Source organism: Paraburkholderia sp. SIMBA_030 (genome assembly GCF_046535245.1).
GTDB lineage: Bacteria > Pseudomonadota > Gammaproteobacteria > Burkholderiales > Burkholderiaceae > Paraburkholderia.
In genome coordinates this window covers 57,672-112,969 of record NZ_JAWRXB010000025.1, presented here as the reverse complement: position 1 = coordinate 112,969, position 55,298 = coordinate 57,672, and the positions used below count along the sequence as shown (strand labels likewise).

At 62.1% G+C, this 55,298-nt stretch carries 56 protein-coding genes, 1 tRNA gene and 5 pseudogenes (2 of these 62 cut by a window edge); 36 read left to right on the top strand and 26 right to left on the bottom strand.

Annotated features, from left to right (window positions below; all coding sequences use genetic code 11):
- Positions 1-123, bottom strand: partial view of an SDR family NAD(P)-dependent oxidoreductase gene (locus SB772_RS33585; RefSeq protein ID WP_410837435.1) — the 5' portion only. The gene continues 627 nt to the left of window position 1, outside the view; only the first 123 of its 750 coding nucleotides appear in the window; the start codon lies at positions 121-123; its stop codon lies off the left edge, out of view.
- Positions 124-253: 130 nt separating this feature from the next.
- Between SB772_RS33585 and SB772_RS33580 the strand changes: the two genes are divergently transcribed.
- The gene (locus tag SB772_RS33580) at positions 254-1,174 is read left to right on the top strand and encodes a LysR family transcriptional regulator (protein ID WP_410837434.1); all 921 of its coding nucleotides are present in this window, start codon (positions 254-256) and stop codon (positions 1,172-1,174) included.
- Positions 1,175-1,177: 3 nt separating this feature from the next.
- Here the strand turns inward: SB772_RS33580 and SB772_RS33575 are convergent.
- Positions 1,178-1,384, bottom strand: a pseudogene (locus SB772_RS33575) (LysR substrate-binding domain-containing protein); the annotation flags it as partial.
- An 8-nt stretch (positions 1,385-1,392) separates the two neighbouring features.
- Here SB772_RS33575 and SB772_RS33570 point away from each other — a divergent pair.
- Positions 1,393-1,524: pseudogene (locus tag SB772_RS33570) on the top strand (oxidoreductase); the annotation flags it as partial.
- A gap of 68 nt (positions 1,525-1,592) precedes the next feature.
- On the opposite strand, the gene SB772_RS33565 reads toward SB772_RS33570, so the two are convergent.
- Positions 1,593-1,892, bottom strand: coding sequence for a hypothetical protein (locus SB772_RS33565; protein WP_410837433.1), 300 nt, complete (start codon positions 1,890-1,892; stop codon positions 1,593-1,595).
- A gap of 152 nt (positions 1,893-2,044) precedes the next feature.
- Between SB772_RS33565 and SB772_RS33560 the strand changes: the two genes are divergently transcribed.
- The 10 genes from SB772_RS33560 (at position 2,045) to SB772_RS33515 (ending at position 10,914) form a co-directional block, all read left to right on the top strand.
- Positions 2,045-2,428 carry a hypothetical protein gene (locus SB772_RS33560; protein ID WP_410837432.1) on the top strand — a complete coding sequence of 128 codons (384 nt, stop codon included), beginning with the start codon at positions 2,045-2,047 and terminating at the stop codon, positions 2,426-2,428.
- Between the two features lie 170 nt (positions 2,429-2,598).
- The gene (locus SB772_RS33555) at positions 2,599-3,003 is read left to right on the top strand and encodes a hypothetical protein (RefSeq protein ID WP_410837431.1); all 405 of its coding nucleotides are present in this window, start codon (positions 2,599-2,601) and stop codon (positions 3,001-3,003) included.
- Between the two features lie 412 nt (positions 3,004-3,415).
- Entirely contained in the window at positions 3,416-3,664 is a 249-nt protein-coding gene (locus SB772_RS33550; RefSeq protein ID WP_410837430.1) for a hypothetical protein, read from the top strand.
- Positions 3,665-3,710: 46 nt separating this feature from the next.
- Positions 3,711-5,051, top strand: a complete 1,341-nt coding sequence (locus tag SB772_RS33545) for a TAXI family TRAP transporter solute-binding subunit (RefSeq protein WP_410837429.1) — start codon at positions 3,711-3,713, stop codon at positions 5,049-5,051.
- A 214-nt stretch (positions 5,052-5,265) separates the two neighbouring features.
- A complete protein-coding gene (locus SB772_RS33540) occupies positions 5,266-6,528 on the top strand; it encodes an ABC transporter substrate-binding protein (RefSeq protein ID WP_410837428.1) in 1,263 nt (420 codons plus the stop codon).
- Between the two features lie 131 nt (positions 6,529-6,659).
- Positions 6,660-7,529 (top strand): branched-chain amino acid ABC transporter permease, encoded by an 870-nt coding sequence (locus SB772_RS33535; RefSeq protein WP_410837427.1) that lies wholly within the window; start codon positions 6,660-6,662, stop codon positions 7,527-7,529.
- Positions 7,526-8,485, top strand: coding sequence for a branched-chain amino acid ABC transporter permease (locus tag SB772_RS33530; protein ID WP_410837426.1), 960 nt, complete (start codon positions 7,526-7,528; stop codon positions 8,483-8,485). Before SB772_RS33535 ends, SB772_RS33530 begins: the two co-directional genes overlap by 4 nt.
- A complete protein-coding gene (locus tag SB772_RS33525) occupies positions 8,482-9,231 on the top strand; it encodes an ABC transporter ATP-binding protein (protein WP_410837425.1) in 750 nt (249 codons plus the stop codon). The genes SB772_RS33530 and SB772_RS33525 overlap by 4 nt, the downstream gene beginning before the upstream one ends.
- Positions 9,228-9,938, top strand: a complete 711-nt coding sequence (locus SB772_RS33520; RefSeq protein ID WP_410837424.1) for an ABC transporter ATP-binding protein — start codon at positions 9,228-9,230, stop codon at positions 9,936-9,938. Before SB772_RS33525 ends, SB772_RS33520 begins: the two co-directional genes overlap by 4 nt.
- Before the next feature lie 271 nt (positions 9,939-10,209).
- Entirely contained in the window at positions 10,210-10,914 is a 705-nt protein-coding gene (locus SB772_RS33515) for a hypothetical protein (protein WP_410837423.1), read from the top strand.
- A gap of 189 nt (positions 10,915-11,103) precedes the next feature.
- On the opposite strand, the gene SB772_RS33510 is transcribed toward SB772_RS33515, so the two are convergent.
- Complete coding sequence (locus SB772_RS33510; RefSeq protein WP_410837422.1) at positions 11,104-12,189, bottom strand: aldo/keto reductase; 1,086 nt, start codon at positions 12,187-12,189, stop codon at positions 11,104-11,106.
- A gap of 163 nt (positions 12,190-12,352) precedes the next feature.
- Between SB772_RS33510 and SB772_RS33505 the strand changes: the two are divergent.
- Together SB772_RS33505 and SB772_RS33500 are read left to right on the top strand one after the other, a co-directional pair.
- A pseudogene (locus SB772_RS33505) lies at positions 12,353-12,809 on the top strand (AraC family transcriptional regulator); the annotation flags it as partial.
- Positions 12,810-12,818: 9 nt separating this feature from the next.
- Positions 12,819-13,238 carry a helix-turn-helix domain-containing protein gene (locus SB772_RS33500; RefSeq protein WP_410837455.1) on the top strand — a complete coding sequence of 140 codons (420 nt, stop codon included), beginning with the start codon at positions 12,819-12,821 and terminating at the stop codon, positions 13,236-13,238.
- 136 nt (positions 13,239-13,374) lie between these two features.
- On the opposite strand, the gene SB772_RS33495 is transcribed toward SB772_RS33500, so the two are convergent.
- The gene (locus SB772_RS33495) at positions 13,375-14,067 is read right to left on the bottom strand and encodes a diguanylate cyclase (RefSeq protein ID WP_410837421.1); all 693 of its coding nucleotides are present in this window, start codon (positions 14,065-14,067) and stop codon (positions 13,375-13,377) included.
- Positions 14,068-14,229: 162 nt separating this feature from the next.
- On the opposite strand from SB772_RS33495, the pseudogene SB772_RS33490 reads away from it, so the two are divergent.
- The 3 genes and pseudogenes from SB772_RS33490 to SB772_RS33480 all read left to right on the top strand — a co-directional run.
- A pseudogene (locus SB772_RS33490) lies at positions 14,230-15,053 on the top strand (diguanylate cyclase); the annotation flags it as partial.
- Positions 15,054-15,862: 809 nt separating this feature from the next.
- Positions 15,863-16,132, top strand: coding sequence for a MoaD/ThiS family protein (locus tag SB772_RS33485; protein ID WP_410837420.1), 270 nt, complete (start codon positions 15,863-15,865; stop codon positions 16,130-16,132).
- A gap of 132 nt (positions 16,133-16,264) precedes the next feature.
- Positions 16,265-17,437 carry a WD40/YVTN/BNR-like repeat-containing protein gene (locus SB772_RS33480; RefSeq protein WP_410837419.1) on the top strand — a complete coding sequence of 391 codons (1,173 nt, stop codon included), beginning with the start codon at positions 16,265-16,267 and terminating at the stop codon, positions 17,435-17,437.
- Positions 17,438-17,580: 143 nt separating this feature from the next.
- Here the strand turns inward: SB772_RS33480 and SB772_RS33475 are convergent, their stop codons facing one another.
- Entirely contained in the window at positions 17,581-18,390 is an 810-nt protein-coding gene (locus SB772_RS33475; protein ID WP_410837418.1) for an MOSC domain-containing protein, read from the bottom strand.
- On the opposite strand from SB772_RS33475, the gene SB772_RS33470 reads away from it, so the two are divergent.
- The gene (locus tag SB772_RS33470) at positions 18,363-18,839 is read left to right on the top strand and encodes a tyrosine-type recombinase/integrase (RefSeq protein WP_410837417.1); all 477 of its coding nucleotides are present in this window, start codon (positions 18,363-18,365) and stop codon (positions 18,837-18,839) included. The genes SB772_RS33475 and SB772_RS33470 overlap by 28 nt on opposite strands.
- 66 nt (positions 18,840-18,905) lie before the next feature.
- Here the strand turns inward: SB772_RS33470 and SB772_RS33465 are convergent.
- Both SB772_RS33465 and rpoD read right to left on the bottom strand, forming a co-directional pair.
- A tRNA-Ile gene (locus tag SB772_RS33465) sits at positions 18,906-18,993 on the bottom strand.
- 159 nt (positions 18,994-19,152) lie between these two features.
- Entirely contained in the window at positions 19,153-21,348 is a 2,196-nt protein-coding gene (rpoD, locus tag SB772_RS33460; RefSeq protein ID WP_410837454.1) for an RNA polymerase sigma factor RpoD, read from the bottom strand.
- On the opposite strand from rpoD, the gene SB772_RS33455 reads away from it, so the two are divergent.
- Positions 21,254-21,574, top strand: coding sequence for a hypothetical protein (locus SB772_RS33455; protein ID WP_410837456.1), 321 nt, complete (start codon positions 21,254-21,256; stop codon positions 21,572-21,574). The genes rpoD and SB772_RS33455 overlap by 95 nt on opposite strands.
- 66 nt (positions 21,575-21,640) lie before the next feature.
- Here SB772_RS33455 and dnaG read toward each other — a convergent pair whose 3' ends face one another.
- The 4 genes from dnaG to SB772_RS33435 all read right to left on the bottom strand — a co-directional run bounded on the left by dnaG (position 21,641) and on the right by SB772_RS33435 (position 25,758).
- Entirely contained in the window at positions 21,641-23,512 is a 1,872-nt protein-coding gene (gene dnaG / locus SB772_RS33450) for a DNA primase (protein ID WP_410837416.1), read from the bottom strand.
- Positions 23,513-23,588: 76 nt separating this feature from the next.
- The gene (locus SB772_RS33445) at positions 23,589-24,035 is read right to left on the bottom strand and encodes a GatB/YqeY domain-containing protein (protein WP_410837415.1); all 447 of its coding nucleotides are present in this window, start codon (positions 24,033-24,035) and stop codon (positions 23,589-23,591) included.
- Positions 24,036-24,259: 224 nt separating this feature from the next.
- On the bottom strand, positions 24,260-24,472 hold the full coding sequence (gene rpsU, locus SB772_RS33440) for a 30S ribosomal protein S21 (RefSeq protein WP_028196180.1): 213 nt from the start codon (positions 24,470-24,472) through the stop codon (positions 24,260-24,262).
- Between the two features lie 68 nt (positions 24,473-24,540).
- On the bottom strand, positions 24,541-25,758 hold the full coding sequence (locus tag SB772_RS33435; protein ID WP_410837414.1) for an NAD(P)/FAD-dependent oxidoreductase: 1,218 nt from the start codon (positions 25,756-25,758) through the stop codon (positions 24,541-24,543).
- Between the two features lie 132 nt (positions 25,759-25,890).
- Here SB772_RS33435 and tsaD point away from each other — a divergent pair, with 132 nt between their 5' ends.
- Positions 25,891-26,919, top strand: a complete 1,029-nt coding sequence (gene tsaD, locus SB772_RS33430) for a tRNA (adenosine(37)-N6)-threonylcarbamoyltransferase complex transferase subunit TsaD (protein ID WP_410837413.1) — start codon at positions 25,891-25,893, stop codon at positions 26,917-26,919.
- 35 nt (positions 26,920-26,954) lie between these two features.
- Here tsaD and folE2 read toward each other — a convergent pair whose 3' ends face one another.
- The 4 genes from folE2 to SB772_RS33410 all read right to left on the bottom strand — a co-directional run bounded on the left by folE2 (position 26,955) and on the right by SB772_RS33410 (position 31,233).
- Positions 26,955-27,761, bottom strand: coding sequence for a GTP cyclohydrolase FolE2 (gene folE2, locus SB772_RS33425; protein ID WP_410837412.1), 807 nt, complete (start codon positions 27,759-27,761; stop codon positions 26,955-26,957).
- 293 nt (positions 27,762-28,054) lie between these two features.
- A complete protein-coding gene (dxs, locus tag SB772_RS33420) occupies positions 28,055-29,962 on the bottom strand; it encodes a 1-deoxy-D-xylulose-5-phosphate synthase (RefSeq protein WP_410837411.1) in 1,908 nt (635 codons plus the stop codon).
- Between the two features lie 84 nt (positions 29,963-30,046).
- The gene (locus tag SB772_RS33415) at positions 30,047-30,928 is read right to left on the bottom strand and encodes a polyprenyl synthetase family protein (protein ID WP_410837410.1); all 882 of its coding nucleotides are present in this window, start codon (positions 30,926-30,928) and stop codon (positions 30,047-30,049) included.
- The gene (locus SB772_RS33410) at positions 30,925-31,233 is read right to left on the bottom strand and encodes an exodeoxyribonuclease VII small subunit (RefSeq protein ID WP_410837409.1); all 309 of its coding nucleotides are present in this window, start codon (positions 31,231-31,233) and stop codon (positions 30,925-30,927) included. Before SB772_RS33410 ends, SB772_RS33415 begins: the two co-directional genes overlap by 4 nt.
- A gap of 286 nt (positions 31,234-31,519) precedes the next feature.
- Here SB772_RS33410 and SB772_RS33405 point away from each other — a divergent pair, with 286 nt between their 5' ends.
- Positions 31,520-32,626 carry an aromatic ring-hydroxylating oxygenase subunit alpha gene (locus tag SB772_RS33405; protein ID WP_410837408.1) on the top strand — a complete coding sequence of 369 codons (1,107 nt, stop codon included), beginning with the start codon at positions 31,520-31,522 and terminating at the stop codon, positions 32,624-32,626.
- Positions 32,627-32,774: 148 nt separating this feature from the next.
- Positions 32,775-33,644, top strand: coding sequence for a sulfurtransferase (locus SB772_RS33400; RefSeq protein WP_410837407.1), 870 nt, complete (start codon positions 32,775-32,777; stop codon positions 33,642-33,644).
- Between the two features lie 94 nt (positions 33,645-33,738).
- Here the strand turns inward: SB772_RS33400 and SB772_RS33395 are convergent, their stop codons facing one another.
- The 3 genes from SB772_RS33395 to polA form a co-directional block, all read right to left on the bottom strand.
- Positions 33,739-34,611, bottom strand: a complete 873-nt coding sequence (locus tag SB772_RS33395; protein WP_410837406.1) for a dienelactone hydrolase family protein — start codon at positions 34,609-34,611, stop codon at positions 33,739-33,741.
- Positions 34,612-34,702: 91 nt separating this feature from the next.
- Entirely contained in the window at positions 34,703-36,052 is a 1,350-nt protein-coding gene (locus SB772_RS33390) for an NAD(P)/FAD-dependent oxidoreductase (protein ID WP_410837405.1), read from the bottom strand.
- A gap of 163 nt (positions 36,053-36,215) precedes the next feature.
- Entirely contained in the window at positions 36,216-38,957 is a 2,742-nt protein-coding gene (gene polA, locus SB772_RS33385) for a DNA polymerase I (RefSeq protein ID WP_410837404.1), read from the bottom strand.
- A gap of 1 nt (position 38,958) precedes the next feature.
- Between polA and SB772_RS33380 the strand changes: the two genes are divergently transcribed.
- Complete coding sequence (locus SB772_RS33380; RefSeq protein WP_410837403.1) at positions 38,959-39,702, top strand: TIGR00730 family Rossman fold protein; 744 nt, start codon at positions 38,959-38,961, stop codon at positions 39,700-39,702.
- 73 nt (positions 39,703-39,775) lie between these two features.
- Here the strand turns inward: SB772_RS33380 and SB772_RS33375 are convergent.
- A pseudogene (locus SB772_RS33375) lies at positions 39,776-40,712 on the bottom strand (transcriptional regulator GcvA).
- 96 nt (positions 40,713-40,808) lie between these two features.
- Between SB772_RS33375 and SB772_RS33370 the strand changes: the two are divergent.
- Entirely contained in the window at positions 40,809-41,378 is a 570-nt protein-coding gene (locus SB772_RS33370) for a chromate transporter (RefSeq protein WP_410837402.1), read from the top strand.
- The gene (locus SB772_RS33365) at positions 41,375-41,905 is read left to right on the top strand and encodes a chromate transporter (protein ID WP_410837401.1); all 531 of its coding nucleotides are present in this window, start codon (positions 41,375-41,377) and stop codon (positions 41,903-41,905) included. The genes SB772_RS33370 and SB772_RS33365 overlap by 4 nt, the downstream gene beginning before the upstream one ends.
- Positions 41,906-41,959: 54 nt before the next feature.
- Here the strand turns inward: SB772_RS33365 and SB772_RS33360 are convergent, their stop codons facing one another.
- Positions 41,960-43,486 carry an AMP nucleosidase gene (locus tag SB772_RS33360; RefSeq protein ID WP_410837400.1) on the bottom strand — a complete coding sequence of 509 codons (1,527 nt, stop codon included), beginning with the start codon at positions 43,484-43,486 and terminating at the stop codon, positions 41,960-41,962.
- Between the two features lie 200 nt (positions 43,487-43,686).
- Between SB772_RS33360 and SB772_RS33355 the strand changes: the two genes are divergently transcribed.
- The 5 genes from SB772_RS33355 to SB772_RS33335 all read left to right on the top strand — a co-directional run bounded on the left by SB772_RS33355 (position 43,687) and on the right by SB772_RS33335 (position 47,332).
- Positions 43,687-44,082 (top strand): hypothetical protein, encoded by a 396-nt coding sequence (locus SB772_RS33355; RefSeq protein ID WP_410837399.1) that lies wholly within the window; start codon positions 43,687-43,689, stop codon positions 44,080-44,082.
- Between the two features lie 238 nt (positions 44,083-44,320).
- On the top strand, positions 44,321-45,316 hold the full coding sequence (locus tag SB772_RS33350) for a homoserine kinase (RefSeq protein ID WP_410837398.1): 996 nt from the start codon (positions 44,321-44,323) through the stop codon (positions 45,314-45,316).
- Complete coding sequence (locus SB772_RS33345) at positions 45,307-46,113, top strand: BPSS1780 family membrane protein (RefSeq protein ID WP_410837397.1); 807 nt, start codon at positions 45,307-45,309, stop codon at positions 46,111-46,113. The genes SB772_RS33350 and SB772_RS33345 overlap by 10 nt, the downstream gene beginning before the upstream one ends.
- Positions 46,114-46,291: 178 nt before the next feature.
- On the top strand, positions 46,292-46,744 hold the full coding sequence (locus SB772_RS33340) for a MarR family winged helix-turn-helix transcriptional regulator (RefSeq protein WP_410837396.1): 453 nt from the start codon (positions 46,292-46,294) through the stop codon (positions 46,742-46,744).
- A gap of 168 nt (positions 46,745-46,912) precedes the next feature.
- Positions 46,913-47,332 (top strand): organic hydroperoxide resistance protein, encoded by a 420-nt coding sequence (locus SB772_RS33335; RefSeq protein ID WP_410837395.1) that lies wholly within the window; start codon positions 46,913-46,915, stop codon positions 47,330-47,332.
- Between the two features lie 137 nt (positions 47,333-47,469).
- Here SB772_RS33335 and SB772_RS33330 read toward each other — a convergent pair whose 3' ends face one another.
- Both SB772_RS33330 and SB772_RS33325 read right to left on the bottom strand, forming a co-directional pair.
- Positions 47,470-47,646, bottom strand: a complete 177-nt coding sequence (locus tag SB772_RS33330) for a DUF3563 family protein (protein WP_410837394.1) — start codon at positions 47,644-47,646, stop codon at positions 47,470-47,472.
- Positions 47,647-47,753: 107 nt separating this feature from the next.
- Positions 47,754-48,950 (bottom strand): PHB depolymerase family esterase, encoded by a 1,197-nt coding sequence (locus SB772_RS33325; RefSeq protein ID WP_410837393.1) that lies wholly within the window; start codon positions 48,948-48,950, stop codon positions 47,754-47,756.
- Between the two features lie 363 nt (positions 48,951-49,313).
- Between SB772_RS33325 and SB772_RS33320 the strand changes: the two genes are divergently transcribed.
- The 4 genes from SB772_RS33320 (at position 49,314) to SB772_RS33305 (ending at position 52,356) form a co-directional block, all read left to right on the top strand.
- Complete coding sequence (locus SB772_RS33320; protein ID WP_410837392.1) at positions 49,314-50,015, top strand: phosphatase PAP2 family protein; 702 nt, start codon at positions 49,314-49,316, stop codon at positions 50,013-50,015.
- A gap of 135 nt (positions 50,016-50,150) precedes the next feature.
- Positions 50,151-50,924, top strand: a complete 774-nt coding sequence (gene modA, locus SB772_RS33315; RefSeq protein WP_410837391.1) for a molybdate ABC transporter substrate-binding protein — start codon at positions 50,151-50,153, stop codon at positions 50,922-50,924.
- A gap of 54 nt (positions 50,925-50,978) precedes the next feature.
- The gene (gene modB / locus SB772_RS33310) at positions 50,979-51,653 is read left to right on the top strand and encodes a molybdate ABC transporter permease subunit (RefSeq protein ID WP_201077877.1); all 675 of its coding nucleotides are present in this window, start codon (positions 50,979-50,981) and stop codon (positions 51,651-51,653) included.
- 1 nt (position 51,654) lies between these two features.
- On the top strand, positions 51,655-52,356 hold the full coding sequence (locus SB772_RS33305) for a sulfate/molybdate ABC transporter ATP-binding protein (RefSeq protein ID WP_410837390.1): 702 nt from the start codon (positions 51,655-51,657) through the stop codon (positions 52,354-52,356).
- Positions 52,357-52,378: 22 nt separating this feature from the next.
- On the opposite strand, the gene SB772_RS33300 is transcribed toward SB772_RS33305, so the two are convergent.
- Complete coding sequence (locus SB772_RS33300) at positions 52,379-53,215, bottom strand: TOBE domain-containing protein (protein ID WP_410837389.1); 837 nt, start codon at positions 53,213-53,215, stop codon at positions 52,379-52,381.
- A 97-nt stretch (positions 53,216-53,312) separates the two neighbouring features.
- Entirely contained in the window at positions 53,313-53,696 is a 384-nt protein-coding gene (locus tag SB772_RS33295) for a tautomerase family protein (RefSeq protein WP_410837388.1), read from the bottom strand.
- A gap of 101 nt (positions 53,697-53,797) precedes the next feature.
- On the opposite strand from SB772_RS33295, the gene SB772_RS33290 reads away from it, so the two are divergent.
- Positions 53,798-54,649 carry a LysR family transcriptional regulator gene (locus SB772_RS33290; protein WP_410837387.1) on the top strand — a complete coding sequence of 284 codons (852 nt, stop codon included), beginning with the start codon at positions 53,798-53,800 and terminating at the stop codon, positions 54,647-54,649.
- A 53-nt stretch (positions 54,650-54,702) separates the two neighbouring features.
- On the opposite strand, the gene SB772_RS33285 is transcribed toward SB772_RS33290, so the two are convergent.
- A complete protein-coding gene (locus SB772_RS33285) occupies positions 54,703-54,939 on the bottom strand; it encodes a hypothetical protein (protein WP_410837386.1) in 237 nt (78 codons plus the stop codon).
- A gap of 112 nt (positions 54,940-55,051) precedes the next feature.
- On the opposite strand from SB772_RS33285, the gene SB772_RS33280 reads away from it, so the two are divergent.
- A protein-coding gene (locus tag SB772_RS33280; RefSeq protein WP_410837385.1) for an antitoxin Xre/MbcA/ParS toxin-binding domain-containing protein crosses the window boundary here: on the top strand, positions 55,052-55,298 show its 5' portion. It continues 191 nt past the right edge of the window; 247 of the gene's 438 nt are visible here — the first part of the coding sequence; it begins with the start codon at positions 55,052-55,054; its stop codon lies off the right edge, out of view.

Genomic DNA, 55,298 nt, shown 5'->3' with positions numbered 1-55,298 from the left:
CTGGCCTGCCTCTTCGCGGCGGCCGCTGATAACCACGCGGTTTCCTTCGCGTGCGAAAGCGATAGCGGTGGCACGGCCGATTCCGGTCAATGCACCTGTAATGAGGACGACGGGCTGGTTCATGTCAGTGCTCCTTGGGTGAGATTGCGTTCAATCGCGTTTGCGATGGCTGAACTCTGACTGATTCCAAATGCCTGATATAGATGGTGTATGCTCATATAACTCATTCCTATCAGGAATATATGGAGCGCCAATGGACAAGCTGCAGGCCATGAAGACTTTCGTGCGCGTCGTCGAGGCGGGAAGCTTTTCGGCGGTGGCCCACGAGTCCGACACGACGCAGAGCGCAGTGAGCAAACAGGTCGCGGCGCTGGAGCGCGAGCTTGATGCGAAGTTACTGACACGCACCACGCGCTCGCTCGCGCTGACGGAAGAAGGCGAGCGTTATTTCGACCAGGTGCGGCGCCTCGTGGCGGAAATTGCAGAGGCCGAGGGCGCCTTGCGGCGTGGCGAGCAGCAATTGACAGGGTGGCTACGGATCGCGGCGTCGGTGGGCTTCGGGCGCCTCAAGCTCATGCCGATGATTCAGTCATTTCTGGCCGCGCATCGCGGCGTGAAGATCGACCTGCGTCTTCACGACGGCTTCATCGACCTGGTGGAACAGGGGATCGACGTGGCGGTGCGGATTGGCGACTTGCCGGATAGCAGCCTGATCGCGAGACGCGTGGGGACGACCTGCCGGATGCTCGTGGCCCATCGCAGTTACCTGCGTTCACTGCCGAAAGGGACAAAAGCGCCCGCCATTCCCGAAGACCTGTTGCAGCACAACTGCATCGTCTACACGGAGCTGCCCATGCGCAATGACTGGCGTTTTACGGCGGGTTCGGGAGCGTCTGAAGCCGCGGGAACGACGCGCGTCGTGCGTGTCGAAGGTAATCTGCAAACCAACAGCAGCGAGGTGATAAGAGCGTCGGTGCTCGCTGGAATGGGTATCGGCTATTCACCGATGTGGCTTTTCGATCAGGAACTCGCGAGCGGCGAGGTGCAGCAGCTCTTGCCGGATTGGACGCCGCCCGCCATCTCCATCCAGGTGGTGAGCCCTCGTGAGCGTCGGCATTCGGCCAAGGTCAAGGCCTTCGTCGAACACGTCGGCGAGGAGATGGCCCGCAGCTGAAATCTAGCGCAATTCGGCACTCGCCCATTCACGTACAGCCTGCGAAAACAATCTGAGCGCTGTCGGCGGGTGCCGGTTAGCAGGATAGTAAAGGCACAGGCCCAATAAGGAAGGGCTCCAGTCAGGAAGCAGGTGGATCAGTCTGCCCGACGCCAGATGTTCTGTCACGTGATAATCCGGCGCCCAGGCGATGCCGATGCCGCACAGCGCCTGGCTTCATCAACAAGTTCTATGAGCAGTACGCGATCCCTGCCAAATCGTTCGCGCGCGCAGTCGCCTTCGCGATCAGTCAACCGCCGGAAGTAGACGTAAATGAAATCCTGTTCCGGCCTACGCGCCAGGAATGGTAAGTATTGCGAAGTTGTTAAAACCCGCGACTGCCGTACCGAGCCACCCCATTGACATCAAGACTATGTGCTTAACGCGATGCCAGTTCCACACGCATCCTCAATGCCGTATTCATCGCCTCAAAATTCTGCCGCGTACTTTCGATAACATCTTTCGTCAATCGACCGGCCAGATACGCGGCGCTATTCAATACAACCTTCCAAACATCGGTAGGCGGTCGATCGATAAAAATGTCAGCATGGGCACTACTATCTTCATGCAGGACGAAAAGGGCTCCAATGACGCCGACAACACCGGCGACGATGCATTTCAGGAGTACCTTGCGTAAAACCATGTTCGCCCCGTCATCTGTTGCGATTGGTTCGCTCACTTGACACCGGGCCCGCTAATGGGTGTCGACGATCCACCACGCAATGTCTAACTGCCGAAAATGGCGAGCTTCTAGCCGACAATACAACCGAAAGATTGACCGCTATATTATGTAAGCTCATCCTCGCTTCCGTAACCATCGATTTCACGCCAATGCCCTCCTCCATCAGGAACTCGCTCGTCTGGATCTTCGAAGCATTCGAGCGCGATTCGACCTACCTGCGCAAGAGGATGTTCGGCAGCGATGCCGCATACATCGATGGCCTGCTGTGTCTGGTTGTCGCCGATCGCGACGAGCCGTGGAATGGCTTGCTCGTGTGCACGTCGCAAGAACGCCACGCTGCGCTCATAGATGAAATACCCGCTTTGCAGCCGCATCCCGTGTTGGGCAAATGGCTTTATGTACCGCAAGACGATCCGGCGTTTGAATCCATCGCCGAAAAAATGACGAAGCTCGTCCTCGCGCGCGACTGGCGCGTGGGTGTCGAGCCCAAGCCGCGCAATCAAAGACGTAAGACAAAGTTGGATCCTTTCTAGCACCGGCAGGCACATCTCCACTCGCCGATCGACTATTGAAGCCGGCAGTGGGCATGACAAGCCTGATCCGTGGCCACGAGACCACGCCGCTTACAGTTGATTACAAGTGTTCGAGGTTACCAGCGCGCGCCGTTCGTACAATCGAGGTATTGGACTTTGGGAGCGCGAAAATGAAAACAGTGCAATGGATTGCCGCCAGCCTGGTGGCACTTGCGTCCGTATCCGCCGTTGCGGCAGCGGGAGGCAATGGAGGCGGAAACGGTGGAAGCGGCGGAGCGGGAAGCAGTGGAGGGACCGGACATGCGGGTCTGGGCGGCAACGCGGGCGGCATGTCCGCCGGCCACATGAGCAGCAAGGGAGTCAGCAATACCAACGGCTTTAGTTCGGCCGACCGCGATGCTGGCCTTGCCCGCGCGGCGGATCGATCGGACACGCAGGCGGACCGCGCTGACGCGCAAACGAGCCGTCGGAGTCTTCACGCGGCTCACACAGACCATGCGCGTTCACACTCGCATGCGCGGGTGAGCGCGAAGCTTCACCATAGCCAGCACATCGCAATCAGCCATTCGACTTGATGAAACACGGAGAGCGCCCGTAGGCGCCTTCTGTGTTTCATCCTTCTCCCGTCAGCACTTTCGCTTCTTTGCCTGTCCCGACGTACAGAAGCCGTTGCGCTGACCGGCAGAACTGCCTCGCTTGCGACGTGCATGACGGATGACGGCAGCACGATCGAAGGATACGAAACGCCCTATAAGTAAATCGAATAAAGTGCAACGACCAGTAACCGGAATATTTAACATTTTCTGTCACGCGGGGAGAAGCCCCGGCCGCCAGTTTGCATGTGATGCAGTGTGAATTTCCGGGTTGAAGGATTTCCGGCTTTAGCAAGGCGACTGATAACCGACCCGATTGTTTATCCGCGGCATTTGGAATAGGGTTGTGGTAGCTCTTCGTTACACAACAAGAACGAACATTGCGAGGCAAGCCATGCCCACGTTATTCGACCTCGAAATCGCACATCTTGCGCGGGTGATGGGCGCATCGATGATCGGGGACCTCGCGGGACCGATTCTGCCGGGCGCCTACTGGCGCGGGCGGCTTCATCAGCTGCTCGATGCAAAGCACCTGACCAATGCGCAATTGCGCTCTCTGGACAGCCTGCTGCGGCAACTGGATGAACTCGAAGCCCGAGTCTCGGATAGTATCGCCCCCCGGGCGGCAGTCAGCACGGGCTAACGGGTCTGATGATCTGAATGAAGAAGTGCGGAGATCGACCAGCACGATGCCCAAGCACAATCCTGCGCTTCGGCGTAGCCAGAAAGCCCCCATGACATCGCGGCGCCGGCGGCTGCTCATCATTGGCGCGATAGTGCTGCTGGCAGCAATAGGCTGGGCGACGGCGACCGTGCTCAAGCCCGCCATCCAGCATACGATCGTCATCACGACCGGCGCGGACAAGGGCATCTATCGCGGCTTTGCCGATCGCTACGCCCCCATCCTCAAGCGCGACGGCATCACACTTGATATCCGCAGTTCGTCCGGTTCGATCGAAAATTATCAGCGGCTGGCAAATCCGGACAGCGAATACGAAGTGGGCTTTATCCAGTCGGGCACTACCAGTCCAAAAGAAACTGACCACCTGCAAACCATCGCTGCCGTTTCATATGAACCGATCTGGGTGTTTTATCGCGGCGACGCGACCGTCACCCGGTTGGCACAACTGCGCGGCAAGAGGATTGCGATAGGCGTTCCCGGCAGCGGCCTGCTTAACGTCGCCCAGGTGTTGCTCGACTATAGCGGCGTCACCAGCGACAACACCACGCTGCTGCAGATGGATGCCGTCAAGGCCTACCAGCGCCTCGAAAACGGCCAACTGGACGCGGCTTTCTTTATCGGCAGACCCGATGCCGCGATGCAGACAACACTGCTGAACAGCGATCTGAAGCTGATGAGCTTTGCCCAGGCCGATGCCCTGGTGCAAAAATTCCCTTCTCTCTCCAAGATCGTTTTTCCGCGCGCCTCGACCAGCATCGTCAACGATCTTCCGCAGGCCGATGTCACCCTGCTGGCCGCCACGGCTCTGCTCGTGGCCAAAGACACCATGCACCCCGCGCTGGTCTACCTGCTGCTAGACGCGGCCAAAACCGTCCATGGCGGCGAAGATTACTTCACGCCGCTCGGCACGTTTCCGAACCTGAACACCGAGGAATTTCCCCTCTCCGACGAAAGCACGCGTTACTTCAAATCCGGCCGTCCCTTCCTGCAGCGCTACCTGCCGTTCTGGCTGGCCAGCTTTATCGAAAGACGCCTGCTGATCCTGCTGCCCTTCATGGCCCTATTGCTAGGTGTGCTACAGGCATTGCCGCGCATGGCGGAGGCGCGGATAAAAAGCCGGCTCGTGATCTGGTATCGCGAACTCAAGTCGCTGGAAGATGAAATATGGAAAAACAGGCAACCCACCCCGGACCAGATTGCACAGTGGCGCGATGAAATCGAGAACATTGATGCGCATGCGAGTCAGATACGGATTCCTCAACGTTATCTTCAAGATGTTTACGCCCTTAAACAGGCGATTAGCGTCGTACGGGAGCGGATTCTTCAAGCGGCTGGGAAAGTGAAGTAATAGCTGCCGCGGCGATGAAAATGTCCGGCGCTCGCTCACCCCAAACCCGTTGGCGCCTCGCGAAAGCGGATGCCCGTTAGCGGGAGGGAGGTAAAACGATATCTTGTAGATCCCATCTAACAAGATCAAGATTGTGACGACCGGGGATTCTCACGCTTCGGTTCTTGATTCAGGTGTTTGACCGGTTCGGCGAGAAAAATCAGGGAGAACCCCTATGAAAGCTCCGGGTCATGTCCGCGCCGTCAGTCGTCGCACGGTGCTCAAGGGGGCCGCTGCTGCCGCAGCGTTGCAACTCGCCTCACCTTTCATCATCAAGGCACGCGGCGAGACGCCGCTGCGCATCGGCATGGTCGATCCGCTGACCGGCGCTTATGCTGCAGTTGCACAGAATGAAGTGATGGGCGCCAGGCTTGCCGTTCAGCAGGTCAATGCCAATAGTGGCATTCTCGGACGTCCCATCGAGCTGCTGGTAGAGGACTCGGCGAACGACGTCGGCACCGGCGTACAGAAGGCACGCAAGCTGATCGATCGAGATCAGGTCACGTTTCTGATTGGGGATGTGAATTCCGGCGTCGCTCAGGCAATCGCCCAGGTCACCAACGAAAAGAAGGTGTTGCACATCGTCTCGGGCGGCCACACCGACACGATCACGGGCAGCGATTGCAAGTGGAACGTATTTCGCGTGTGCAATACGACCAGCATGGAGGCCAACGCGGTCGCCGACCTCCTCTTCACCAAGTACGGCAAGAAGTGGCATTTCATTACGCCGGACTACGCCTTCGGCCATACGCTGCAGAAGGCCGCGCTTGCGGATTTGCAAAAGCTCGGCGGCACGATGACCGGCAACGAACTCACGCCGCTCGGCACGACCGATTTCTCCGCATACCTGATCAAGGCGCGCGCGGCCAACCCCGATGTTCTGCTGGTGCTGCCGCAAGGCTCCGACATGGTCAACTGCCTGAAGCAGGTCGCGCAGTTCGGTATCGGAAAGCAGATCCACGTTGCCGGGCTTCAGCAGGAGCTCGAATCGCTCGAGGCAATGCCGCCGGAGGCGCGTGTCGGCATCTGGATGTTCGAGTGGTACTGGAAGCAGCCAGGTGTCGCGGGCGTCGAGAAGTTCGTCGCCGACATCCGCAAGATGAACGGCGGTAAAGTCCCCACTGCACGCCACTGGTTCGGCTACACGTCGGTTCATACGCTCGCTTCGGTCGCCAACAAGGAAAAGAGCCTCGATGCGAAAAAGCTCGCCGAGGCGCTCGGCGGGTTCGAACTCGCGGACGACGTCAAGCTGCAGCCCAACAAGTGCTATTACCGCAAGGGAGACCACCAGCTGATGACCTCGTCGTTCGTCGGCGAGGCGCTGTCCCAGCCGGCGGGCGACCCGGAGGATCTGTTCCGTGTCGAACGCGTGGTCGCCGGCGACAAGACTGCGCCGCCCGAGGCCGCGACCGGCTGCAAGCTGCAGTGGCCGGCCTGATCCCGAAGGCGATGTCCGCGCGATAGTAACGGCAGCCGTTGCCATGACCCTGACACGCATGCGCGGCGACACAGCGGCCCAGGCTACCCGACGCGGCTCGTGCACGGGTTGCATCCGGATATGAGCAGCCGATGACCCAACTACTCCTTTTCAACGTCACCAACGGGCTGATCATCGGTGCGTTTTACGTGCTGATGGCGCTTGGCCTGTCGCTCATTCTCAACTTGAGCAACGTGATCAACTTCGCCCATGGCGGCTTTCTCGTGATCGGCGGATACATCGCCTATACGATCACGCCGTATGTCGGGTTCTGGGGTGCATTGCTGATTGCGCCGATATGCACGGCCGCCATCGGTCTCGCCGTCGAGCGGGTGCTGATCCGCCGGGTCTACGGGCGCGATCCGCTCTACAGCCTGCTGCTGACGTTCGGCCTCGCCTTCATGATCGAGGACGGCACCCGCTTCATTTGGGGTGCACAGGGCAAGCCCGTGACCATTCCGCCGGCGCTGGCTCAGTCCTTGAGCAACGAACTCTTCTTTATCACCGGCTACCGCCTGTTCATGGTCTGCACTGTAACCATCGCGGTTGCACTGCTCTTCATGCTGTTGCGCTACAGCCGGCTTGGCATCCGCATCCGGGCCGGCACGCTCGACCTCGAGACCGTCGCGGCGCTCGGCATCAACGTGGGCAGGTTGCGCGCGCTCAATTTCGCCGTCGGCATCTTTCTCGCCGGCCTGAGCGGCGTGCTCGCCGCGGGCCAGCTCGGGCTGGAGCCGACGATGGGAACCGGCCTGCTGATGCCGAGCTTCATCGCCATCATCGTCGGCGGGGTTGGCAGCCTCACCGGTACGCTGCTCGGCGGCTTGCTGATCGGCGTCGCCTCGGGCATCACCGCGGTATTCCTCCCCGCGGCGAGCGAGGCCATCATGTACGTGCTGATGGCCGTGGTTTTGCTGATCCGGCCGCGCGGCCTGCTCGGCGAAGAAGGCATGATGACATGAGCGACTACCTCCACCCTCCCCGGCTGGCCGTCATCGCAGCACTCTGGGCCGTGCTCCTGCTGGCGCCCTACTGGATGCCGCTGCTCGGCGGCTACACCGCGCTGGGCACGCGCGTGCTCGTGCTCGGACTGGCGGCCATGTCGGTGAACTTCCTGCTCGGCTTCACTGGTGTGCTGTCCTTCGGGCACGCGGCCTATTTCGGGCTCGGCGCCTATGGCGCCGGCTTCGCGTTGAAGTTTCTCGCGCCGAGCACGCCGCTCGCGCTGCTGTGCGGCACGCTGCTCGGCGGCATTGCCGGCACACTGCTGGGCGCGCTCATCGCGCGGCGACGCGGCGTCTACTTCGCGATGGTCACCATCGCCTTCGGGCAAGTCTTCTACTACATCGCCTTCCAATGGAGTTCTGTCACCGGCGGCGATGACGGGCTGCGCGGCTTTTCGCGCCAGCCGCTCGATCTCGGCGTCGCCCGGATCGACATCCTGTCGAACGCCAGCGCGTTCTACTACTTTGTGCTGTTTTGCCTTGCGCTGGCGATCGGCTTGATGGGCTTCATCCTGCGCTCCCCGTTCGGGCGCACCATGATCGCGATCCGCGAAAACGAGCAGCGTGCGCGCTTTCTCGGCATTCCCGTCGACCGGCATATCTGGATCGCCTTCACGCTGTCCTGCTTCTTCATGGGGTTCGCTGGTGCACTCTATGCTCTGCTGAACAACTTCGCCGATCCGCGCGGGCTGCACTACAGCCAGTCCGGCGATTTCGTGATGATGGCGGTCATGGGTGGCATGCGCAGCTTGTGGGGGCCGCTGCTCGGCGCCGCGGTATTCGTCGTGCTACAGGATTATCTGTCGAGCATCACGGTCAACTGGATGTCGTTCGTCGGCATGCTGTTCGTCGCGATCGTGCTGTTTTTTCCGCGCGGGCTGCTCGGCTTCATTCAGCACAGGAGCGACTCGTGAGCGTGCTCGAAGTCAGGCGCGTGAGCAAACGCTTCGGCAGCCTGGCCGCGGTGCGCGACGTATCGCTCACCGTCGAACAGGGCGAGCTGCGCGCGGTCATCGGGCCAAACGGCGCAGGCAAAACCACCTTCTTCAATCTCATCAGCGGCTTTTTCCCGCCGAGCCTGGGAACGATCGTGTTCGACGGCGTCGACATCACGGCGCTTCCCGCGTATCGCCGCGTCGCGGCCGGCATCGCCCGCACGTTCCAGATCACCGAGATTTTTCCCGAACTGACGGTATTCGAGAACGTGCGCATCAGTGCGGAGGCGACGGCGGGTTTTCGCCTGCGCCCATGGATCAGCAGCAGCGAGCGCACGCGGATTCGTCGTCACGTCGAGGAGACGCTCGAGCTCACGGGTCTTGCCGGTAAATCGCACCGGCTGGTCGGCGAGCTGCCGCATGGCGACCAGCGGGTTGCCGAGATCGCGATGGCGCTGGCGCTGAGGCCGCGCCTGCTGCTGCTCGACGAGCCCACCGCCGGCATGGGCGATCAGGAGACTCACGAGATCACGCAGCTCGTGCGCCACCTGCATAGCGCAGGCAGTTTCACCATCGTGCTGATCGAGCACGACATGCGCGTGGTCTTCCATCTGGCCGATCGAATCACGGTGCTCGACCAGGGCCGTCTCCTCGCCGAAGGCTCGCCAGAGGAGATTGCCTCCAACGAGGCCGTGCAGGCCGCCTATCTGGGTAGCGCAGCATGAGCGCCGCACTCACCGCCGAAGGGCTGCATACCTACTACGGCAAAAGCCATATCCTGCATGGCGTGAGCCTGGAGGTTGCGGAGGGCCGGATCACGGCATTGCTTGGCCGCAATGGCGCCGGCAAGACCACGACCTTGCGTACTCTCGTAGGTTTGACGCCCGCGCGCCAAGGGCGCGTGACGATCTTCGGGGCAGACACGACGCGCTGGCCGACCTTCCAGATCGCCGCGAGCGGCGTCGGCTACGTGCCCGAGGGGCGAAGAATCTTCGCTAATCTCAGTGTCGAGGAAAATCTGAAGGTCCCGCTGGAGCGCGGCGGACCGTGGACAATCGCGCGGATCTACGCGCTGTTTCCGCGCCTCGCCGAGCGCAAGTTCAGCCGCGGGCGCCTGCTCTCCGGCGGCGAGCAGGAGATGCTATCGATTGCCCGCGCACTCCTGCTCAATCCCCGGCTGCTCATTCTCGATGAGCCATCGCAAGGCTTGGCCCCGCTGATCGTTCGGGAGGTGTTTCGAGTGGTGTCGCAGATGCGCGATGAGGGGATTTCGGTACTGCTGGTGGAGCAGAACGCGCGCATGAGTCTCGAGATCGCCGACTACGCTTACGTGCTGGACGATGGCGGCATCGTCTATTCGGGAAATGCGCCCGCGCTCGCCGCCGATGAAAGCCGGGTACGAGCCCTAACCGGCGCCAGTGCGGAGCAGTGAATTTCTTCATAGCCGGCTGACCCTTCCCGCCAGCACCGCTGGCGTACGCTGGGTTCGCGCAGAGTGTATTCGCCGCAATGGCGCAGGGTCCGCGATCACCCGGCCGCTGGACGTGGCAGAAGCGGTGTGGCGTGCGGTGAACGACCGATCGTGCCCGCTCGCATTCCGGCTGGCGCTGACGCCGTGGAGTCGACCGAGGCATCCTGACCCCACCCGGAATCGTTACAATGCCCCGGATGAATCCCCTCCTCAACCGCATCGAGTGCGAGACATGCTGACCTCCTATTTCTGGAGCGGCGACGCCATCCGCAGTCGGCGCGTAAGCAACATCGTGCTATCAGGCACGGTCGATGTGCCTGTGCCTCCTGCACGTCTGCTCGCAGATTGGGAAAGGGAGACATCGTCGCGCCTGGTCCTGGAGCCCGGGGACGTCGAAGTCATGCCGTTGGCGCGAGCGCGGGCGCGCTGGCCGGACTACACGCGCTGCGTGCAGGCCATGTCCGATTGGACGTGCGCGCTTGGCCTGCCCGCGGTGCTTGCCTCCAGTGATGTCGCGCTCATGGCCTGCCGCGGCGCGAGGTATCACCATGACGGCGCGCAATATGGCGGAGCGGCCTTCTGCAATCTCTTCCTGAGCGAGGACAGGGGTCTGGACTTGCATTTCCCCTCGTTGGGCCATCGCATTCCACTAACCCGGGGGACGGCCGTGATATTCGATACCGGCCAGCCTCATGGCGTCATTCAGCGCAGCAGCAGCGGTTTTGATGCGGCCGAATTCGCGCCGGACCAAAACTACATCCAGATATTCCTGACCTGGGAGCTTCCCATCGAAGATGCCCATGTCGGGCATGCGCTTAAGGTTGCCTTCGACGTCGCCCCTTCTACCTCGTTGCAACCGAATGAAGAGCAAGTCAGGCTGAACGGCGAACAGGCCGTTGTTTGCCCCGCCTCCGGTCGTTGGTGCCGGGTTGACTGATCGTCAGGGTCACACCGAGGTGTTGCCCCTGACGGGGTGAACAGGCTCTTGTTCAGCACGATAGGCGCATTGTGATGAAAGCAATTCTGCCGTGGTCGCGGTGAAAAACGCCGTCAAAAACGGCATGACGCTCCCACTCGCCCCGGGTGTTGCCGAAACTTCGACGGCCCGGGGAGCGGCCGCTTTGCGTCAATACCGAACGCTGCTCGCGGTGACCAGAGGCAACGCTTGCGTCGCCTGTCCGTTGACCGTGGCACCGGCGGAGATAAAACTCGGCGAAAGAAGAGTATTGATGTCCGCGGGAAAGTTGAGCGTGGGCTTCGACACCTCGTCAAGCGCCGCGATCTGCGCGGCGGAGAGTTCGAGGTCCAGCGCACTCAAGTTGGTCCGCAGTTGATCGATACGCCGTGCGCCGACGATCGTCGAGGCCACGCCGCGCCGGTTGTGAACCCATGCGAGCGCGACCGCGGCGGGACTCGCCTGAAGTTCGGCTGCGACCTCGCCAAGCACGTCGATCACCGGAAACTCCTTTTCGCCCGGCATGCCGACAAGCGCCGCACGGTCCGACTTCACAGCTTGCGCGTTTTCCCGCGTGTATTTTCCCGACAACCAGCCGTTCTTCAACGGACTCCACGGCATGACACCGATGCCGAATTCTTCGGCCATCGGTATCAGTTCGCCTTCGACGGTTCGCTCCAGCAGCGAATACTCGACCTGCATCGCAATGATCCGGTTCCAGCCGCGAAACTGCGCCATGGTCTGCGCTTGCGCGACCTTCCACGCCGGGGTGTCGGAGATCCCGATGTAGCGGATCTTGCCGGCGGCGACCAGATCGTCCAGCGCGCGCATCGTCTCGTCGATCGGCGTGTTCCTATCCCAGTTGTGAATCCAGTAAAGGTCGATGTAATCGGTCTGCAGGCGGCGTAGCGATGCTTCGCATTGTTCGATCATCGCCTTGCGCCCGGCGCCTCCGCCATTCGGATCGCCAACGTGCAGGTTGCCGGCGAACTTCGTCGCAATGACGCTGCGATGGCGGCGGTCCTTGTGCGCAGCAAAGAAGTCTCCGATGATTTTTTCCGAATGCCCCAGCGTATAGACGTTGGCCGTATCAATGAAATTTCCGCCGCGCTCCAGGTACTCCGACAGCATGGCCTTGGAGTCGGCGGGGCTCGCACCCCACCCCCAGTCTTCGCCGAAGGTCATCGTCCCGAGACAGAAGGGACTGACGCGCAGACCGGAGGATCCGAGTGTGACGTATGAATCGAGCGACATCATGTTTCTCCTGGAAATTGAGCCGATTGGCTAGCTCCAATGAAACCATCGCGCGAGTGCGGCGCGGTAGACCAAAACGCGCAAGCTCTTGCACAATCCTGCCAGATCAGGCGGGTTCGAGCACACCAGCTTGCGTTTTCATGGTCGGCCAGGCTACGTTTGAGTCATGGATACGCTCGCTGAACTCCGCACCCTGATCGGCCGCCATGCCGTCGACGATCTGACGGCAACGGGCCTGCCCGGAGTCCTCCTGTCGGTGTCGGACATGCAAACGCAGTCGACTCATCGCGTCTACGAACCGGTATTTGCGCTGGTCGCCCAGGGAGCAAAGCGCGCGACCCTCGGCGACAGGCTGCTCGAATATCACGCGGGACAATGTCTGGTCGTCACCGTCGACCTCCCGATGCGCGGACACGTGATCGAGGCCAGCGCGAAAAAGCCATTTCTGGGTGGGCCTGACGTTGAAACCCGCAGCAATCGCTTCATTGCTGCTGGACACCGCTTCCGAGGCACCCGCCATGGCGAACCCGTTCGGCGCGGCTGTCAGCGATGCGACGCCCGAATTGCTCGACGCGTTTGCGCGGCTGCTGCGACTGCTGGAGCGCCCGGACGACGTACCCGTCCTCGCGCCGATGATCGAGCGCGAAATCTTGTGGCGAATACTCACGGGAAGCCAGGGCGCGCTACTGCGGCAGATCGGTCTTGCCGACAGCCGTCTGTCGCATGTCGGACGCGCGATTCGCTGGATCCGCATGCATTATGCGGAGATGCTGCGCACCGAAGAGCTCGCGGAACTGGCTGCGATGAGCGTGTCCTCGTTTCATCGACACTTTCGCGCCGTCACCGCCATGAGCCCGCTGCAGTATCAGAAGCAGATCAGGCTTCAGGAAGCCCGCTCACAACTGCTGACCACGTCGAAGGACGTCGCCAGCGTGGGGCTTAGCGTGGGCTATGACAGTGCTTCGCAATTCAGTCGTGAGTACAGCCGGCTATTCGGAAGACCGCCGGGGCGGGACGCGCAGAGGCTGCGGTCATCGGCCATGCAGGAATGAAGCGGTACTGAGCGATCGTGAGCCACTTCAGCTTCAAGACTTCCGTGGCAAGCTCCGCAGAAGTGCTCACGAGTGTAACGTGACGCACTGAACGCAACTGGCGAGCCACTCGCAGATCGGTAGATAGGCTTGCGCGTCACGTCGGCGCGCAAGCGCCGACTATCAGCCGGTTTCTCCCGTTGGATTTCGCGTCATACAGCGCTTCGTCGGCCTCGTGCACCAGCGCCTCGTGATTCGTCGCGCCGACGCGCACCTGCGCTGCACCGATACTCGCAGTCACGGCAATCAGCTGACCGGCGTACGAAACCTTCTCGGACGCGATCGCGCTGCGAATCCGCTCGCCCACCGTTGCGGCTTCCGCGAGCGTTGTTGCCGGCAGCCGCACAATAAACTCTTCGCCGCCGTAACGCGCAAGGACGTCCACCTCGCGCAAGCACGCCAGCACTCGCGCCGCGACGGATTTGAGAACCGCATCGCCCGCCGGGTGACCATACGTATCGTTGATGTGCTTAAAGTGATCGAGGTCCAGGATAAGCACGCTGAGGGCGCGGCCGGACCGAAGCCAACGAGCGAACTCTTCCGTGAACGCACTTATTTTCAGAACGAAGACCGTTTCGAACTTCTTCTTCAGCCACGCGACGGGAAGTTCCGGGAACAGTTCAAAGAGCGATCTGCCGAGAGCCTCTGCAGCGGAAATGCCGCTGCGGTCCGCCATGAAGCGGTTCCACAACACAACCCTGTAGTCTCGATCGACGGCAAAGACACCACAGGCCAGGCCCTCGAGCGCCAGTTCGTTCAGGCGCACGTGCGCAGTTGAATCAATATGCATGTAGCGAACTCATCATTGCAATGAGAGCAAACGCCGTGAGTGGCGACAAGGAGCGCTGCCTTGAGGCCGGCATGGACGATTACGTCGCCAAACCCGTGCGCCGTGACGTCCTCGCAGCAACGCTGATGCGCTGGATCAAGCCCTCGGACGTCTCACGAAACGATGGTCATGCGTCAGCCATACGACGTGCACACCATTGGACGCGACATCAGCAAGGCCAGCACGTTCCGGCATTTCAGCTCGGCGCAGGAAGGCAGCGTCCCGGACACGGCATCGATCGATGGGGTGCGCCGACTCTACATCTTCAGGAATTTCCCGAATCTGCCGCTGATCATCATGGTGGCCGAGGCGGAGCAGGATATCTATAGTGCCTGGCGCAAGCGCGCGCTAACGATCGGCTCGCTGACGGTCACATTCGGCCTGGGCTTCGTCGCACTGTCGTTCCTGCTCGGCAGCCAGCTGCGAGGCCGGATGCGCGCGGAAGCAGAACTGAAACTGCTCGCCCGGACGGACGGCCTGACTGGCCTGAATAACCGCCGCACGCTTGGCGAGACACTTGATCAGGAGTGGCGCCGCGCCAACCGTACAAGCAGCGTGTTTTCGCTGCTCTTCGTCGATATCGACCGGTTCAAGGCTTACAACGACACCTATGGTCACCAGGCGGGTGATGCCGCGCTGGCTGCCGTGGCACGGTGCATCGGAGAAAACCTCAACCGGCCCGCGGACAGTGCGGCAAGGTACGGCGGGGAGGAGTTTGTCGTCGTGCTACCAATACGCCGCCTGCGGGCGCGGTGCTGATCGCCGAGAAAATCCGCATCGCGATCAGCGAGCTGGCGATCGAACACGAGGGCAGAGAATACGGATGCGTCACGGCGAGCATCGGCACGGCCAGTTGGTCACCGGAGCAAGACGGCGATGTCGGCACGGTGATCGAGGCTGCCGATGAGGCGCTGTACCGCGCCAAGGCCAACGGCCGAAACAAGGTGCACAGTTCTTCCTTGCCTCAATGTGTTCATGCTGGCCCTTCCGGGCGCTTCGTCCAGACGTCGTCGGTGCGGCCGTCGACCAAACGATCCGAGGTGGCGACGCCGAACGGTTGAATGCGGCGCAACGATATTGGCAATGAATTTGCGGCGTCTGCGCCCGCTCTGAGCGAGCGTAATCATTGACGTCCGGCTCGCGGAACCATTCTTCTGCAATGCCGCATTTCGAAAGATTCTAAATCAAGAAGTCGGAGAGGCACTGTCTGTGCCGTCCCGTATTTTCTGCAGCACCTCCAGGGTCGAATCCGAAAAAATATTCTCAATGAAGCTAGATTTCCAGCATCTAACGCGGATTTGATTTTCGGTAATTACGACATCCTTAATAGAGGACACTGCGCGCATCCGCACTAGACCAGCCGGGTGCATATAGGCAGGCGCGGAAAACACACAACATTCAGTCGGTGATGTATTACGTGATCGATAGCGGAGACAATACCTACGGCATTATGACCAATGGTGTTGCACTCAATCCGCCGTACAGTGCATTCACCAGTTTCCTACTTTGGCCGCGATGCAAGATTCACCTTCGCGGATGGAAAGGCCGCTTACTGGGACGAAGCCGACGTCTGAGTGTCCGGGCAACCGGGTAAACGAATGGCCGCTCACTAGGCGAAGCGGTCGCACGAATGGCATGCCGCTGCGCAATGTACCGCAACCTATCGTCTGGTGTATGGCGATGCCCCAAAGCACACGGCAGATCGCCTAAACTACAGAACCAACGGACGCGGCCATTCCCGCGCCGCTACCCCGCCATGGCGCACATCTTCTTCGCTGCTTCGATTCAGCGGCATATCGCAACGCCCGAGCGCGAAATCGGCGCGCGCACGCTCCGCGAAGCGCTCGAGGCCGTCTTCGCCGCGCAACCCCGGCTGCGCGGCTACATCCTTGACGATCAGGGCTCACTGCGGCGGCATCTCGCCGTGTTTGTCGACGGCCGGCCGGTGCGCGACCGACAACATCTGTCCGATGCGCTCGGCGAGGAAAGCCGGGTTTACGTCGTACAGGCGCTGTCGGGGGGATAAGGGGGTTCCATCCGAACTTGAGCTTTGCATGGGACCAGAGTAAGCGCTGAAGCGCCAACTCTGGTCGAGCTTTGCATGGGACCAGAGTAAGCGCTGAAGCGCCAACTCTGGTCGACACAGGAGAAACTTGACATGAGCGATCGATTGCTTGTCGCAACCCGCAAGGGACTGTTCGTTCTGCAAGCCGATGGCGAGGGCGGCTGGACGCTCGGTGAGCCACATTTCGCCGGCGAGCCGGTGAGCATGGTGCTGCCCGATCCGCGCGACGGATCGCTGTATGCCGCGCTCAATCTCGGCCACTTCGGCGTGAAGCTGCATCGCCGGCGCGCAGGCATGGTGGATTGGGAAGAGTGCGCGGTCCCCATCTACCCGCCGCAACCTGCCGACGAGACGCGTACCAGTGACGGCGCGAACGCGAGTGCAAACACCAGCACGGACACGAGTGCGGACAATGCGAGCGCAGCGGCGCCCAGCCCGCCGCCGCCTCCCTGGACGCTTCAGCAAATCTGGTCGCTCGAAACCGGCGGCCCGGACGAGCCGGGCGTCTTGTGGGCCGGCACGATTCCCGGCGGGTTGTTCCGTTCCGACGATGGCGGCAACACATGGGTGCTCAACCGTGCGCTGTGGGATCGCCCGGAGCGCCGCGAATGGTTCGGAGGCGGCTACGACGCGCCGGGCATCCATTCCGTGATGGTCGATCCGCGCGACAGCCGGCATGTGACGATCGGCGTGTCGTGCGGCGGCGTCTGGCAAACCGCCGACAGCGGCGCGACCTGGCGCGTGACCGCCGAGGGCATGGAGGCCGACTACATGCCGCCGGAGCGGCGCGGCGATGCCAACGTGCAAGACCCGCATCGCGTCGTGCAATGCGCGGCAAACCCGGATGTGCTGTGGACGCAGCATCACTGCGCGATCTTCCGCTCGACCGACGGCGCGGCGCACTGGCAGAGGATCGAAGCGCAGCCATCGAGCTTCGGCTTCGCGGTTGCCGTGCATCCGCGCGAGCCGGACACGGCATGGTTCGTGCCCGCCGTGAAAGATCAGTGCCGGATCCCGGTGGACGGCCAGTTCGTCGTCACGCGCACACGCGACGGCGGCCGCGCGTTCGAGCATTTCTCGAACGGGTTGCCGCCTGCACCGGCCTATGACCTCGTGTATCGGCACGGGCTCGCTGTAGATGACTCCGGCACGCACCTCGCGATGGCGTCGACCACTGGCGCGCTATGGACGTCCGACGACAGCGGCGAAAGCTGGCATCTGATTTCAGCGCATTTGCCGCCTGTTTATTGTGTTCGGTTTGGATGAGGACGCGGGGGGGGGGTGATATTGCACCGTCACACGCCGAGTTCGAGCGCGGCCTTGCGGACGGCCGCGGCAATCTCCGTCTCACCGGTATCGGATCCATCCAAGCCTCTTACATGCCTCAAGTCAGCTCTCGTGCGCAGTGATCAAATCAACTCGACGGCGTCGTTGACTCGCACCGTTCCGATCTGTATAGGCTCCGCGTACACACCGATGTTGCCACCGTTATTCTGGTAGATCGCCTTGAGGACAGCCATGTCCCTAGGCAAATCTCCCTGTGCCAAGGTAGTCATCACACATCGTTGAGTCGGCTGTTTAACCTTCAGCACAACCTGACCTATGCGGACGGTTCGACCCACCCATGCGTTCTCGACAAAACCTTCCTCGCCATCGGTACGGATGACAAGATTAGGACGAAAGCGACGGCTTTCGATGCGACTGCCAGGCACCGTTTTCCGTAGCGCGTCGATGGTCGACGTTGTCAGGATATGGATTAGACCGATGTCGAAGAACGTTCCCGGCGGAGAAATCTTGTCGAAAACGAAGTCGTGGTCGGACACGCCCTCGACGGTAGGCACAAAGCCCTCGAACCCCTTGTCCGATTCATCGGGCCGCACCAGACGCACGGCTTTGCGCAGCGCCGCGGATAGCGTTTGCTCTGCATCGCCGGATGCGGAGTCGATCACATCGCCGTTGGGCAAAGTGATATACACCGGTGGCACGTCTTCAGGCGAAGCCGGGGGCGCCGTGTAACGGGCTCGATAGGCGAACATCTCCGGCCACTTTTGGGGATGCTTCGCATTGACGAGCTTATTGGTCTCGACATCGATAAGCGAGTAGGCGCGATCGCCCGCTACTCCGCGCTTCGTGACCGCGACTGAGTTGAGTTCCTCACCCATCATTGACTTGACGGGATATCGGCGAATCGATGCGACAAAGGCTTGGGATGGTGACATCGCGCAGGCTTCCTATTCTTGCGAGGCCGGAGCGCCACGCTGAAATGCAGTGTACTGGCTCAACACCTTCGAGACGTGGAGAACCATGCAACGGATCCTGCCAAGCCAGCGTTGAATTCTGCCATGAGATTTTCAACAACATCGCACACGTCGCGGCCGTTCGAACGTCACGGACGGCCGTTTCTCGTTGGTCGATTGTTGCCGGATGCCCTCACGCCGACATCCGGATGCGAACGCTGCAGTACCGCTTCAGGGTAGCGAGGGAGGCGGCCGGAATTGCAGCTGGCGATTTCCAGTTTCGCGACTTGCGCGCCAAGACAGGAACAGTTAAGACCGAAACAACGGGCGACATTCGTCAAGCCCAGAAGCAACTTGGTCATGGTTCAGTGGTCACGACTGAGCATTATGTGCGCAAGCGTCGGGGAGACAAGGTGGGACCAACCCGCTAATCGGTTTTGCGGAACAGATCGCTTTTTGCGGAGCACAACTGGGGTTGGAAAAACCGTTGAAACCTTTGGTGGGCCGGGTCGGAGTCGAACCGACGATGTCCTTTCGGAGGCGGATTATGAGTCCGCTGCCTGCAACCAGCACGGCGTCCGGCCCTAAGAAAACGAAGACAGCCAAGAAAAAGACCCGGTCTTGAAGTCCGGGCCTAGTCACTGACAGGCCGACATACTACACGAAAAGGAGGCTTCCGTGACCGCTTCGCTTTCGCGAAACCACCAGGAAGCCCCTAGATTTGCTGCATTCCGCCAACCTCGATCAATTCCCTTCGAGGAATGACTTCAGCTTGTCCGAACGGCTCGGGTGACGCAGCTTGCGTAGCGCCTTCGCTTCGATCTGACGGATCCGTTCACGCGTCACGTCGAACTGCTTGCCGACTTCTTCGAGCGTGTGATCGGTGCTCATCTCGATACCGAAACGCATACGCAGCACCTTCGCTTCACGCGGCGTCAGCGAGTCGAGCACGTCCTTCACGACATCGCGCATGCTGGCATGCAACGCGGCGTCGGCGGGCGCGACCGTGTTCGTATCTTCGATGAAGTCGCCCAGATGCGAATCGTCGTCGTCACCGATCGGCGTTTCCATCGAGATCGGCTCCTTCGCGATCTTCATGATCTTGCGGATCTTGTCTTCCGGCATTTCCATCTTTTCAGCCAGCGTTGCCGGATCCGGCTCGAGACCGGTTTCCTGCAGAATCTGACGCGAGATGCGGTTCATCTTGTTGATCGTTTCGATCATGTGAACCGGAATCCGGATCGTACGCGCCTGGTCCGCGATCGAACGCGTGATAGCCTGACGAATCCACCACGTTGCATACGTGGAGAACTTGTAGCCACGACGATATTCGAACTTGTCCACCGCCTTCATCAGGCCGATATTGCCTTCCTGAATCAGGTCGAGGAACTGCAGGCCGCGGTTCGTGTACTTCTTCGCAATCGAGATCACGAGACGCAAGTTCGCCTCGGTCATTTCGCGCTTCGCCTGACGCGCCTTCAGTTCGCCGGCCGCCATCTGACGGTTGGTTTCCTTCAAGTCCTTCAGCGGCAGCACAACACGCGCCTGCAAATCCAGCAGACGTTGCTGCTGCTCGCGAATCGCTGGAATGTTCCGCGTGAGGATCGCGCTGTACGCATGACCTTCACCAACGATCTTGTCGGCCCACTCGAGATCCGTCTCGCTGCCCGGGAAACGCGCGATGAATTCCGCACGCGGCATGCCGCACTTGTCGACCACCGTATGCAGAATCTGACGCTCGACCTGACGCACTTCGTCCACTTGCGCACGCAGCGTGTCGCACAGACGCTCGACAGTACGCGCGGTGAAGCGGATCGTCATGAGTTCGTTCTGGATCGTTTCCTGCGCCTTCAGGTAAGACTTCGACTTGTAGCCTTCCTTCTCGAACGCGCGACGCATCTTGTCGAACCATTCGCTGATCGACGCGAATTTTTCGAGCGACGCACGCTTGAGCGCTTCCATCTGCGCCGCGTTGGCCGTGGCTTGCGCCGTGCCGTCGTCCTCTTCCTCGTCGTCTGCGTCTTCTTCGACTTCCTCTTCTTCGCTCTCGATCGCTTCCGCTTCCTGCGCGGAGAAGCCGTCCGCATCTTCCGCGTTGGCGTCGATCAGGCCGTCGACCAGTTCGTCGATGCGGATTTCCTCGTTCGCGACGCGCTCAGCCATGGCGAGAATGTCGGCGATCGTGGTCGGGCACGCGGAGATAGCCATCACCATGTGCTTGAGGCCATCTTCGATCCGCTTGGCGATTTCGATTTCGCCTTCGCGCGTGAGCAGCTCGACCGTACCCATTTCACGCATGTACATGCGGACCGGGTCGGTGGTGCGGCCGAATTCGGAATCGACGGTGGACAGCGCAACTTCCGCTTCCTCTTCGACTTCGTCGTCTGACGAAGCTGCCGGCGCGTTGTCGTTCAACAGCAGCGTTTCAGCGTCCGGCGCCTGCTCATACACAGCCACGCCCATGTCGTTGAACGTGCTGATGATGCCTTCGATCGCCTCGGTCTCGGTGAAGTTGTCCGGGAGGTGGTCGTTGATTTCAGCGTACGTGAGGAAGCCGCGCTCCTTGCCGAGCTTGATCAGCGCGCGCAGTTTCGAGCGGCGCTCTTCAAGTTCCTCGACGGTGCCCGGCTGCGACGACGCGAACGCGTCTTTCAACAGCGCCTTTTCCTTTGCACGACGGTCGCGAGCCTTGACCTTTTCAACCTTGCCAGGAACTGCAGCAGGGGTGTCTTCGCTCTGGGTTGCGTCGTCATCGACGGGTACTTCGTTCAGCTTTTTCGTCATGGAGTTCGCCGTACCGGCTGTAGTCTCGACTCGCGGCTGGTGGACAACAGCCGGTTGAACCGTGGATACTGGAGTCTCGCGCACTGCCGCATCGTCCTGCGCGGCAGCCGCTTCCCTTGCGCTTCTGGCACTCGGCCGTTTCGTGGCCGGTTGTATAGCTTTCGCCGCCCTGACCGGCTCCGCTCGCGCAGCGGAAGAGGTCGAAGATTTCTTCCCAACAGCAGGTATGACGCTCGCGGCAGACGTTTTTCTGGCGGAAGAAGCTAACTTGGCCTCGGTGACCTTTCTGGTCGGCTCTTTCGAGCTTGTGCCTGGCGCTTTTTTCCCGCCCGTAGTTCCGCCTGAAGTCTTTGCCATCGCATCGCCTTTTCGCCTTTGCTAGGAAAACCTTTAAAAAACAAACCGCTGGAAACTTTTTATTATAGCACCCAGGTTCCGCCCTTCCCGCCTACAACCCAAGCTGGCGCTTCATGTCAGCCCGCTTCCGATTCAGGTCCGCCAGCTCCGCGAACTCCTCCGGCGTATGCCGGGATTGCCGCGAAAGCTGCTCCAGGCGATCGCAGTATGCGTCGTACCGCATCTTCAGAATCGCCGCTTTCAGCTCCTCGCCGACAATCCGCTCCTGCTCCCGCCGCTCCTCGATGACGGTCGCATCTTCCGGATCCTTCAGCAGTAAATCCCGGACGTTTTCATCATAGTCTAGAATTTTGCGAAAGATTTCCTCGAAAGTTGGGGCGTTTGCGCCGTTTCGCAATAGGTCGGACAGCAACTGGAACTCCGCCGAGTCGCCCAGTGCGCGCGCATGCGTCGTCACTTCTTCGAACAGCTCGCCATGTCGCGTGACGCTCAGAAGCGCCCGTTCGGCTTCCTCGTCGAGCATGGCGACAGTGCGCGGATGCATCACCAGATTGCGTAGCGTTTTTTCTTCGATACCGGTCACGCTGCGCCGGTCTTTGCGGGCCGGCGCCGAACGGGCGGCCGCCGCGATCCGGGCATCGACCTCGCACAGCGCGGCCACTTCGTCGAACGGCACATCGAGCCGGTCGGCAAACATATGCATGATCTGTGCGCGCAGCGCATTGGCCGGCAGCGCCTGCAACAGCGGCTTGGCGTCGAACAATGCGCGGGCCTTGCCTTCAGGCTGATCCAGCTCCTTGCCGGTCAACACCTCGTTCAGCATGAACTGCGACAGCGGCATGGCCCGTTCGACCTGCTCGGCGAACGCCTCGGTGCCGAATTCACGCACGTAGCTATCCGGGTCGTGCTCGGACGGCAAAAACAGGAACCGGATGGTCCGGTTGTCCGCCGCGTGCGGCAGACAGGCGTCCAGCGCACGGCGCGCGGCGCGGCGGCCGGCCGAATCGCCGTCGAAACTGAAGATGACCGTATCGGTCTGGCGCATCAGTTTCTGCACATGAATCGGCGTGCAGGCCGTGCCGAGGGTGGCGACCGCGTTCTGGAACCCCAATTGGGCCAGCGCGACCACATCCATATACCCTTCGACCACCAGCACATAGTGCTGCTCGCGAATCGCCAGCCGCGCCTCGAACAGGCCGTACAGCTCGCTGCCTTTGTTAAATAGAGGCGTTTCCGGAGAATTCAAATACTTCGGTTCACCGCCATCGAGCACGCGGCCGCCGAAGCCGATCACCTGCCCCTTGACATTGCGTATCGGGAACATGATCCGCTCGCGAAAGCGGTCGTACCGGCGGTTCTGGCCCTGCGCGTCAGACTTCTCGCTGACAATCACCAGGCCCGAGTCGACCAGCGAATCGTCCCGATAATCCGGAAACGCGGCTTCCAGGTTTTGCCAGCCGTCCGGCGCGTAACCGAGCCCAAAACGGGCCGCGATCTCGCCGGTCAGTCCGCGCTTCTTCAGGTACTGGATCGCGACCGGCGCGCCGCGCAGCTGCTTGCGGTAGAAATCGCAGGCGGTTTGCATGACGTCGGACAGCGCGGTGGTGACTGCTTTCGAGGCCGCCGGCGCATAACCGCCGGCCCCGCCGCCTCCGCCATATCCAGGCGAAGGCTCATTCGGCACGGTCAACCCGACCGATTGCGCCAGTTCGTTGACAGCCTCGGGGAACGTGGAGCCGACGTGCTCCATCAGGAAACCAATGGCCGTGCCATGCGCGCCACAGCCGAAGCAATGATAAAACTGCTTAGTCGGACTAACCGTAAACGAAGGGCTTTTCTCGTTATGAAACGGGCAAAGCCCCATGAAGTTCGCGCCGCCCTTTTTCAACTGCACAAACCGGCCGACCACGTCGACGATATCGACGCGGTTAAGCAGGTCCTGCAGGAATGACGGTGGAATCACGGTGAATGACGCTACCTTAAAAGCCCAAGGCTGCACGCGCCGTCGAGCGACGGCGCGCAGACCGGAAATACGGGAATTACTTCGCGAGCGCGGCTTTGACTTGCGCCGAGACGGCGGTCATGTCGGCACGGCCGGCCAGCTTCGGCTTGAGGACGCCCATCACCTTGCCCATGTCTTGCGGACCGGCTGCGCCGGTTTGCGCGACCGCGGCCTGGACTTCGGCGACGATTTCCGCCTCGGACATCTGCTCCGGCATATAGGCGGACAAGATGGCCAACTCCGCCTTTTCCTTGTCGGCCAGATCCGTGCGGCCAGCGGCTTCGAACTGGCTGATCGAGTCTTTGCGCTGCTTGATCATCTTGTCGATAACGGCGGTGATAGCCGTGTCGTCGAGCGTGACGCGTTCGTCGACTTCGCGTTGCTTGATCGCGGCGAGCAACAGGCGGACGGTGCCGAGACGCTCCGTCTCACGCGCCCGCATGGCGGCTTTCATGTCCTCGTTGATCCGATCCTTGAGACTCATCACTCACCTGAATGCGTTGGAATTTGAAAGACCGGCAAAGCCGTCTGCATCAACACAAAAACCCGCTTGGGACTGCTTCCTCAAGCGGGTTGGCGCAAATTCGCGTAGTGGATGCGACCCTGCCGGCTGGCCCGAAAGGACCGTGTTTTCCGTGACAGCACCTACTTTGCCGCCACTGGTCGGATGTCGCCGTTCCGTTCGCGGGAACCGCGGGCATGCCAGAATCAGTAGAACTTCTTTGGCAACATCTGGCCACGTAGACGCTTGAAATGGCGCTTCACGGCTGCCGCTTTCTTACGTTTTCGTTCCGCCGTGGGCTTTTCGTAAAACTCGCGCGCGCGCAGTTCCGTCAGCAGCCCGTTTTTCTCCATCGTGCGCTTGAAGCGGCGCATGGCGACTTCAAACGGCTCGTTATCTTTTACGCGGATGGTCGTCATTTTTCAATAACGGAACTTTGTAAAGGTTCAGGAGTATAGCAGAGCTTTCTCACAAAGCCAGATCGCCGTCAAGCCCCCCGGGCATACTCCGCGGCCGCCTGACCGGCCGCTACGCCCGACGCCCACGCCCACTGGAAGTTGTAGCCGCCGAGCCAGCCGGTCACGTCGACCGCCTCACCGATGAAGTACAGACCGGGCGCACGCGTGCTCATCATCGTTGCAGACGACAGGTCGCGCGTATCGATGCCGCCGCGCGTCACTTCGGCCTTGCGGTAGCCTTCGGTACCGTTCGGGGTGAGCGTCCAGCGCGACAAAGCCTCACCGATGCGGCGCAGCGTCTTGTCCGGCAGATCGGCGACGCGTGCTTCGGCGGGAATCTGGTGGGTTTCCAGCCAGACGTGGGCAAGCCGCTGCGGCACCCATTCCGACAGCAGGTTGGCGATCTGGCGCTTAGTGCCGGTTTTCGCATCCAGCAACGCCGTGGTCGCGTCCTGCTCAGGCAGCAGATTAATGTGGATCGGTTCGCCGGGCTGCCAGTAGCTCGAAATCTGCAGCACGCCCGGGCCGGACACGCCACGATGAGTGAGCAACAGGTCTTCGTTGAACTCGGCACCGGTCTTTTTGTTGCCGGTCGCCAGTTGGACTTCCAGCGACACGCCGGACAGCGCCGCGAACGGCTCCCAATCGGCGGGGGCAAATGTCAACGGAACGAGCGCCGGGCGGGTGTCGATCAGCTTGTGGCCGAATTGCTTGGCGAGCCGGTAGGCAAAGTCCGTCGCGCCGATTTTAGGAATCGACAAGCCGCCGGTCGCCACCACCAGCGCGCGCGCGGCAATCGGACCCGACTGCGTGTCCAGCGTGAAGCCGTCCGCGGCGCCCTGGCGCACCTGCTCGACCGCGAGCGGCGCGCGCCATGCGACGCGGCCGGCATCGCACTCGCGCTTCAGCACGTCGATGACGGCATCGCTCGACTGGTCACAGAACAGCTGGCCCTTGTGCTTCTCGTGCCACGTCACGTGATGACGCTTGAGCAGCGCCATGAAGTCGCGCGGCGTATAACGCGCCAATGCCGAGCGGCAAAAATGGGGGTTGGCCGACAGGTAATTGGCCGGTCCGGCGTACAGATTCGTGAAGTTGCAGCGGCCGCCGCCGGAGATGCGGATTTTCTCCGCCAGGCGTTGCGAGTGGTCGATCAGCACCACGCGACGGCCGAGTTGCCCGGCCACCGCCGCGCACATCATGCCGGCCGCACCTGCGCCGATTACCGCGATATCGAAGGATTCCATGGGGCCGCATTGTACCCGCGCGCCTGCGGGCTCTTACTCACACTGCTATACTTTCAGGCTTGCCTTTTCACTTTTCGGGCGCCCGGACTCAGTCCACCGCGAGTCCACCGCATCCGCCCAAACCCACCGATCATGCTCGTTCTCGGCATCGAAAGCTCCTGCGACGAAACCGGTCTCGCACTCTACGACACAGAGCGCGGTCTGCTCGCGCACGCGCTGCATTCGCAAATTGCGATGCACCGCGAGTATGGCGGCGTGGTGCCTGAACTGGCCTCGCGCGACCATATCCGTCGTGCGCTGCCGTTGCTCGAAGAAGTGCTGGAGCGCTCCGGCGCTGCGCGCAGCGACATCGACGCGATCGCGTATACGCAAGGGCCGGGACTCGCGGGCGCGCTGCTGGTCGGCGCGAGCGTCGCGAATGCGCTGGCCATGGCGTGGGACAAGCCGACCATCGGCATTCACCATCTCGAAGGGCACTTGCTGTCGCCGTTGCTGGTGGATGAACCGCCGCCGTTCCCGTTCGTCGCGCTGCTCGTCTCGGGTGGTCATACGCAACTGATGCGCGTGACGGATGTGGGCGTCTACGAGACACTCGGCGAAACGCTGGACGACGCCGCCGGCGAAGCGTTCGACAAAACCGCCAAGCTGCTCGGCCTCGGCTACCCGGGTGGACCGGAAGTCTCGCGGATGGCGGAATTCGGCACGCCCGGCGCGGTCGTGCTGCCACGCCCGATGTTGCACTCCGGCGACCTCGATTTCAGCTTCAGCGGCTTGAAGACCGCCGTCCTCACGCACGCGAAGAAGCTCGGCGGCGCAAACATCTGCGAGCAGGCGAAAGCGGATCTGGCGCGCGGCTTCGTCGACGCGGCGGTGGACGTGTTGGCAGCAAAATCGCTAGCCGCACTCAAGCGAACCAAACTCAATCGGCTCGTGGTGGCAGGCGGCGTAGGCGCGAACCGGCAACTGCGCGAGGCGCTTTCGGCAGCGGCCAGGAAGCGCAATTTTTTCGTACACTACCCGGACTTGTCGCTGTGCACGGACAACGGTGCAATGATCGCGTTGGCCGGTGCGTTGAGGCTGCAACGCTGGCCCGATCAATCGGGCAAAGACTACGCGTTCACAGTCAAGCCACGCTGGGATCTAACTTCCCTCGCACGCTAAGCTTCACGGCGAGCAAGCAAAGCTAGCGAGCAGTATCAAGCCGCCCGCTTATCCCGCTCGATCACCGCGTAAGCGCTGTGATTGTGAATCGATTCGAAGTTCTCAGCTTCGAGCACATACGCGACGATCCGCTCATCCGCATTCAGACGCTGCGCGACATCGCGCACCAGATCTTCGACGAACTTGGGGTTTTCATACGCACGCTCGGTGACGAACTTCTCGTCCGGGCGCTTCAGCAAGCCCCACAGTTCGCAGGACGCCTCTTCTTCAGCGATGCGAATCAGTTCTTCCACCGCGACGTCACCTGCCAGCTCGGCGTTGATCGTCACGTGCGAGCGCTGGTTGTGCGCGCCGTATTGAGAAATTCTCTTCGAGCAGGGGCACAGGCTCGTGACCGGCACCAGCACCTTGAGGAACAGACGCGTTGCGCCGTTGCGGGTCTCGCCCGTCAACGTCACTTCGTAGTCGAGCAGGCTTTGCACGCCCGACACCGGCGCGGTCTTGTTCACGAAGTACGGGAACGACACCTCGATGCGGCCCGCCTCGGCTTCGAGCTTTTCGAGCATTGCGGCGAGCATCGCGCGGAAGGTTGCCGGTTCGAGCGGCGCCTTGTTCTCTTCGAGCAGCGCGACGAAGCGCGACATGTGCGTGCCCTTCTGATCAGCCGGCAGATGCACGTCGAGATTCCACATACCCACCGTCGGCTGCACGTCGCGGCCTTGCGTGCGCACCGTCAGCGGATGACGAACGGCCTTGACGCCGACCCGCTGGATGGGGATCTGACGCGTATCGGGCGTGCTCTGCACATCGGGCATCACAAAGGCGGGGTTCATCTGATTCATTCTTTTGTCCTTTCCAAAAACGCCGGGCCGCCCCCAAGTTTTCCGCTCCGCAGGAAGTCCCCCGCCCCGAAGGAAGTCCCCTTGGGGGATTGGGGATTCGGGAATTGCCCCCTCGGGGCGCTGTCGCGAAGCGGCAGGTTTGGGGGCGCTCAGCGGCCGCGCGAATCAGGGCACGCAACGGCGAACGCCGGCCCCTGCCGGCGTTGGATGATGGACCCGAAGGTCCATCGATTCAAGTTGGAGATTGCTATGGCCGCCATAGCATCGCAGCGGCACAGCGATCGGCGGCGAAATTACGCGACGCGTTTCACCGACGACTGACCGGCGGCCGTGCCGCTCGAGAGAAAGCGCTCGCGGATCGACTTGGCAATGCCCGCGCTGTCCAGACCGCATTGAGCAAGCAGCTTGGCCGGATCCCCATGATCGATGAACCGATCCGGGAGGCCCAATTGTAGTACGGGTCGCATAACCCCACTGGCAAGCAGGGCTTCGACGCAGGCCGAACCCGCGCCGCCCATCACGCAGCCTTCTTCGACCGTGACGATGGCGTCGTGCGTTTCGGCCAGTTGGCGGACCAGATCGGCGTCCAGCGGCTTGACGAAGCGCATGTTGGCCACGGTTGCATCCAGCTGCTCGGCAGCCGCCAGCGACGGCGCCACCATCGTGCCGAACGCGAGGATCGCAATCCGCCTGCCGGCCGGCTGCGACGTTTCGCGACGGATCTCGCCCTTGCCGAGCGGCAGCGCCGTCATCTGCTTGACGGTCGCCACGCCAGCGCCGGCGCCGCGCGGATAACGCACCGCCGTCGGGTTCGGTTGCTGCAAAGCGGTGTACAGCATCTGGCGGCATTCGTTTTCGTCCGACGCAGCCATCACCGTCAGGTTCGGGATGCAGCGCAGGAACGCCAGATCGTAGGCGCCCGCATGCGTTGCGCCGTCCGCGCCGACCAGACCCGCGCGGTCGATCGCGAACACCACCGGCAGATTCTGCAGCGCGACGTCGTGAATCAACTGATCGTAAGCACGTTGCAGGAAGGTCGAGTAGATCGCGACCACCGGCTTCATGCCCTCCGCAGCCAGGCCGCCGGCAAAGGTCACTGCGTGCTGCTCGGCGATGCCGACGTCGAAGTAACGATCCGGGAAGCGCTTTTCGAACTCGACCATGCCCGAGCCTTCACGCATGGCCGGCGTAATGCCGACCACGCGCGGGTCCAATTCGGCCGCGTCGCATAGCCATTCGCCGAACACCTGCGTGTAGGTCTTCTTCGACGGCGTGGTTGCAGGCTTGATGCCCTCGGCCGGATTGAATTTGCCCGGACCGTGGTACAGCACCGGATCGGCTTCGGCCAGCTTGTAGCCCTGGCCTTTCTTCGTGACGACGTGCAGGAATTGCGGACCGCGCAGTTCCTTGATGTTTTGCAGCGTCGGGATCAGCGAATCGAGGTCGTGACCGTCGATCGGACCGATGTAGTTGAAGCCGAATTCTTCGAACAGCGTGGCCGGCACGATCATGCCCTTCGCGTGCTCTTCGAGCTTGCGGGCGAGATCGAGCATAGGCGGCGCGACGCGCAGCACGCGTTCGACGCCCGCGCGCGCGGCAGCGTAGAAGCGGCCCGACATCAGACGCGCCAGATGGCGATTCAGCGCGCCGACCGGCGGCGAGATCGACATGTCGTTGTCGTTCAGGATGACCAGCAGCGGCACGTCGTCTTCGACGCCGGCGTTGTTCATCGCCTCGAAGGCCATGCCTGCTGTCATCGCGCCGTCGCCGATCACAGCGATGCCCATGCGATTGTCGCCCTGCAGCTTGCTCGCGATTGCCATGCCGAGCGCAGCGGAGATCGAAGTGCTGGAGTGCGCGGTGCCGAAGGTGTCGTATTGCGACTCGTCGCGCTTCGGGAAACCCGAGATGCCGCCCAACTGACGCAGCGTGTGCATCTGGTCGCGGCGACCGGTCAGGATCTTGTGCGGATAGGTTTGATGGCCGACGTCCCAGACGATCCGGTCACGCGGCGTGTCGAACACGTAGTGCAGCGCAATGGTCAACTCGACCGTGCCGAGGTTGGACGAGAGATGGCCGCCCGTCTGCGATACGCTGTCGAGCACAAAGGCACGCAACTCGTCGGCAAGCGGTTGCAATTGGCGGCGATCGAGGCGGCGCAGGGCCGCCGGGTCGTCGATGGTTTTCAGCAAGTCGTACATCGTCGTTCCATTGTAGGAAAACTTACGCGCCCGCACTTCATACATGCACCCGTAGCAAAGGTGCGCGGCGGCGGGCTTTCGCGTTCAGCTAACCCGGTTCACCACCAGGTCGGCCAATTCGGCAAGACGCTGAGCGCTCGCGCCAAACGGCGCGAGCGCAGTGTGGGCGTCGGCGCGCAGTTGTGCTGCGAGCGCGCGCGATGCATCCAGCCCAATAATCGATACGTAGGTCGGCTTGCCGTCCTTCGCGTCCTTACCTGCCGTCTTGCCGAGCGTCGCGGAATCGGTCGTCACGTCGAGAATATCGTCGACGACCTGAAACGCGAGGCCGACAGCCGCCGCATACGCGTCGAGCGAACGCATTGCGTCCGCACCCGGCGTTTCGCCCGCCAGCGCGCCCATGCGCACTGCGGCACGCAGCAAGGCGCCGGTTTTCATCCGGTGCATGGTTTCCAGTTGCGCGCGCGTCAGCGTGTGGCCGACGCTCGCCAGGTCGATTGCCTGGCCGCCGCACATGCCGATCGAGCCACTCGCGAGAGCCAGCTCACGCACAAGCGATGCCTGCTGCGCCGGGCCCAGTACGTCCGACGTCAGCGCGACAAAAGCCTGCGATTGCAACGCGTCGCCGACCAGCAAGGCTGTGGCTTCGTCATATTTGACGTGCACCGTGGGCTTGCCGCGACGCAGCGCGTCGTCGTCCATACACGGCATGTCGTCATGCACGAGCGAATAGACGTGGATCATTTCCAGCGCCGCCGCCGCTGCATCGAGGCATTCAGCGTGCGCGCCGGTCAGCTCGCCGGCCGCGTGGCACAGCAGTGGGCGAACCCGCTTGCCGCCGCCCAGCACCGCATAGCGCATGGCTTCATGCAGTTGTGCCGGCTCGGTCGCTTCCGTGGGCAAATAATGTTCTAGTGCCGCTTCGACGCGTTCGAGCACCGAGCGCGTCCATTGTTCGAATGTCATAGGTCGTCCCCGCTTTCCGTAGCGGCTGTGCCTGCGCTATTCACGGGCAGCGGCTTGAGCGTCTCGCCATCGAGCACGCGCACCTGCTGCTCGACCTTCTCGAGCTGCTGCTGGCAAAACGCCACGAGGGCCGCGCCGCGCCGGTAGGCGGCGAGCGATTCTTCGAGGCTCAGACTGCCGCCTTCCATCTGCGCGACCAGCCCTTCCAGCTCCGTCTGGGCCGCCTCGTAGTTTTCGGGCAGCGGCGTGGTGTCGACGCCCTCAGCAGGCGCGGCAACAGTATCCTTCGATGCGGTCTTCGCCATGAATAGTCGCAAAATTAAAACAAGTCGGACATTCTACGGCAAAAGCGACATTTCCGATCCGCTCGCCGCCCCGCGCCCCGCCTTGGCCGTCCGCGCCCTGCCCCCAGTTTCGCAGAAAAATATCTGTAGGTCTGCGGCGAAAACCGCGAACTTCCTTGACATTTTTGACCCAAATCAGTCACTTAAGCGCCCAAGCAGGGCGAAACGGGTATAATCTCAGGTTCCCTAAATCGAATCTTCGATGGTTGGGTTGTTCACTGCTTTCACGTCTTCATCGGGAGTGGGAATGTCCAATCTGAGCAATGCATTGCAGTTGCGGTCTGTTCACAGCCAGCTGCCAGTCACGGCTTACTTTGACGAAGCGCTTCTAACGCGCGAAATCGACACCCTTTTCAAGAAAGGTCCTCGCTACATCGGCCACGAACTCATGGTGCCCGAGGCGGGGAATTATTTTGCCTTGCCCAGCGAAAGCGAGGGGCGTGTGCTCGTCCGTAACCAGCAGTCGCAAGTCGAACTGTTGTCGAACGTGTGCCGCCACCGGCAAGCCATCATGCTCAACGGCCGCGGCCAGACGGAGAACATCGTCTGCCCCCTGCATCGCTGGACGTACGACCTGAACGGCCAGCTCCTCGGTGCACCTCATTTTGCGGATAACCCGTGCCTGAATCTTGGCGGCACGCCGTTGCAGAACTGGCAAGGCCTGCTGTTCGAAGCGCAGGGGCGCGACGTCGCCCGCGATCTGGCGCGCCTGGGCACCAGGCAACACTTCGATTTTTCGGGCTTCATGTTCGATCACGTCGAAGTGCACGAGTGCGACTACAACTGGAAGACCTTCATCGAGGTCTATCTGGAGGACTATCACGTCGCGCCGTTCCATCCGGGCCTTGGCAGCTTCGTCAACTGCGACGACCTGACGTGGGAATTCGGCGACTGGTACAGCGTGCAGACGGTCGGCGTGCACAAGGATCTTGAACAGCCGGGCAGCCCGACTTACCGCAAATGGCACGACGCCGTGCTGCGCTTCCGCGACGGGCAGCCACCCGAGTTCGGCGCGATCTGGATGGTGTACTACCCCGGCATCATGATCGAGTGGTATCCGCACGTGCTGGTGGTGTCATGGCTGATTCCGCACGGTCCGCAGAAAACCACCAATGTGGTGGAATTCTACTACCCTGAGGAAATCGCGCTGTTCGAACGCGAATTCGTCGAAGCCGAGCGTGCTGCCTATATGGAAACGGCCCGCGAAGACGACGAAATCGCCGAACGCATGGACGCCGGCCGCCGCGCGCTGATGGCGCGTGGCGAATCGCAGGTTGGCCCGTATCAGAGCCCGATGGAAGACGGCATGCAGCACTTCCACGAGTTTTTGCGGCGCGAATTGGGCACAATCTGATCGCGAACGAGTGACTACAAGCTTTAAAGCATGGAACGACGGGCTTCGGCCCGTCTTTTTTTGTTTAGACTAACAGCATGTTTCGGCCATCCGCTAACGGCGCCAAAACCGCCGCGCGAGAGTCGCAATCGCCTGCTCAGGAGACGTCATGCCCCACACTCATCACACCACATTGATTTCCGCGACGAATCTCGCGGAACGGCTTGCCGCTGCACCGGGCAGCATGTTCGTCGTCGATTGCCGCTTCGATCTGGCCGATACCGAGGCGGGGGAAAGAGCCTATACGGCCGGACATCTGCCCGGCGCGCACTATCTGCATCTCGATCGCGATCTGTCGGGGCCGAAGACGGGCACCAATGGCCGCCATCCGCTGCCGGACCGTGCGCGTCTCGTGGAAACGCTGGTGTCGCGCGGCCTGAAGCAAGGTCAACAAGTGGTCGCCTATGACGCGCAAGGGGGCATGTACGCCGCCCGCGCCTGGTGGCTGCTACGCTGGCTCGGCCACGACTCTGTCGCGGTGCTCGACGGTGGATTGCAGGCATGGGAAGCGGCCGGTCAGCCGCTGACGCAAGACGCGCCGGTGGAGAATACCGGCGACTTCAAAGCCGGAGCACCGCTCTCCGTGACGATCGACGCCCAGGCGGTCGAGCGCAATCTCGGCACGCGGGAGCGCATTGTGGTCGATGCGCGCGCACCGGATCGCTATCGCGGCGAAAACGAAACGCTCGACCGCGTCGGCGGCCACATTCCCGGCGCGCTCAATCGCTTTTTCAAGGATAACTTCACCGCGGATGGCCGCTTCAAGCCGGCGCATACGCTGCGCGAGGAGTTCCATGCGCTGCTGGCCGACACGCCACCGGAACACGTCGTGCTGCAATGCGGCTCGGGCGTGACGGCATGCGTCAACGCGCTCGCGATGGAGGTCGCCGGGATGCACGGCGCGGCGTTGTACGCGGGATCGTGGAGCGAATGGACTGCCGATCCGGTGCGGCCCGTTGCCACCGGCCCGAATCCTTGACCGTTGAGCGGGACGATTAATAAAAAGGCCGTTGCCGCTTCCCTGCGGCAACGGCCTTTTTTCATTCTTTCAAGCCGAACGCATCCGCGCGCTTTTACGCGACGCCGTGCTGCTTGAACCACACCAACGCGCGGCGCCAGCCATCCTCGGCATCGGCCTTTTTGTAACTCGGTCGATAGTCCGCGAAAAACGCATGACCCGCATCGTCATACACGACGAATTGCGAACCGCGTCCCGCCTGCGGACCGTGGGCGATGGCCTGCTTCATCTGCTCCAGCGTGTCCTGAGGGATGCTTTGATCCTGACGCCCATATAGGCCTAACACCGGCGCGTGCAGCTGCGCCACTTGATCGAGCGGATTGGCCGGCGTCATCGCGCTCTTCGCACCCGTCACACGTCCATACCAGGCCACGCCTGCCTTCAACCGCGGATTGTGCTCGGCATACAGCCACGCAATACGCCCGCCCCAGCAGAAGCCGTTCACCCCGAGCCGGTTCAGATCGCCGCCGTGCTCGCCCGCCCACGCGACGGTCGCGTCGAGATCGCCCATGACCTGCTCGTCCGGTACCTTACTGACCAACTCGTCGTCGAGCTGCTGCACGCTCGTGTACACGGTGGGATCGCCCTGCCGCTCGTATAGATTCGGCGCGATCGCGAGATAACCCTGTTTGGCGAAGCGCCGGCACACGTCGGCGATATGCTCGTGAACGCCGAATAACTCGTGAACAACGACGATCACCGGCAAATGCGTCTTGCCCTTCGGCTGCGCCCGGTAAGCCGGCACCAGCGTGTCGCCCGAACGCACGGCCACCTCGCCGGCTTCGAGGCCTTCGCTATCGGTATGAATGGTTTGCGCCGACACCGGCAGGACGGCCGCAGCGAAACCGGTGCCGAGCGCGGCTTTGATGAAGGTGCGCCGATTGAACGGAACGTGCGGGACCAGGCTGTCGATATCAGGTTTTAGCATACGGCGCTCCTCAGGTGAACGTTGGAGGCAACAGGATACGCGCTTCACGCGTATCCTGTTGCCCAACGATCCTGGTGGCTGCCGGTGCCCCTCAGTGCAGCTTGACCCGCGGCAGCGTGGTGCGACGCAGCCAGTGCGCGAAGGTGTCGAGCACCATCCGCGCATAGCCGTGCAGCGCGGCGATATGCAGCCGGTATAGCGACATGTACATGAAGCGCGCGAACAAGCCCTCGATCAGCATATTGCCGCCGATCACGCCGCCCATCAGATTGCCGACCGCGCTGAAATGCCCGAGCGACACCAGTGAACCGAAGTCGCGATAGGTGAATTCCGGCAGCGGCCTGTTATCGAGCCGGGCCGCGAGCGCCTTCATCAGAAAGCTCGCCTGCTGGTGCGCGGCTTGCGCACGCGGTGGCACATTGCGCTCGTTGCCGGGCCACGGACACGCCGCGCAATCGCCGAGCGCGAAGATGTTGTCGTCGATTTCGGTTTGCAGCGTGCGGCGCACGATGAGTTGCCCGAGGCGATTGACCGGCAAGCCGTCGAGCTGGCTCAGCACGGCGGGCGCCTTGATGCCCGCCGCCCATACAGTCAGATCGGCGCGCACCGTCTTACCGCTCGCGGTGCGGACGACGCCGGGCGCGACTTCCGCCACCGTCTCGCCGATCATCAGCTTGACGCCGAGCTTGGTGAGCAACTCGGCGGTGGCCGTCGACACGCGCTCCTGCAAGGCCGGCAAAATGCGCGGCCCCCCTTCGATCAGCACGATGCCGACGTCGTGCCGCGGATCGAGCTTATGCAAGCCGTACGCGGACAACACCTGCGCCGTATTGCGCAGCTCGGCGGAGAGTTCGACGCCCGTCGCACCGCCGCCGACGATCGCCACCTGGATACGCGGCTCCGTGGAAGGCGACGTGCCCGATTGCGATTCGACGGGTTCATGCACCTGATGCTCAGCACGCATACACGCCGCGATCAGCCGTTTGCGGAAGCGCTCAGCCTGACTGACCGTGTCGAGCGCCAGCGAAAACTCAGCCGCGCCCTTCACGCCGAAGAACGCCGTCGTGCTGCCGATAGCGACGATCAGCGTGTCGTATTCGAGTTCGCGCGCGGGCAGCAACTCGGCGCCGTCGTCGTCGAGCACGGTGCTGAGCGTCAAACGTTTGTTCGTACGGTCGAGACCGGTCAGCTCGCCCTGCTGGAACTCGAAGCCATGCCAGCGCGCTTGCGCCGCATATTCGAGCTCCTGCGTGAACGGGTCCATGCTGCCGGCCGCGACCTCGTGCAGCAGCGGCTTCCAGATATGGGTCGGATAGCGATCGACGAGCGTCACCTGCGCACGCGCACCACCCTTGTTCTTGTGTGGCACATAGCGGTCGCCTAAGCGCGTCGCCAGCTCCAGCCCCCCCGCGCCCCCGCCAACGACGATAAAACGATGCATTGAACTCTCCGTGTTTGCCGATGGTTTGTGCGTCGAGACGGCGCGCATGAGATGCGCACGCGCCATCTGTCAGCGATTGTCCGCGAGCAGCACGGGTTGTCACAAGCCGTCAAAACACATGTGTGACATGCGCACGACGATATCGCGCGCCGTCACATGCATGTCAATGCGCTTCTTCCCAGTTCAAACCGGCGCCCACTTCGGCGACCAGCGGCACGTTCAGCGCGGCCACACCGCACATCAGCTCCGGCAAGCGCTTGCGCACCTCGGACAATTCGCTATCAGGTACTTCGAGAATCAGTTCGTCGTGCACCTGCATGATCATGCGCGTGCCGACCTTCGATTCCTCGAGCCACTTCTGGACCGCGATCATCGACAGTTTGATCAGGTCGGCTGCCGTGCCTTGCATCGGCGCGTTGATTGCCGCGCGCTCAGCGGCCTGCCGGCGCGGACCGTTGCCGCCGTTGATCTCCGGCAGCCACAGACGGCGACCGAATACGGTTTCCACATAGCCTTTGGCCTTCGCGCTCCGACGCGTTTCGTCCATATAACGCGCGACACCCGGATAACGCGCGAAGTAGCGGTCGATGTACAGCTTGGCGGCATCGCGCGTAATGCCGAGATTCGCGGCAAGGCCGAACGAGCTCATCCCGTAGATCAGGCCGAAATTGATCACCTTCGCCACGCGCCGCTGATCGTTCGAGATTTCGAGCGGCGTCACGCTGAAAATTTCCGCGGCGGTGGCGCGGTGAATGTCTTCGCCTTGCGAAAACGCACGCAGCAACGATTCGTCGCCGGAGATGTGCGCCATGATGCGCAACTCGATCTGCGAGTAGTCGGCGGAAACGAGCTTGTGGCCCGGCGACGCGATGAACGCCTCGCGAATCCGGCGGCCTTCGCCGGTGCGCACTGGAATGTTCTGCAAGTTCGGATCGTTGGACGCCAGACGGCCCGTCACCGCCACGGCCTGCGCATAGTTCGTATGCACGCGGCCCGTTTCCGCGTTGACCATGCGCGGCAGCTTGTCGGTATAAGTTGACTTCAGCTTCGACAACCCGCGATGTTCGAGCAGGATCTTCGGCAGCGGATAGTCTTCGGCGAGCTTTTGCAGCACATCCTCGTCGGTGGACGGTGCGCCGCTCGGCGTCTTCTTGACCACCGGCAATTCAAGCTTCTCGAAGAAGATCTGACCGATCTGCTTCGGCGAACCCAGATTGAACTCGCCGCCGGCCAATACGTATGCCTCACTTTCGAGCTGAATCAGACGCGCGGCGATTTCGCTGCTTTGCTGACGCAGCTTCTCCGCGTCGATCAGCACGCCGGCGCGCTCCATCTTGCGCAACACACGCGAAGTCGGCACTTCAATGTCGCGATACACGTACTCAAGCGTTTTCTCGGCGACCACTTGCGGATACAACACCTGATGCAGACGCAACGTGATGTCGGCGTCTTCCGCTGCGTATTCGGCGGCCTTGTCCAATGCGACTTCGTCGAAACCGATCTGCTGCGCGCCCTTGCCCGCCACTTCTTCGTACTTGATGGTTTTGATGCCGAGATGGCGCAGCGCGAGGCTGTCCATGTCATGCGTGCGATGCGATTCGACCACGTACGATTGCAGCATCGTGTCGTGTTCGATACCGCGCATTTCGATGCCGTAGTTCGCCAGCACCTGTTCGTCGTATTTCACATGCTGGCCGACTTTCTTGTGCCCGGCGCTCTCCAGCCAGGGCCTGAGCTTCGCGAGCACTTCCTCGCGCGGCAATTGCACGGGCGCGTCCGGTCCGCGATGCGCGAGCGGCACATAGGCCGCATGCCCGGCTTCGACCGAGAGCGACAGGCCGACGATTTGCGCCACCATTGGATCGAGCGACGTGGTTTCCGTATCGAACGCGGTCAGTTCGGCCGCGTTGATCTTCTCGAGCCACGCGTCGAACTGTTCCCACGTCTGCACGGTGTCGTAATGACGTTGATCGTCCACCGTGAGCGCCGGCGGCACGTCGGTCTCAGGACCTTCCACTGCGTCCGCGATTTCCACTTCGCGCAGCCAGGTCTTGAAGCCGTAGCGCGTGAACAAGTCGCGCAGTTCCCCGCGCGACTCCGGACGGCTCCCCAGGCCTTCCTCGATCGACGCAATATGCGCGGTCAGATCGCAATTGCGCTCGACGGTAACGAGTTTTCGCGCCATCGGCAGAAAATCGAGCGCGCGGCGCAGATTGTCGCCTACCGCACCTTTGATCTCGTCCGCATGGGTGACAATGCCATCGAGCGAATCGTATTGCGTGAGCCATTTGATCGCGGTTTTCGGTCCGCACTTCTCGACGCCGGGCACGTTGTCGACGGTATCGCCGATCAGCGACAGGTAGTCGACGATGCGCTCCGGCGGCACGCCGAATTTGGCGAGCACGCCGGCGCGGTCGAGCGTTTCGTTGGTCATCGTATTGATGAGGGTGACATGATCCGACACGAGCTGCGCCAGATCCTTGTCCCCAGTCGACACGATCACGTTCATGCCGCGTTTTTCGGCCGCGGTGCTGAGCGTGCCGATCACGTCGTCGGCTTCGACGCCTTCGATCATCAGCAACGGCCAGCCGAGCGCGCGCACGGCGACGTGAATCGGTTCGATCTGGCGTGCGAGATCGTCCGGCATCGACGGGCGATGCGCCTTATAGTCGGGATACCAGTCGTCGCGAAACGTTTTGCCCTTGGCGTCGAACACGCACGCGCTATACTCTGCTGTGACTTCCTTGCGCATGCGCCGCAGCATGTTGATCATCCCATAGAGTGCACCCGTCGGGCCACCCTCGGGTCCGCGCAGATCAGGCATCGCATGGTAGGCCCGGTACAGATAACTCGAACCGTCGACCAATAGCAGGGTCTTACCTTCAAGGCTTCGTTCTTCAGGCATTATGACTAAGAGAAAAGTGATTCCGAGTCTGCGATCACTCGCAGATCAAGAGCGCGCAACGGCTAAGAAGGCCCGCGCATCGTGGCAGATGTTCACGATTATGGCAGAGTTTATCGAGGCGACCGAGTACCTCTCGGAGATTCGCCCGGCTGTCAGCATCTACGGTTCCGCGCGCCTGAAGCCGAACTCGCCGTATTACAAACTGGCCACGCAAATCGCGCGCAAGCTGTCGGACGCCGGCTTCGCGGTGATCTCAGGCGGCGGCCCCGGCATCATGGAAGCGGCCAACAAGGGCGCACATGCGGGCAAAGCGCCGTCGGTCGGTCTGAACATCGAACTGCCGCACGAGCAATCGGGCAATCAGTGGCAAGACATCTCGTTGCGCTTCCGCCATTTCTTTACGCGCAAAGTCACGTTCGTGAAGAACTCGGATGCGGTGATCGTGATGCCGGGCGGCTTCGGCACGCTGGACGAGCTGGCCGAAGTACTCACGCTGATTCAAACCAAGAAATCGCGCCACGTGCCAATCATTCTGGTGGGCGCCGAGTTCTGGGAAGGCCTGCTTGCGTGGTTCAGGAGCTCGCTCACGCCGATGGGCCTGATCAATCCGACGGATATGGACTTGATGCAGGTGATCGACGACCCGGACCAGGTGCTCGAAGCGGTGCTGAAGTTCTACGAGGACCGCGAAGAAGCCGAGCCGCATCCGGCCAAGTCGGATGAAGACCGGATGTTCTATCTTTGATGCTGGATCTTCGCGCCCCGTGCGCGAAGTAAGCATGCGATGTTCGATGTGCATTGAGCAACGCGCGCAGGTTCTAGCTGGCGGCCCCCAGATCGCTCGCTTCCGCCACATCGGTCTGATCGCCCTGCGCTTGCAGCCATTCGCAGAACTGCGCCACGAGCGGCGCCTGCGCGACCTCCCGCCTCGCCACCCACCAATAGCCGCGTGCATCGATACGTGGGCCGGCCAACGGCACGACGAGCCGTCCCGATGCCAGCTCGTCTGCCAGCAAAGGCAACGGACCGAGCGCCACGCCGAGGCCATCCACCGCAGCCTGCAAGGCCAGATAGAAGTGATCGAATGACTGCTTCTTTCGGCATTTCGCTGTTACGCCTGCTGCCGATAACCAGTTACCCCACGCATCGGGTCGTGTGTCCGAATGCAGCAGCACATGCTTCCCGAGATCGTCGGCCGCGTTGATCGGCGAGCGCTGCAGGAGCGTGGGACTGCACACTGGAATCTCGCTCTCGTCAAGGAAATGGCCGCTCACGCAGTTCGGCCAATGCGCCGGACCGCGCCGCACCGCGACGTCGAAGCTATCGAGCGTTTCTACCGGTGCGTTCGGTTTCTACCGGTGCGTTCGAGGTCGATAAGCGCAGCTCCACATTCGGCACCTTGCGCTGGAACTGATGGAGCCGCGGCAGCAGCCATTTCATCGCGAAGGTCGGCAGTGCGTTCACCCGCAGCACATGAACGACGCCGGTGTCGCGCAGTTGGCCCGTGGCGAGCGCGATGCTGTCGAACGCGGCCTGCACGGTAGCCAGATAGCGGCGGCCATCGTCGGTCAGCCGCACTCGCTTGCCGCGGCGATGGAACACCTGCACGCCGAGCCATGTTTCAAAAGCCGCGACTTGCCGGCTGATTGCACCGTGCGTCACATGCAATTCGTTCGCCGCGGCGGTGAAGCTTTCATACCGTGCTGCAGCCTCAAAGGCGCGCAGCGCAGGAAAAGGAGGAAGATGACGAGCCATGCTTGTGATTCTAGATCACAAAGACGCGCTCAAAAATCGTTTTGCTCACCACCGGTTCGGCGCTAACCTCCTGAGGTGAACTGGAAGCTTAGCGATATGGAACACGATCTCACTTCGGCCGCGGCCACCCTGGCGCCCACGCCCACATTGCGGGAAATTTTTGGCGGTTTTCTCGGCCTCGGGCTAATCTCGTTCGGCGGCGCGCTGCCGCTGGCGCGGCGCGCCCTGGTCGAGCAACGTCGCTGGCTGACCGGCGCGGAATTCACCGATTTGCTCGGCCTGTGCCAATTCTTGCCGGGTGGCAACGTGATCAATCTCTCGGTGGCAGTCGGGATGCGCTTTCGCGGCGTGCCGGGTGCACTGGCGGGGTTGCTCGGGTTGATCGCGGGACCGTCGCTGGTCGTGATCGGCCTTGGCGTGCTGTACGAACACACGCAAAACGACCCGCACGTTCGTCATCTGTTTGCCGGACTCGCTGCGGCGGCGTCCGGTCTGCTGATCTCGATGGCCGTGAAAATTCTGCTGCCGTTGCGGGATAAGCCAATGGCCGCGCTCATCGCGGCGCTAGGCTTCATCGCGATTGCCGTTATGCGCCTGCCGCTTCTGCCTACGATGCTGGTGCTCACGCCGCTTGGCATCTACATCGCGTCGAGGGCCGCACGATGAACGACACGCTCATTTCTCTTGCCATCATTTTCAGTCAGCTTTCGCTACTTGCGTTCGGTGGCGGCAATACGATTCTTCCGGAGATGCAGCGTCAGGTGGTGAATGTGCATCACTGGATGCCGGCCAGCGAATTCAGCGCGCTGTTCGCGCTCGCGCAAGCCGCGCCGGGACCGAATCTGATGATCGTGACGCTGGTCGGCTGGCATGTGGCCGGCTGGGCGGGGATGCTGGTGACGTCGGTGGCGAAGTTCGGACCGTCGTCGATCGTGACGATTCTAGCGCTGCATGCGTGGGACCGGTTCAAGGACCGTCCGTGGCGGCGCTATGCGCAGGCCGGGCTGGTGCCGGTGACAGCCGGCATCGTCGCGGCGAGCGCGGCCCTGATCGCCGAAGCGTCGGATCCGACGGCGATCGCGTGGGCGATCACCGCTTTTACCGCCGTGCTGGCGTTGAAAACGCGCATTCATCCGCTGTGGCTGTTGGCGGCTGGAAGTCTGATTGGGCTGACCGGGTTCGGGCAGTTTTAAGCCAAGGGTAAGGCGAGCTGCAACGACGCTCGCCTGCGCCTTATAAAAAACCGCTTACTGAAACGCCACTTCCGCAAAACTGCGCAGCTTGCGGCTATGCAAACGATGCAACCCGTTCATACGCAACAACTCCATCGCCTTCACGCCGATCTGCAGATGCTGGTCGACCTGCGCGCGATAGAACTGATCGGCCATCCCGGGCAGCTTCAACTCTCCATGCAAGGGCTTGTCCGACACGCAGAGTAAGGTGCCGTAAGGCACGCGGAAGCGGAAGCCGTTCGCGGCAATCGTCGCGCTTTCCATATCGAGCGCGATCGCGCGGCTTTGCGACAGCCGCTGCACCGGCTCGCGATGATCGCGCAACTCCCAGTTGCGGTTATCCACGCTCGCCACCGTGCCCGTACGCATCACGCGTTTCAACTCGACGCCATCCAGTTGCGTGACCTGCGCAACCGCGCGCTCCAACGCCACCTGCACTTCGGCAAGCGCTGGAATCGGCACCCACAGCGGCAAGTCGTCATCGAGCACGTGGTCCTCGCGCACATAGCCGTGCGCCAGCACGTAGTCCCCCAGACGCTGCGTGTTACGCAGCCCGGCGCAGTGGCCCAGCATGATCCACGCGTGTGGACGCAGCACGGCGATGTGATCGGTGATCGTCTTCGCGTTCGACGGCCCCACGCCGATGTTGATCATCGTGATGCCGCTGCCGTCCGCGCGCTTCAGGTGATACGCGGGCATCTGCGGCAGACGCGGCGGCGCCGTGCCTTCCTGCGCCTGCTCACCGAGATTTTCGTTGTACGTGATCACGTCGCCCGGTTCGACGAACGACGTGTATTCGCTGCGGTACGCGCGCAGTTCTTCGTCGTCGCTGTGGGCCATCATCGTGCGGCCGAGTTTGACGAACTCGTCGATATAGAACTGGTAGTTCGTGTACAGCACGTAGTTCTGGCAATGCGTGGGCGACGTCGCCGTGTAGTGCTTCAACCGATGCAGCGAGAAATCGACCCGCGCCGCCGTGAACAGCGCCAACGGATGCGGCTCGCCCGGCGGCGGCTCATACGTGCCGTTGACGATGCGGTCGTCGAGCAGCGCGAGGTCCGGCGTGTCGAATACATCGCGCATCAGGAACAGACGCTCGCGATCCAGATCGCCTTCGAGGTGAATACCTTCAGCGAACGCGAAATGAATCGGAATCGGCTGATCGGACACGCCCACTTCGATCTGCACGTGATGGTTCTTCGCCAGCAAGCGCAATTGCTCGCGGTAGTAGTTGCCGAACAGATCCGGCCGCGTCACGGTCGTCTCGAACACGCCCGGACCCGCGACGAAACCATATGAGCGGCGCGAGTCGATATGCGTGTTGACTTCCGTGCACACTCTGACGAACGGATAGCAGGCGCGCACGCGGCGTTCGAACACTTCGTTGCGGCGGTAGCGCGCGAAGGCGTCGCGCAGAAACGAGGTGTTCGCTTCGTAAATGGCGGACAAGTGGGTGACGGCCTCGGCGGCGTCGTCGAAAGATTCGGTTGGGAAGCTGTTGGCGGGAGTCTGCACCGCGCGTTGATTGGTATCGTTGTTCATCTTCATTTGCCTCGATTGATGAGACGACATTACCACGGAACCCGGGCTCGCAAAATGACCCTGCGGCGCTTGCGGCAAATGCGCCGACAGCGGCCGCGAGGTTGCGGGCACGCCGCGCGAAAGCGGCGCAAAATAAGGCAATCGCGCCCGTAGGCAAGGCTGGATTTGCTAGAATCGGGGCACCATATTGGAGAATCACCATGAAGCCGCTCCTTCCCATCGCCGTTGTGCTGGCCCTCGCCTTCGGCAACGCCGCGATGGCTGCCCAGTCCGTCGATGCCACGCCGCCCCCGGATCAACCGCAGTCCGCCAACGAACGGGCCGGGCTGCCGGACCTGAAGGCAATCAACCGGCCAGCCGCGGAAGTCAGCTCCAAGGTCGAAATCAACGTGCCGCGCACACCGAGCTTCTACGAACGCAGCGCCAACGGCACCGAAATCACCGAATATCGCGATAAAGGCAAGCCCGTCGAGATCAACGTGCATTCGAACCTCGGCACGCGCTATCAGATGAGCGCGCCGCTCGACACGTCGCCCGCCGTGCGTGACAACGGCCGCGCCAGCACGCGTTTGCCGTCGGTGAATCTGCGCTATTAATAGATGCCGGAGCGGCGGCCCGGCGTCAGCCGCCGCTTCGATTCCGCGCGGCCCGGGAGACATCGCCGCCGGGTCCTCAGCCCGCTTGCTGAATCGCAGCGCCCGGTTACCGCGCTTAGTCGCAGCACCGGCTCGCCACCCTGGCTTACCGCGCTTTCGACATCGCTTTTTGACACACCGCACACCGCGCACTGGCCGCAACGCGCCAGCCCGACCAACCTGATCCGACGCTTCCCGCATGGCTGTCTTCACCGCTGTCACCGAACCCCAACTAGCAGAATGGATGCGCCATTACGATCTCGGCGAAGTCGTCGAATTTCGCGGCATCCCGTCCGGTATTGAGAACAGCAACTTCTTTCTGACGACGACGCGCGGCGAATACGTCCTCACGATTTTCGAAAAGCTGACGGCCGAACAACTGCCGTTCTATCTCGATCTGATGCGGCATCTGGCGGCGCACCGCGTGCCGGTGCCCGACCCGATGCCGCGCGAAGATGGTGCGCTGTTCGGCACGCTGCACGGCAAGCCGGCCGCGATCGTCACCAAGCTCGAAGGCGCGCCTGAGTTGGCGCCCGGCGTCGAACACTGCGTCGAAGTCGGGCAGATGCTCGCGCGCATGCATCTGGCGGGCCGCGATTACGCGCGCCATCAGCCGAATTTGCGCAGTCTGCCGTGGTGGAAGGAAACGGTGCCGACCATCCTGCCGTTTCTGGAGGGCGCGCAACGCGACTTGCTGTCGTCCGAACTCGCTTATCAGGAAGCCTTCTTCGCTTCGGCCGATTACGCAGCGCTGCCCGAAGGCCCCTGTCACGCCGACCTGTTCCGCGACAACGCACTGTTCGCGCACGCCGCACCGGAGACCGGCCACGAAGTGCGCCTCGGCGGCTTCTTCGACTTCTATTTCGCCGGCTGCGACAAGTGGTTGTTCGATGTCGCCGTCACGGTCAACGACTGGTGCGTCGACCTCGGCACCGGCAAGCTGGACGGCGCTCGCACCGAAGCCATGCTGCGCGCCTACCAGACCGTGCGTCCGTTCACCGCCGAAGAAAATCGCCATTGGGGTGACATGCTGCGTGCGGGCGCGTACCGTTTCTGGGTCTCGCGCCTGTATGATTTTCATTTGCCGCGCGCGGCCGAACTGCTTAAACCGCACGACCCCGGCCATTTCGAGCGCATTCTGCGCGAACGCCTGACCGGCGTTGCACTTCCAGGCATTCATACCTCATGCAATTGATCGAAGTCCCCGCGAAAACCGGCTATGTGTGGTTCCGGCAGGGTATCTGGCTATTCCGTAAGAACCCGCTCGCGTTTCTGACGCTGTTCTTCACCTACCTGCTGGTCATGACGCTGGTGTCGCAGATTCCGGTGATCGGCGGCGTGCTGCCACTGGCGTTCATTCCAGGCGTCGCGGTCGGCTTCATGGCGGCGTGCCGCAATACGATCGCCGGCAAGCCGGTGTTTCCGACCATTCTGGTGGATGGCTTTCACTCGTATGGCCCCGTGGTCGCCAAACGGCTGTTGGTGCTCGGCGTGCTGTATGTCGTCGCGATGGCGCTGGTGCTCGCCGGCTCGGCGCTGGCTGACGGCGGCATGCTGCTGAAGGTGATGCTCGGCGGCGTAGCAATGGATCAGGACGCGATCGCGAACAGCAATATCCCGTTCGCGGTGGTCACTGCGTTCGCGTTCTACATTCCGGTCGCGATGATTTTCTGGTTTTCGCCGATTCTCATTGCGTGGCACGACGTCCCGCCGGTCAAGGCGATGTTCTTCAGCCTCGTCAGTTGCTGGCGCAATCGCGGCGCGTTCGTGGTGTTCGGCGCACTGTGGTTCGCAGTGGCGATGACAGTGTCGCTCGGTTTGTCCGCGGTGATGCAGGCGCTGGGCGCAGGCGACTTCGCATTTGCGGTCCTGATGCCCGCCACGATGATCGTTACGACCATGTTGTATTGCTCGTTCTACGCAACCTATCGCGGCTGCTTCGGCGTGCAAACGCCCGAAACACCTGACCTGCCGACCACTCCGGCAGCTTGAGTTTTTTTGTGCGCGGACGCGGGGCGCTGATCCCGCGCTCGCGCGCCGCGCCGCGTTGGGGCACCGCCCGTCCCCACTGCTTCCTCGAATCCCCAACCGCACTCGTCAACGCAAGGTGATTTGCGGCACAATAGTTTGCGCGCAATCGATTTGCACGCTCTTTCAGACGAGATGCATCATGACCCAGCGCCCCGCTTTGCCTTTCACGCTCGACGAGCAACTCTGCTTCGCGCTCTATTCGACCTCGCTCGCGATGACAAAAGCGTACAAGCCGCTACTCGACAAGCTCGGCCTCACGTACCCGCAATATCTGGCGATGCTGGTGCTATGGGAAACCGACGACGTCACGGTCAAGGACATGGCCGCTCGTCTGAATCTCGACTCGGCCACGGTCACGCCGCTGCTCAAGCGCCTGGAGACGCAAGGCTACCTGGAGCGGGTGCGAGGCGTCGAAGATGAGCGACTCGTCTACATCCGGCTGACCAAAGCCGGCAGGGTACTAAAGCGCCAGGCGCGCGAAGTGCCGGCGGAAATCTTCTGCGCGACCCAGCAGACGCCTGAATTCCTGCTTCGTCTGCGCGACGATTTGACGCGCCTGCGCACCACCCTCAACGATTACATGGACCACTAACCAGCCCGCTGCAAAAGCACGCTATCGGTTCGATGCGTAAATTAATATGTACACAAATGATTTGTGCGCTATCTTTACGACATGCCGCTTCGATAGCGATCAGCCAGAACGGCAAGCAAGCAGTGGCAAGCATGCAGACCCTGACAACCCAGATTAAGGAGCAGCAAAATGAACGTACTTTACAAAGCAACGGCAACCAGCACCGGTGGCCGTGACGGCCGTGCAGTGTCGTCGGACAATGTGCTGGACGTGAAACTGGCCGCACCGCGCGAGCTGGGCGGCAACGGCACGGTGGGCACGAACCCGGAACAGCTCTTTGCCGCCGGCTACTCGGCCTGTTTCCTGAGCGCGATGAAGTTCGTCGCCGGCCAGCGCAAGCAAGTTTTGCCGGCAGACACGCAAGTCACGGCGGAAGTGGGCGTCGGCCCCAACGACAACGGCGGCTTTGCGCTCGATATCGATCTACGCGTTTCGCTGCCCGGCCTCGCTGCGGATGCGGCCAAAGAACTGGTCGACGCGGCGCATCAGGTCTGCCCGTACTCGAATGCCACGCGCAACAACATTGCGGTGCGTTTGCAAGTCGCGTAAACGGCAAGCTTGCCTGAACTACGGCAGCCGGTGTTACGCCGGCCGCGATGAACAACGCGAATCACGCGCGGTGGCAATCGAATCCGGCTGTCTGTGAGTTCACGACAGCTTGGGCGCTTCACCCGAACAGCAACAGCTTAGTGCTGGCCCATCCACGACGGTTGGCGGGGGTTCGCCTCGCGATCCAGCTTGCGCATACGAAATTCAAGATCGTACAGATCAGTGGCTTCGGCGAGAAATGCGTCAGCGCGTTCTTTCGCAAGCTGATCGGGCGATTTGGTCAGAAACAGGAACAAGCGGCTCAGCAGGTACATGGTCGACCTCGACTATGAATTTAGGCGTTAACGCCTAAGGGATAACCCGTATTATAGGGGAAACCCTAGGATTGTACTAATCCTCTTTTCGAAGTGTTGTTCCCGCGTCACCTTCCGCCGGCTGAGGCCGTACTGACTGCACCTTCCTCGATACGACCGGCGCCCGTGCGGCGCTGATGCCTGAAGAACTCCCATAGCAACGTGCTCGCATCCGGCCCTTTGGCGGAGTGAAACGGCACCGCGTCGTCGCCGCCACTCCAGGCGTGCGCGAGCCCTTGCACGCGGCACAGCCGCACCACGCGCCGGCCGCCGCGCAGGTAGTCGCGCATGACCACGCCGCCTTTGCGTTCTTCGCGCATTTCGCCAGATTTGCGCGCGCCGCTCTCGTCGACGATCCGGTTCAGCCGGAGAAATTGCGTTGCCAGTTGGTCCGCATTGACAGGCGCGACCACATGATCGGCGTCGCCGTGGATGATGATGGCCGGCATGCCGGGATATTCGGCCACATTGACGACTTCGTCGACCAGTTCGGCCGGTTCGCCGCGCGCGCCGCGGCGCATCACGTCCATCGCCGTGATACCGGAGCGGGCCTCGCCCAAAGCCGGGCCGGAATGCAATGCAACTGCCGCGAAATGCTCCGGATGGCTGAGCGCCAGCAGCGCCGTCAAGCCCGCGCCCGCGGAAATCCCGGCGACGTACACTCGCTCGCCGTCGAACCCATGCTGCATGACGAGCGCCTCCACCAGCGAAACCACGGCGCGCGCCTCTGCCCCGCCGGCGCTTTCGCTAGCGTCGTACCAGTGCCAGCAACGGTGCGAGTGCACGTGCTTCGACTGCTCCGGATACACCACCGCAAAGCCGAACCGGTCGGCCAGCACATTCATGCGCGTGCCTTCGGCGAATTCGTCGATCGATTGCGTGCAGCCGTGCAGCATCACCACCAGCGGCATGGCTTCGAGCGCATGGCCGGACGGAATGTACAAACCATACTGAAGATGATTGACGAGCCGCCCGGGCGACGCCGGCGCCGAATGGAACGAACGGGTCCACGAACCGCTCGCCCAAGCCGATGCACGTGGACGGACGCGCGATTCCCGGGCGACGGCGCGCGGCGCCTCGCGTTTCGCGGGAGTGCGCACCGCGGTCGCTTGTTTGAGCGGGCGGAGCTTCGTCGAAGGCTTGGTGGTGGCGGGCCGCACCGGACGCGCGGTGGTGCGCCTAGTGGTTTTGTGGGCGTGCTCGGTCTGAATCGCGAGCAGCCGCTTGAGACCGAGCAGCCAGATTTTCGATAGACTTTTTGCCATCGGCGGATAACCTCGCAAAAAGGGACAGGAGCCGTTCGGCAGAACGACGCTTCGTTGTGCAATGCACAATAGCACCGATCCTCGTGCGATGCTGTAAGCATTGGTTCCGGCCCAACACCCAAATTTCCGCTCGACGAACCTTGCTGCGGGGCTGGCGTCAAACCGCTGCACGGCTTGTTCGCCAACCAACCTTCAGCGACAAAAAAAACGCGGCACCGCGTCGAGTCCGCGCTGTGGCCCCCGTCTATACTGGCGGTTAAATAATTGACGTGCGAGCCTCGTGCTGCGTCGGCGATTCGCGCCGTTTGCGCGTTAAATCACTACCAACCCGATTCTACGCGGCCCTGGTCGCGCATTTTTGCCATGCCCGATTTACCTCCCCATCTGTGGTATTTGATCACCAGCGTCGGCGGCGCCGGCATGACGCTGCCGCTCGCGCTCGCCATCGCGCTTTGGCTGGCGATTGGATACACGTGGCGACTGGCTGCGGGATGGTTGTTGTTGCTTGGCGCGGCTATCGGCATTGTGACCGTCACCAAGCTGGCGTTCCTCGGCTGGGGCGTCGGCGTGCGCGAACTGGATTTCACCGGCGTCAGCGGTCACGCGATGTTGTCCACCGCCGTGTACCCGATCGCGCTGTTCCTTATGCTATTGCCGGCGCGACCGGCGATTCGTCTGATCGGCGTGTTGCTCGGCCTCGCCGCAGGCATGGCCGTCGGGCTGTCGCGGGTCGTGCTCAGTGCTCACTCGCCGTCCGAAGCGATCACCGGCTGCCTGGTCGGCGCGCTGGCCGCGCTGGTTTTCGTGCGCATGGCGTGGAACGCCGAGCCGGGCCGGCTGTCGGCGCTGTCCGTCACCGCGAGTCTGATGATCCTCGCGGTGACGATGCACGGCGTGCACGTGCCCACTCAGCGCTGGGTCACGCATATCGCGCTGAAGGTTTCCGGTCACGAAAGGCCGTTCATCCGCGCACGCTGGAAGGCCATGCGTGACGATCGCGCCACCATGGCGCCACTCTCGCAAACCTTCAATACGCTTGCGCCGGTGCGCTCGTCGGGCGTCTAACGCACTCCCCGCAGGGTCATCAGCCGCTTTATGCGTCCAGCTAAATAATCGTCATGAACCACCGTTATAACCTTTCGTACATTACGATAGCGTTTTAACCCGCCGCTCCGGCCCATGCCGGAGCTTTGAGCCGTCATGACACTGTCCCGCCATTTTCTGAAACATGCGCTGTTCATCGCCAGCGCCGTCTCCGTTGCCGTCAGCGCCAATGCACGCGCCGACGAACTGGTCGTCTCCGCCGCCGCCAGCCTGACCAACGCGTTCAAGGCGGTCAGCGAGGTCTTCGAACAACAGCATCCCGGCACCAAGGTGCTGCTGAACTTCGGCGCATCCGACGTGCTGATGCAGCAGATCGCCAAAGGCGCGCCTGCCGACATGTTCGCCTCCGCCGATCAGAAGGCGATGGACAAGGCCGCGGCCGGAAAAGTGATCGTGCCGGCAAGCCGCAAGGACTTCGCCGCCAATTCGCTGGTGCTGATCGTGCCGACCGACAGCCGTTTCGCGCCGGCCACACTGAACGATCTGGCGTCGGCGAATGTGAAGCGCGTCGCTTACGGCGATCCGGCGTCGGTGCCTATCGGCCGTTACGCACAAGGCGCGTTGCAGGCCGCGGGCATCTGGGACGCGGTCAGCGCCAAGGCAGTGCTGGCGGCTAATGTCCGCCAGAGCCTCGACTACGTGTCGCGCGGCGAAGTCGACGCCGGCTTCGTATTCAGTACCGACGCCGCGGTCATGCCGGACAAGGTCAAAGTCGCGCTGAACGTGCCGACGCAAACGCCGATCACTTACCCGATCGCGCAGGTCGAAGGCAGCCGCCATGCTGCGGACGCGCAGGCGTTCATCGGTTTCGTGCTGTCGCCGGCCGGCCAGGCGGTGCTGGCGAAGTACGGCTTCAAGCCGGCGCATTAATTTGCGTCATTGATTGGCGTCATTAATCAGCCTCATTAAATATCTCGCACGCTCATGCAACAGGCCTGGATTCCGCTTTTGCTGTCGCTGAAAGTAGCGGGCTGGGCCACCGCGCTCAATCTGGTGTTCGGCGTCGCCGCCGGCTTTGGCTTGTCGCGCTGGCGTTCGGGCGCGCGCGACGTAATCGATTCGCTGCTGATGCTGCCGCTCGTGATGCCGCCCACCGTGCTCGGCTACTACCTGCTCGTGCTGCTCGGACGGCGCGGCGTGATCGGTGCCTGGCTCGACCGCCTCGATATTCAGCTGGTGTTCACCTGGCAAGGCGCGGTAATCGCATCGACCGTGGTGGCGTTCCCGCTGGTGCTGAAATCGGCACGCGCAGCCTTCGAAGCCGTCGATCCGCAGCTTGAACGGGCCGCGCGCACGCTCGGCGTCAGCGAGACGGCGATCTTTTTTCGCGTGACGCTGCCGCTCGCCGCGCGCGGCATTCTGGCTGGCGGCTTGCTGGCCTTCGCCCGGGCGCTCGGCGAATTCGGCGCGACGCTGATGATCGCGGGCAACTTGCCCGGCCGCACGCAGACGCTTTCGGTGGCGGTCTATTCAGCCGTGCAAGCCGGCGACGACAGCACCGCCAATTTCCTCGTGCTCGTCACATCGGTGACGTGCGTCGTGATCCTGTTGCTCGCGGGCCGTCTGGTGCCGCAGCACACGCTTTTGACGTCCCGCTGACATGCCGCTCGCCGTCGACATCTGTAAGACCTTCAGGAGCGCCGAGCGCAGCTTTACGCTCGACGTATCGTTCCAGGCGACCACGCAGCGCGTCGTGCTGTTCGGACCATCCGGTGCGGGAAAAAGTCTGACCTTGCAGGCAATCGCCGGACTGCTGCGCCCCGACGAAGGCACGATCACGCTGCACGGCAACGCATTATTCGACAGCACGCGCGGCGTCGATCTGAAACCGCAATCACGCCGGATCGCGTATCTGTTTCAGGACTATGCGCTGTTTCCGCATCTGAACGTGCGGCAAAACATCGGCTTCGGGTTGCAGCCGGGCTGGTTGAACCCGCGCGCACGGATCGCGCATCCGCAAGTCGACTATTGGCTGGACGTGCTCGAACTACAGAGTGTCGCTGGGAATCATCCGGCGCAGCTTTCGGGCGGGCAAAAGCAGCGGGTGGCGTTGGCGCGAGCGCTGGTCGCGCAGCCTCGGTTGCTGTTGCTAGACGAACCGTTTTCCGCGCTCGATAGCGCTTTGCGTCAGCGCATGCGGCGCGAGCTGTCGGACCTGCAAACACGCCTGGACATTCCGATGGTGTTGATCACGCACGATCCCGACGACGTCGCCGCCTTCGGCGATCAGGTCGTGCAGGTCAGCGACGGCTGCGTACGCGAGAATCAGCCGTTCGCCGGCTACGCGCGCAGCTTGCCGTAAGCGCGCGCATCCAGTCCCGCCGTCAGTCTTTCACGCCGAGAATCACGCTCGACGCCTTGAACGCCGCGATCGCGGTGCTGCCTTCCGCCAGGCCGAGCGTGTCGACGCTTTCGTTCGTGACGACGGCGGTTATCACGGTGCCACCTTCCAGCGCCAACGACACCTCCGCATTGACCGCGCCGCGTTTCACGCTCTGCACCGTGCCACGCAGCTGATTGCGCGCCGACAGCTTCAGCGGCGCGCCGCTGGCGTCCTCGACAAGCAGCACCACCCACGATGCCTTGATCAACGCGAACGCCGCCGAGCCTTCCGCGAGACCGAGCGTCTCGGTACTTTCGTGCGTCAGCACCGACACGATCGTGTGACCGCCGGGCAGCACCAGCGACACTTCATCATTGATCGTACCGCGCACGATGCTTGAAACCGTCCCGTACAGCTGATTGCGCGCGCTCGTTTTCACGCCGATGCGCCCGATCAGATCCCAATCCGTCGCGAAGCCCTCGATCGCCGCGCCCGCGCGTTCGAGAAAGCGCCGATGCTCGCGCTCGACGGCGCGAAACGTCTCGATCAGCTTCATCGCGCGCGGCGTGAGCGTCGTGCCGCCACCGCCTTTGCCGCCGGTCGAACGCACGACGAGCGGCTCGCCGGCGAGGTTGTTCATTGTGTCGACGGCGTCCCACGCGCCCTTGTAGCTCATGCCCACCGCTTTTGCCGCGCTGGTGATCGAACCGGTTTCGCCAATTGCTGCGAGCAGCGCGATGCGTGCCGCGCCGCCGAGCGTTTGCGCGCCGGCCTGGAACCACACCGAACCACCGAGTTCGAGTGGGTCGTGGGATGAATCGGGTCGGTCAGACGTCATGGCGGAGAGTGGTCGACGAGCGGAGGAAAGGGCAACAAATGATTATAGCGACGCAGGCGGCGATGGACGGCTACACGAACCGCGCCCCGCCGACCGCTCACAGCGCGTACTGCGCAATCCCATTCCCAAACGACCAGTTCTCCTTCAGCACCTCGACGAGATTGATGAACACATCCTCTCGTCGCAGCCCAGGCGACTCCGCCAGCTCATCCGCCATACGCTTGTACAGCGCCTTTTTCTGTTCGAGCGTGCGGGTGTTGTTCAGCGAGATCTGAATCAGCACGAGATCGTCGCTGCGCTGCACGTTCAGATACTGCTTGTCGTACACAAAATTGCCGGCTTCGTGCTCAGTGATCAGCATGAAGATGTCGTCCTTCGGTACGTCGAACGTGTCCACCAGCGAACGCTGGATGCTGTCCGTCAGCGCCTTCCTGTATTCAGCCGGCTTGCCGGCGCGCAACGCGATTCGTGTGAGCGGCATGATGAAACTCCTTGGTTGCAGGTGATTGGGTAAACACAGCTTAGGCGCGCCCAGTCATAATTAACAGACATCAAAGATGATTTCATCTATATTCAATCGAAATGAAAGTCCTCGATCTCGATGCCGTGCGCGCCTTCGTTCTGGTTGCCGACCTGCACAGCTTCACGCGCGCCGCCGATGCGCTCGACACCACTCAATCGGCTGTCAGTCTGAAGCTCAAGCGGCTGGAGGCGCACCTGGGCAAGCAACTGCTGGAGCGCACACCGCGTGTCGTGCGCTTATCCGCGGACGGCAATGCTTTCCTCGGCGCGGCGCGCGATCTGTTGAACGCGCACGAGCGTGCGCTCGGTTCGTTGTCGGTCGAGCGTCGGCGGCTGGCGCTGGGGCTGAGCGAGCACGTTGCGGGCGCGAATCTGCCAACGTTGCTCGCCAGGCTCAACGCGCACGATCCGGGCCTGGTGGTCGAATTGCATCTGGGCACGTCAGCCGCGCTGCTCGCGCAATTCGACGAACGGCGGCTCGATGCGGTGATCATCCGCTACGGCGCCGACGAGCCGCCACGCGACGATGCACAGGTGCTGTTTAGCGAGCCGCTTGGCTGGCTTGCTACGCCGGAGTGGTTGCCGCGCGTCGGCGAGCCGTTGCCGCTAGCTCTGCTTGCCGCGCCGTGCAATGTGCGCGCGGTGGCGCTTCAAACGCTGAACGCGGCAGGGATTGCGTGGCAGGAAGTGTTCGTGGGCGGAGGCGTGGCCGCCGTCGGGGCGGCGGTCGCGGCCGGCCTCGCGGTGTCGCCGCTGGCGCGCAGGGTGGCGCCGCGCGGTTTGATCGATGTCGGCGCGCGGCTGGGATTGCCGCCGCTGCCGCAGTCGCGCGTCACACTGCATTCGAGGGTTCGCGAGAAGCGCTCGCTGGAGACGCTGCGGTTGGCGGCGAGTGGTTTGGCAACGCACTGACAAACCATCGCCCGCTGTAAACCGTAGGTAAAGGCCAGTGATTTTTGCTTAATCTAAAAACTCGTCGACGCCACCCGGCGCGCCGCATGCTGACCGCTCGCCGCGTACTTCGATGCCGTCTTCGCGCCAGCTGTAGACTTGAGCTTCGATCCATCCACGGTTTTCTTTGCATGCTTCGCGGCATGTCCGGTGGACTCCGGAGGATTCCACACTTCCGCATATCCAGCAGCCACTGCCGCGCCAGAAACACACCACACGGCAACCGCCGTTGCTACTGCTCGAACCCACATCTCCTGCTTCTCCTGATCTTCGGCTTCATAACGAGCCGGGATTATATTCCTTTGCAATAATCCAAAATTGGACTAATATAAATTTCAAGTACATATAAGGACTCACACGCTCATGTCTCACGCTGCCCGTGCCCCCCAACCCGAACCGCCGATTCGCCGGCCTGTGCCGGGACCTTCGCTCACGGCAATGTCCGCGGCAGGCTTGCGTGCGTTCTTCAACATCGCTCGCGACTGGGACCTGAGCGCCGACGAGCAGATCGTCCTGCTCGGCTCGCCCGGCCGCTCCACCTTCTTCAAATGGAAGGCGGCACCGGAAACGGCTCGCGTGGGGCGCGATACGCTCGAACGTCTGTCGCTGC

Bases quoted from the DNA above. Each gene is read 5' to 3' on its own strand.
- SB772_RS33580 (WP_410837434.1), top strand. From the start codon at position 254: ATGGACAAGCTGCAGGCCATGAAGACTTTCGTGCGCGTCGTCGAGGCG.
- SB772_RS33560 (WP_410837432.1), top strand. From the start codon at position 2,045: ATGCCCTCCTCCATCAGGAACTCGCTCGTCTGGATCTTCGAAGCATTC.
- SB772_RS33555 (WP_410837431.1), top strand. From the start codon at position 2,599: ATGAAAACAGTGCAATGGATTGCCGCCAGCCTGGTGGCACTTGCGTCC.
- SB772_RS33550 (WP_410837430.1), top strand. From the start codon at position 3,416: ATGCCCACGTTATTCGACCTCGAAATCGCACATCTTGCGCGGGTGATG.
- SB772_RS33545 (WP_410837429.1), top strand. From the start codon at position 3,711: ATGCCCAAGCACAATCCTGCGCTTCGGCGTAGCCAGAAAGCCCCCATG.
- SB772_RS33540 (WP_410837428.1), top strand. From the start codon at position 5,266: ATGAAAGCTCCGGGTCATGTCCGCGCCGTCAGTCGTCGCACGGTGCTC.
- SB772_RS33535 (WP_410837427.1), top strand. From the start codon at position 6,660: ATGACCCAACTACTCCTTTTCAACGTCACCAACGGGCTGATCATCGGT.
- SB772_RS33530 (WP_410837426.1), top strand. From the start codon at position 7,526: ATGAGCGACTACCTCCACCCTCCCCGGCTGGCCGTCATCGCAGCACTC.
- SB772_RS33520 (WP_410837424.1), top strand. From the start codon at position 9,228: ATGAGCGCCGCACTCACCGCCGAAGGGCTGCATACCTACTACGGCAAA.
- SB772_RS33515 (WP_410837423.1), top strand. From the start codon at position 10,210: ATGCTGACCTCCTATTTCTGGAGCGGCGACGCCATCCGCAGTCGGCGC.
- SB772_RS33510 (WP_410837422.1), bottom strand. From the start codon at position 12,189: ATGATGTCGCTCGATTCATACGTCACACTCGGATCCTCCGGTCTGCGC.
- SB772_RS33500 (WP_410837455.1), top strand. From the start codon at position 12,819: ATGATCGAGCGCGAAATCTTGTGGCGAATACTCACGGGAAGCCAGGGC.
- SB772_RS33495 (WP_410837421.1), bottom strand. From the start codon at position 14,067: ATGCATATTGATTCAACTGCGCACGTGCGCCTGAACGAACTGGCGCTC.
- SB772_RS33485 (WP_410837420.1), top strand. From the start codon at position 15,863: ATGGCGCACATCTTCTTCGCTGCTTCGATTCAGCGGCATATCGCAACG.
- SB772_RS33480 (WP_410837419.1), top strand. From the start codon at position 16,265: ATGAGCGATCGATTGCTTGTCGCAACCCGCAAGGGACTGTTCGTTCTG.
- SB772_RS33470 (WP_410837417.1), top strand. From the start codon at position 18,363: ATGCGACAAAGGCTTGGGATGGTGACATCGCGCAGGCTTCCTATTCTT.
- SB772_RS33475 (WP_410837418.1), bottom strand. From the start codon at position 18,390: ATGTCACCATCCCAAGCCTTTGTCGCATCGATTCGCCGATATCCCGTC.
- SB772_RS33445 (WP_410837415.1), bottom strand. From the start codon at position 24,035: ATGAGTCTCAAGGATCGGATCAACGAGGACATGAAAGCCGCCATGCGG.
- rpsU (WP_028196180.1), bottom strand. From the start codon at position 24,472: ATGACGACCATCCGCGTAAAAGATAACGAGCCGTTTGAAGTCGCCATG.
- SB772_RS33435 (WP_410837414.1), bottom strand. From the start codon at position 25,758: ATGGAATCCTTCGATATCGCGGTAATCGGCGCAGGTGCGGCCGGCATG.
- tsaD (WP_410837413.1), top strand. From the start codon at position 25,891: ATGCTCGTTCTCGGCATCGAAAGCTCCTGCGACGAAACCGGTCTCGCA.
- folE2 (WP_410837412.1), bottom strand. From the start codon at position 27,761: ATGAATCAGATGAACCCCGCCTTTGTGATGCCCGATGTGCAGAGCACG.
- dxs (WP_410837411.1), bottom strand. From the start codon at position 29,962: ATGTACGACTTGCTGAAAACCATCGACGACCCGGCGGCCCTGCGCCGC.
- SB772_RS33415 (WP_410837410.1), bottom strand. From the start codon at position 30,928: ATGACATTCGAACAATGGACGCGCTCGGTGCTCGAACGCGTCGAAGCG.
- SB772_RS33410 (WP_410837409.1), bottom strand. From the start codon at position 31,233: ATGGCGAAGACCGCATCGAAGGATACTGTTGCCGCGCCTGCTGAGGGC.
- SB772_RS33405 (WP_410837408.1), top strand. From the start codon at position 31,520: ATGTCCAATCTGAGCAATGCATTGCAGTTGCGGTCTGTTCACAGCCAG.
- SB772_RS33400 (WP_410837407.1), top strand. From the start codon at position 32,775: ATGCCCCACACTCATCACACCACATTGATTTCCGCGACGAATCTCGCG.
- SB772_RS33395 (WP_410837406.1), bottom strand. From the start codon at position 34,611: ATGCTAAAACCTGATATCGACAGCCTGGTCCCGCACGTTCCGTTCAAT.
- SB772_RS33390 (WP_410837405.1), bottom strand. From the start codon at position 36,052: ATGCATCGTTTTATCGTCGTTGGCGGGGGCGCGGGGGGGCTGGAGCTG.
- polA (WP_410837404.1), bottom strand. From the start codon at position 38,957: ATGCCTGAAGAACGAAGCCTTGAAGGTAAGACCCTGCTATTGGTCGAC.
- SB772_RS33380 (WP_410837403.1), top strand. From the start codon at position 38,959: ATGACTAAGAGAAAAGTGATTCCGAGTCTGCGATCACTCGCAGATCAA.
- SB772_RS33370 (WP_410837402.1), top strand. From the start codon at position 40,809: ATGGAACACGATCTCACTTCGGCCGCGGCCACCCTGGCGCCCACGCCC.
- SB772_RS33365 (WP_410837401.1), top strand. From the start codon at position 41,375: ATGAACGACACGCTCATTTCTCTTGCCATCATTTTCAGTCAGCTTTCG.
- SB772_RS33360 (WP_410837400.1), bottom strand. From the start codon at position 43,486: ATGAACAACGATACCAATCAACGCGCGGTGCAGACTCCCGCCAACAGC.
- SB772_RS33355 (WP_410837399.1), top strand. From the start codon at position 43,687: ATGAAGCCGCTCCTTCCCATCGCCGTTGTGCTGGCCCTCGCCTTCGGC.
- SB772_RS33350 (WP_410837398.1), top strand. From the start codon at position 44,321: ATGGCTGTCTTCACCGCTGTCACCGAACCCCAACTAGCAGAATGGATG.
- SB772_RS33345 (WP_410837397.1), top strand. From the start codon at position 45,307: ATGCAATTGATCGAAGTCCCCGCGAAAACCGGCTATGTGTGGTTCCGG.
- SB772_RS33340 (WP_410837396.1), top strand. From the start codon at position 46,292: ATGACCCAGCGCCCCGCTTTGCCTTTCACGCTCGACGAGCAACTCTGC.
- SB772_RS33335 (WP_410837395.1), top strand. From the start codon at position 46,913: ATGAACGTACTTTACAAAGCAACGGCAACCAGCACCGGTGGCCGTGAC.
- SB772_RS33330 (WP_410837394.1), bottom strand. From the start codon at position 47,646: ATGTACCTGCTGAGCCGCTTGTTCCTGTTTCTGACCAAATCGCCCGAT.
- SB772_RS33325 (WP_410837393.1), bottom strand. From the start codon at position 48,950: ATGGCAAAAAGTCTATCGAAAATCTGGCTGCTCGGTCTCAAGCGGCTG.
- SB772_RS33320 (WP_410837392.1), top strand. From the start codon at position 49,314: ATGCCCGATTTACCTCCCCATCTGTGGTATTTGATCACCAGCGTCGGC.
- modA (WP_410837391.1), top strand. From the start codon at position 50,151: ATGACACTGTCCCGCCATTTTCTGAAACATGCGCTGTTCATCGCCAGC.
- modB (WP_201077877.1), top strand. From the start codon at position 50,979: ATGCAACAGGCCTGGATTCCGCTTTTGCTGTCGCTGAAAGTAGCGGGC.
- SB772_RS33305 (WP_410837390.1), top strand. From the start codon at position 51,655: ATGCCGCTCGCCGTCGACATCTGTAAGACCTTCAGGAGCGCCGAGCGC.
- SB772_RS33300 (WP_410837389.1), bottom strand. From the start codon at position 53,215: ATGACGTCTGACCGACCCGATTCATCCCACGACCCACTCGAACTCGGT.
- SB772_RS33295 (WP_410837388.1), bottom strand. From the start codon at position 53,696: ATGCCGCTCACACGAATCGCGTTGCGCGCCGGCAAGCCGGCTGAATAC.
- SB772_RS33290 (WP_410837387.1), top strand. From the start codon at position 53,798: ATGAAAGTCCTCGATCTCGATGCCGTGCGCGCCTTCGTTCTGGTTGCC.
- SB772_RS33285 (WP_410837386.1), bottom strand. From the start codon at position 54,939: ATGTGGGTTCGAGCAGTAGCAACGGCGGTTGCCGTGTGGTGTGTTTCT.